The 57,671-nt window shown below is 63.0% G+C and carries 49 protein-coding genes, 4 tRNA genes and 1 other RNA gene (1 of these 54 running past the window's edge); 23 read left to right on the forward strand and 31 right to left on the reverse strand.

Annotated elements, in window-relative coordinates:
- Both JHD73_RS01580 and JHD73_RS01585 read right to left on the reverse strand, forming a co-directional pair.
- Nucleotides 1–1,077, reverse strand: a 1,077-nt coding sequence (locus tag JHD73_RS01580) for a CaiB/BaiF CoA-transferase family protein (protein WP_199027026.1), incomplete at its 3' end; no start/stop codon positions are given.
- 22 nt (nt 1,078–1,099) lie between these two features.
- Nucleotides 1,100–2,014, reverse strand: coding sequence for a LysR substrate-binding domain-containing protein (locus JHD73_RS01585; protein WP_199027027.1), 915 nt, complete (start codon nt 2,012–2,014; stop codon nt 1,100–1,102).
- A gap of 241 nt (nt 2,015–2,255) precedes the next feature.
- Between JHD73_RS01585 and JHD73_RS01590 the strand changes: the two genes are divergently transcribed.
- A complete protein-coding gene (locus JHD73_RS01590) occupies nt 2,256–3,572 on the forward strand; it encodes a carbohydrate porin (protein ID WP_233176742.1) in 1,317 nt (438 codons plus the stop codon).
- Nucleotides 3,573–3,587: 15 nt separating this feature from the next.
- On the opposite strand, the gene recR is transcribed toward JHD73_RS01590, so the two are convergent.
- The 4 genes from recR to JHD73_RS01610 form a co-directional block, all read right to left on the reverse strand.
- Entirely contained in the window at nt 3,588–4,211 is a 624-nt protein-coding gene (gene recR, locus JHD73_RS01595; protein ID WP_199027031.1) for a recombination mediator RecR, read from the reverse strand.
- Nucleotides 4,208–4,507 (reverse strand): antibiotic biosynthesis monooxygenase, encoded by a 300-nt coding sequence (locus tag JHD73_RS01600; protein WP_199027033.1) that lies wholly within the window; start codon nt 4,505–4,507, stop codon nt 4,208–4,210. The genes recR and JHD73_RS01600 overlap by 4 nt, the downstream gene beginning before the upstream one ends.
- A 24-nt stretch (nt 4,508–4,531) precedes the next feature.
- Nucleotides 4,532–4,879 carry a YbaB/EbfC family nucleoid-associated protein gene (locus tag JHD73_RS01605; protein ID WP_199027035.1) on the reverse strand — a complete coding sequence of 116 codons (348 nt, stop codon included), beginning with the start codon at nt 4,877–4,879 and terminating at the stop codon, nt 4,532–4,534.
- A 79-nt stretch (nt 4,880–4,958) separates the two neighbouring features.
- The gene (locus JHD73_RS01610; RefSeq protein WP_199027037.1) at nt 4,959–7,163 is read right to left on the reverse strand and encodes a DNA polymerase III subunit gamma/tau; all 2,205 of its coding nucleotides are present in this window, start codon (nt 7,161–7,163) and stop codon (nt 4,959–4,961) included.
- A 126-nt stretch (nt 7,164–7,289) separates the two neighbouring features.
- Here JHD73_RS01610 and ffs point away from each other — a divergent pair.
- Nucleotides 7,290–7,388: signal recognition particle sRNA small type (gene ffs, locus JHD73_RS01615), an RNA gene on the forward strand.
- Nucleotides 7,389–7,441: 53 nt separating this feature from the next.
- Here ffs and JHD73_RS01620 read toward each other — a convergent pair.
- Together JHD73_RS01620 and JHD73_RS01625 are read right to left on the reverse strand one after the other, a co-directional pair.
- Nucleotides 7,442–10,954 (reverse strand): exodeoxyribonuclease V subunit beta, encoded by a 3,513-nt coding sequence (locus JHD73_RS01620; protein WP_199027039.1) that lies wholly within the window; start codon nt 10,952–10,954, stop codon nt 7,442–7,444.
- Nucleotides 10,951–13,797, reverse strand: a complete 2,847-nt coding sequence (locus JHD73_RS01625; RefSeq protein ID WP_199027041.1) for a PD-(D/E)XK nuclease family protein — start codon at nt 13,795–13,797, stop codon at nt 10,951–10,953. The genes JHD73_RS01620 and JHD73_RS01625 overlap by 4 nt, the downstream gene beginning before the upstream one ends.
- Nucleotides 13,798–13,999: 202 nt before the next feature.
- On the opposite strand from JHD73_RS01625, the gene trxA reads away from it, so the two are divergent.
- From trxA to JHD73_RS01640, 3 genes are all read left to right on the forward strand, one after another.
- Nucleotides 14,000–14,326 (forward strand): thioredoxin TrxA, encoded by a 327-nt coding sequence (gene trxA / locus JHD73_RS01630; RefSeq protein ID WP_199027043.1) that lies wholly within the window; start codon nt 14,000–14,002, stop codon nt 14,324–14,326.
- 195 nt (nt 14,327–14,521) lie between these two features.
- Nucleotides 14,522–15,784 (forward strand): transcription termination factor Rho, encoded by a 1,263-nt coding sequence (gene rho, locus JHD73_RS01635; RefSeq protein ID WP_199027045.1) that lies wholly within the window; start codon nt 14,522–14,524, stop codon nt 15,782–15,784.
- A gap of 280 nt (nt 15,785–16,064) precedes the next feature.
- Nucleotides 16,065–17,444, forward strand: coding sequence for a sigma-54 dependent transcriptional regulator (locus JHD73_RS01640; RefSeq protein WP_199027047.1), 1,380 nt, complete (start codon nt 16,065–16,067; stop codon nt 17,442–17,444).
- Between the two features lie 218 nt (nt 17,445–17,662).
- Here the strand turns inward: JHD73_RS01640 and JHD73_RS01645 are convergent, their stop codons facing one another.
- Complete coding sequence (locus JHD73_RS01645; RefSeq protein WP_199027049.1) at nt 17,663–18,502, reverse strand: hypothetical protein; 840 nt, start codon at nt 18,500–18,502, stop codon at nt 17,663–17,665.
- A 376-nt stretch (nt 18,503–18,878) separates the two neighbouring features.
- Between JHD73_RS01645 and JHD73_RS01650 the strand changes: the two genes are divergently transcribed.
- The 5 genes from JHD73_RS01650 to JHD73_RS01670 all read left to right on the forward strand — a co-directional run bounded on the left by JHD73_RS01650 (nt 18,879) and on the right by JHD73_RS01670 (nt 24,431).
- A complete protein-coding gene (locus JHD73_RS01650; protein ID WP_199027051.1) occupies nt 18,879–19,547 on the forward strand; it encodes a response regulator transcription factor in 669 nt (222 codons plus the stop codon).
- Nucleotides 19,548–19,587: 40 nt separating this feature from the next.
- A complete protein-coding gene (locus JHD73_RS01655) occupies nt 19,588–20,454 on the forward strand; it encodes a zinc-dependent peptidase (RefSeq protein ID WP_199027056.1) in 867 nt (288 codons plus the stop codon).
- Nucleotides 20,455–20,845: 391 nt separating this feature from the next.
- Nucleotides 20,846–21,106 carry a type B 50S ribosomal protein L31 gene (locus JHD73_RS01660; protein ID WP_021194158.1) on the forward strand — a complete coding sequence of 87 codons (261 nt, stop codon included), beginning with the start codon at nt 20,846–20,848 and terminating at the stop codon, nt 21,104–21,106.
- A 169-nt stretch (nt 21,107–21,275) separates the two neighbouring features.
- On the forward strand, nt 21,276–23,066 hold the full coding sequence (locus JHD73_RS01665) for a glycosyltransferase family 39 protein (protein WP_199027057.1): 1,791 nt from the start codon (nt 21,276–21,278) through the stop codon (nt 23,064–23,066).
- 18 nt (nt 23,067–23,084) lie between these two features.
- Nucleotides 23,085–24,431, forward strand: coding sequence for an MATE family efflux transporter (locus JHD73_RS01670; protein ID WP_199027058.1), 1,347 nt, complete (start codon nt 23,085–23,087; stop codon nt 24,429–24,431).
- 117 nt (nt 24,432–24,548) lie between these two features.
- Here the strand turns inward: JHD73_RS01670 and JHD73_RS01675 are convergent.
- The 6 genes from JHD73_RS01675 to JHD73_RS01700 all read right to left on the reverse strand — a co-directional run bounded on the left by JHD73_RS01675 (nt 24,549) and on the right by JHD73_RS01700 (nt 29,360).
- Nucleotides 24,549–24,625 (reverse strand) — tRNA-Asp (locus tag JHD73_RS01675).
- Between the two features lie 64 nt (nt 24,626–24,689).
- Nucleotides 24,690–24,765 (reverse strand) — tRNA-Glu (locus JHD73_RS01680).
- Between the two features lie 118 nt (nt 24,766–24,883).
- A tRNA-Ala gene (locus JHD73_RS01685) sits at nt 24,884–24,959 on the reverse strand.
- A 129-nt stretch (nt 24,960–25,088) separates the two neighbouring features.
- A complete protein-coding gene (gene gltX / locus JHD73_RS01690; RefSeq protein WP_199027059.1) occupies nt 25,089–26,486 on the reverse strand; it encodes a glutamate--tRNA ligase in 1,398 nt (465 codons plus the stop codon).
- A gap of 140 nt (nt 26,487–26,626) precedes the next feature.
- Nucleotides 26,627–28,564 (reverse strand): ATP-binding protein, encoded by a 1,938-nt coding sequence (locus JHD73_RS01695; protein ID WP_199027061.1) that lies wholly within the window; start codon nt 28,562–28,564, stop codon nt 26,627–26,629.
- A gap of 112 nt (nt 28,565–28,676) precedes the next feature.
- Complete coding sequence (locus tag JHD73_RS01700; protein ID WP_199027063.1) at nt 28,677–29,360, reverse strand: response regulator transcription factor; 684 nt, start codon at nt 29,358–29,360, stop codon at nt 28,677–28,679.
- Between the two features lie 186 nt (nt 29,361–29,546).
- Here JHD73_RS01700 and JHD73_RS01705 point away from each other — a divergent pair, with 186 nt between their 5' ends.
- The 4 genes from JHD73_RS01705 to JHD73_RS01720 all read left to right on the forward strand — a co-directional run bounded on the left by JHD73_RS01705 (nt 29,547) and on the right by JHD73_RS01720 (nt 31,692).
- Nucleotides 29,547–29,822, forward strand: a complete 276-nt coding sequence (locus tag JHD73_RS01705) for a hypothetical protein (RefSeq protein ID WP_199027066.1) — start codon at nt 29,547–29,549, stop codon at nt 29,820–29,822.
- A 44-nt stretch (nt 29,823–29,866) separates the two neighbouring features.
- Nucleotides 29,867–30,151 carry a hypothetical protein gene (locus tag JHD73_RS01710; RefSeq protein WP_199027068.1) on the forward strand — a complete coding sequence of 95 codons (285 nt, stop codon included), beginning with the start codon at nt 29,867–29,869 and terminating at the stop codon, nt 30,149–30,151.
- A 110-nt stretch (nt 30,152–30,261) separates the two neighbouring features.
- Complete coding sequence (locus tag JHD73_RS01715; protein WP_199027070.1) at nt 30,262–30,642, forward strand: hypothetical protein; 381 nt, start codon at nt 30,262–30,264, stop codon at nt 30,640–30,642.
- A gap of 93 nt (nt 30,643–30,735) precedes the next feature.
- Nucleotides 30,736–31,692 (forward strand): patatin-like phospholipase family protein, encoded by a 957-nt coding sequence (locus tag JHD73_RS01720; RefSeq protein ID WP_199027072.1) that lies wholly within the window; start codon nt 30,736–30,738, stop codon nt 31,690–31,692.
- 63 nt (nt 31,693–31,755) lie between these two features.
- Here JHD73_RS01720 and JHD73_RS01725 read toward each other — a convergent pair whose 3' ends face one another.
- From JHD73_RS01725 to JHD73_RS01745, 5 genes are all read right to left on the reverse strand, one after another.
- A complete protein-coding gene (locus tag JHD73_RS01725; protein ID WP_199027074.1) occupies nt 31,756–32,403 on the reverse strand; it encodes a C40 family peptidase in 648 nt (215 codons plus the stop codon).
- Nucleotides 32,404–32,644: 241 nt separating this feature from the next.
- Nucleotides 32,645–34,300, reverse strand: a complete 1,656-nt coding sequence (locus JHD73_RS01730) for an ABC transporter ATP-binding protein (protein WP_199027076.1) — start codon at nt 34,298–34,300, stop codon at nt 32,645–32,647.
- A complete protein-coding gene (locus tag JHD73_RS01735) occupies nt 34,297–35,427 on the reverse strand; it encodes an ABC transporter permease (protein ID WP_199027078.1) in 1,131 nt (376 codons plus the stop codon). Before JHD73_RS01735 ends, JHD73_RS01730 begins: the two co-directional genes overlap by 4 nt.
- 14 nt (nt 35,428–35,441) lie before the next feature.
- A complete protein-coding gene (locus JHD73_RS01740; RefSeq protein WP_199027080.1) occupies nt 35,442–36,494 on the reverse strand; it encodes a microcin C ABC transporter permease YejB in 1,053 nt (350 codons plus the stop codon).
- 28 nt (nt 36,495–36,522) lie between these two features.
- On the reverse strand, nt 36,523–38,421 hold the full coding sequence (locus JHD73_RS01745; protein ID WP_233176743.1) for an extracellular solute-binding protein: 1,899 nt from the start codon (nt 38,419–38,421) through the stop codon (nt 36,523–36,525).
- A gap of 318 nt (nt 38,422–38,739) precedes the next feature.
- Between JHD73_RS01745 and fabI the strand changes: the two genes are divergently transcribed.
- Complete coding sequence (gene fabI, locus JHD73_RS01750) at nt 38,740–39,534, forward strand: enoyl-ACP reductase FabI (protein WP_021194147.1); 795 nt, start codon at nt 38,740–38,742, stop codon at nt 39,532–39,534.
- Between the two features lie 187 nt (nt 39,535–39,721).
- Here fabI and JHD73_RS01755 read toward each other — a convergent pair.
- The 6 genes from JHD73_RS01755 to cysS form a co-directional block, all read right to left on the reverse strand.
- Nucleotides 39,722–39,815 (reverse strand) — tRNA-Ser (locus JHD73_RS01755).
- 150 nt (nt 39,816–39,965) lie between these two features.
- On the reverse strand, nt 39,966–41,216 hold the full coding sequence (locus tag JHD73_RS01760) for an aspartate kinase (RefSeq protein ID WP_199027082.1): 1,251 nt from the start codon (nt 41,214–41,216) through the stop codon (nt 39,966–39,968).
- Nucleotides 41,217–41,312: 96 nt separating this feature from the next.
- Entirely contained in the window at nt 41,313–42,734 is a 1,422-nt protein-coding gene (tilS, locus tag JHD73_RS01765) for a tRNA lysidine(34) synthetase TilS (RefSeq protein WP_199027086.1), read from the reverse strand.
- Nucleotides 42,703–43,671, reverse strand: a complete 969-nt coding sequence (locus JHD73_RS01770; protein WP_199027088.1) for an acetyl-CoA carboxylase carboxyltransferase subunit alpha — start codon at nt 43,669–43,671, stop codon at nt 42,703–42,705. Before JHD73_RS01770 ends, tilS begins: the two co-directional genes overlap by 32 nt.
- Nucleotides 43,672–43,757: 86 nt before the next feature.
- A complete protein-coding gene (locus JHD73_RS01775; RefSeq protein ID WP_199027090.1) occupies nt 43,758–44,624 on the reverse strand; it encodes a DNA-3-methyladenine glycosylase in 867 nt (288 codons plus the stop codon).
- The gene (gene cysS, locus JHD73_RS01780) at nt 44,621–46,012 is read right to left on the reverse strand and encodes a cysteine--tRNA ligase (protein WP_199027092.1); all 1,392 of its coding nucleotides are present in this window, start codon (nt 46,010–46,012) and stop codon (nt 44,621–44,623) included. Before cysS ends, JHD73_RS01775 begins: the two co-directional genes overlap by 4 nt.
- 259 nt (nt 46,013–46,271) lie before the next feature.
- Here cysS and JHD73_RS01785 point away from each other — a divergent pair, with 259 nt between their 5' ends.
- The 4 genes from JHD73_RS01785 to JHD73_RS01800 are packed head-to-tail and all read left to right on the forward strand — an operon-like array spanning nt 46,272 to nt 48,945.
- Nucleotides 46,272–46,961 (forward strand): tetratricopeptide repeat protein, encoded by a 690-nt coding sequence (locus tag JHD73_RS01785; RefSeq protein ID WP_199027094.1) that lies wholly within the window; start codon nt 46,272–46,274, stop codon nt 46,959–46,961.
- Nucleotides 46,962–47,014: 53 nt separating this feature from the next.
- Entirely contained in the window at nt 47,015–47,587 is a 573-nt protein-coding gene (locus JHD73_RS01790) for a peptidylprolyl isomerase (RefSeq protein ID WP_199027096.1), read from the forward strand.
- Nucleotides 47,588–47,626: 39 nt separating this feature from the next.
- Nucleotides 47,627–48,133, forward strand: a complete 507-nt coding sequence (locus JHD73_RS01795) for a peptidylprolyl isomerase (RefSeq protein WP_199027098.1) — start codon at nt 47,627–47,629, stop codon at nt 48,131–48,133.
- Entirely contained in the window at nt 48,130–48,945 is an 816-nt protein-coding gene (locus tag JHD73_RS01800; protein WP_199027100.1) for a UDP-2,3-diacylglucosamine diphosphatase, read from the forward strand. The genes JHD73_RS01795 and JHD73_RS01800 overlap by 4 nt, the downstream gene beginning before the upstream one ends.
- Nucleotides 48,946–48,974: 29 nt before the next feature.
- Here the strand turns inward: JHD73_RS01800 and cysE are convergent, their stop codons facing one another.
- Both cysE and JHD73_RS01810 read right to left on the reverse strand, forming a co-directional pair.
- The gene (gene cysE / locus JHD73_RS01805; RefSeq protein WP_199027103.1) at nt 48,975–49,817 is read right to left on the reverse strand and encodes a serine O-acetyltransferase; all 843 of its coding nucleotides are present in this window, start codon (nt 49,815–49,817) and stop codon (nt 48,975–48,977) included.
- A 42-nt stretch (nt 49,818–49,859) separates the two neighbouring features.
- On the reverse strand, nt 49,860–50,741 hold the full coding sequence (locus tag JHD73_RS01810) for an RNA methyltransferase (RefSeq protein WP_199027105.1): 882 nt from the start codon (nt 50,739–50,741) through the stop codon (nt 49,860–49,862).
- A 121-nt stretch (nt 50,742–50,862) separates the two neighbouring features.
- On the opposite strand from JHD73_RS01810, the gene JHD73_RS01815 reads away from it, so the two are divergent.
- Complete coding sequence (locus tag JHD73_RS01815; RefSeq protein WP_199027107.1) at nt 50,863–51,675, forward strand: inositol monophosphatase family protein; 813 nt, start codon at nt 50,863–50,865, stop codon at nt 51,673–51,675.
- Nucleotides 51,676–51,737: 62 nt separating this feature from the next.
- On the opposite strand, the gene JHD73_RS01820 is transcribed toward JHD73_RS01815, so the two are convergent.
- The 3 genes from JHD73_RS01820 to JHD73_RS01830 form a co-directional block, all read right to left on the reverse strand.
- Nucleotides 51,738–52,196, reverse strand: coding sequence for a DUF2846 domain-containing protein (locus JHD73_RS01820; RefSeq protein WP_199027109.1), 459 nt, complete (start codon nt 52,194–52,196; stop codon nt 51,738–51,740).
- A complete protein-coding gene (locus JHD73_RS01825; protein WP_199027111.1) occupies nt 52,193–52,588 on the reverse strand; it encodes a hypothetical protein in 396 nt (131 codons plus the stop codon). Before JHD73_RS01825 ends, JHD73_RS01820 begins: the two co-directional genes overlap by 4 nt.
- Before the next feature lie 156 nt (nt 52,589–52,744).
- Nucleotides 52,745–53,290, reverse strand: a complete 546-nt coding sequence (locus JHD73_RS01830; protein WP_199027113.1) for a helix-turn-helix domain-containing protein — start codon at nt 53,288–53,290, stop codon at nt 52,745–52,747.
- A 91-nt stretch (nt 53,291–53,381) separates the two neighbouring features.
- Between JHD73_RS01830 and JHD73_RS01835 the strand changes: the two genes are divergently transcribed.
- From JHD73_RS01835 to JHD73_RS01845, 3 genes are all read left to right on the forward strand, one after another.
- Nucleotides 53,382–54,086, forward strand: coding sequence for a glutamine amidotransferase (locus JHD73_RS01835; protein ID WP_199027115.1), 705 nt, complete (start codon nt 53,382–53,384; stop codon nt 54,084–54,086).
- Nucleotides 54,083–54,790 carry an MOSC domain-containing protein gene (locus tag JHD73_RS01840; RefSeq protein ID WP_199027117.1) on the forward strand — a complete coding sequence of 236 codons (708 nt, stop codon included), beginning with the start codon at nt 54,083–54,085 and terminating at the stop codon, nt 54,788–54,790. Before JHD73_RS01835 ends, JHD73_RS01840 begins: the two co-directional genes overlap by 4 nt.
- A 250-nt stretch (nt 54,791–55,040) precedes the next feature.
- Nucleotides 55,041–57,671: the 5' portion of a YadA-like family protein gene (locus JHD73_RS01845; RefSeq protein ID WP_199027119.1), read on the forward strand. Its footprint extends 18 nt past the window's final position; only the first 2,631 of its 2,649 coding nucleotides appear in the window; it begins with the start codon at nt 55,041–55,043; the stop codon falls past the right edge of the window.

Consider the following 57,671-nt stretch of genomic DNA (forward strand, 5'->3'; position numbering starts at 1 on the left):
CGTGCCGGAAAGCTTGGGTACCACGCCCGGCATCTCCACATCGATGCCTGATTGCGCACGCACGGTCTCGATGACACCGCGCGCGCGGTAATGCGGGTCGGCAGCAATATCGGCGATGGTGTAGATCGGACCGCTAGGCACCTCGGCCTCTTGCAGCGCAGCCAGAACCTCCGCGATGGGAAGCGCACCCGTCCACGCGTTGATGGCGGCATCGATCTCATCCACGCGGGCGGCGCGGCCATCGTTGCGCGCAAGACCTGGATCATCGGCCAGGTCCGGCCGGCCCATGCGCTGCATCAGGCGGCGGAAGATGTTGTCACCGTTCGCGGCAATCAAGACGTATTCGCCGCCCGCGCAGCGGTACGCGTTGGATGGCGCAATGCCCGGCAATGCCCCGCCGGCCGGCCGGCGAATGGCGCCGAATACCGAGTATTCCGGCAGCAGACTCTCCGTCAGGTTGAAGACCGACTCATACAACGCCACGTCGATCACCTGCCCCTTGCCGCCGCGCGCATCGCGTTCATACAGCGCGAGCAGCACGCCCAGCGCGCCGTGCAACCCGGCAATCGTGTCGCCCAACGACAGACCCGCACGCGCAGGCGGGCGCCCCGGCTCACCGGTCAGGTAGCGCAAGCCGGCCATCGCCTCGGCAATCGCTGCAAACCCCGGCTCGTCGCGCTTGGGGCCGGTCTGACCATAGCCCGATACGCGCAGCAAGATGAGCTTTGGGTTGATGGCCGACAGCGCCTCGTACGACAGGCCCCACTTCTCCATCGTGCCAGGGCGGAAATTTTCGATGAGCACGTCGGCCTCGGCGGCGAGCTTGCGCACGACCTCCTGGCCCTCGGGCACACGCAAGTCCACGCAAACAGACTGCTTGTTGCGCGACTGCGCCTCCCACCAGACCGAGGTGCCCTCATGCAGCATTCGCCATTTGCGTAGCGGATCACCCTGCCCCGGTGGCTCGATCTTGATGACCTGCGCACCGAAATCGGCAAGCGTCTTGGCGGCAAACGGCCCGGCAATCAATTGCCCGAGCTCAAGCACACGGATGTTCTGCAAAACCTGTGTCGGCATGGTCGTATAGAAAACGTTGAATTCAGAGTGCGGCGGGATTGCCGAGCAGATGCGTCATCAGCAGGCGCGCAGAACTGGTGAGTGCATCCGGGTCGCGCACGCCCACCAGCAGGCGCCGATGCGCCCACTCGTCTTGCAGCGGGACCAGTGCGAGACCTGCGCCCGGCAAGCTCGACACGTGCCCCTGTGCGGCAATACGCGGCAGCACCCCCACACCCAGGCCCGAGGCCACCATGCGGCAGACCGCCTCGAAGCTGCGCACCTGGATGCGTAAGCGCAGCGGCTTGCTCAGGCGCTGACTCTCCTCCAACAGTTGCGCTGCCAGCGATGTACCGGGCGGCAGGCTGACGAAATCGAACTCCACCGCATCGGCAAAACTCACCTGCTTGCGGCCTGCCAGCGGGTGGCTGCGCGGTGTGACAAGGGCGAGATCGTCCTCGCGGTAATCGAACGATTGCAGCCCATCGCATGGCGTGCCGGCAGCGAAGATACCAAGGTCCGCGCGGTTCTCACGCAGTGCGGCGACGATATCGCCGCTGTCCTGCTCCTCCAGCGCGATGCGGATGGCCGGATTGGCCAGCATGAAAGCAGCCAGATCATCGGCCAGGAACTGCGTGATCGACGAGGTATTGGCCCATACCCGCACCAGCCCGCGTGTACCGGCGGCAAAATCTGACAGGGCACCAGCCATGCGCTCGACGTCCTGCAGAATGCCCACGGCATGGCGAAAGCATGCCTGGCCGGCCTCAGTCAGCTCCACGCCCGCAGCATGGCGATACAGCAGCGGTGCGCCCACAGCGGCTTCGAGGTCGGAAATCCGCTTGCTTGCCGCAGCCACCGCCAGGTGTGATTGCCGCGCCCCGGCAGAAATGCTGCCCAGCCGGGCCACCGCCACAAACAGGCCGAGGGTGACGAGATCGAAGCGGGCAAGGTTCATCGTAGAGGCCATCCGGCGGAGTTGGAGAAATGCGACAGGTTCGTGCAAACGGTCCAGTTTTCACCGGTTGGTCATAGCACGGCGTTTACTATCGCCGGGTTTTTGCCTATTCCGAGCGCACAGCCTTGGAATTCTAGCGGCTGCCCTCTCTGTTGCGCCCATGCCATCGTCGTCTCTTCGCCTCGCATCCCGTTTTCTTTCCCACCGCGCCAAGCGCGCCGGCACCGCCCGGCGGGCCCTCATGGCCGTCATGCTGGCACTCGGCCTGCAGGGGATTGCCCTGGCAGCGGACGCCGACACGCCCAACACGGACATCCCCGAGCCAGAACGCTGGAACATTCACGGGCAGGTCACCAATGTGACGCAGTGGCACCCATCGTTCCACTCGCCATACAGCGGCACCAACAGCCTGACGGCCGACAATAACAACAAGGAAACGACCGACGTCACGCTCTACCTGGGCCTGCGCCTGTGGAAGGGCGCCGAGCTGTATGGAAACCCGGAAATCGACCAGGGTTTCGGCTTGAGCAATACCGTGGGCCTGGCGGGCTTCTCCAGTGCCGAGGCCTACAAGGTCGGCAAGAATGCCCCCTATCACAAGCTGCCCCGGCTATTCCTGCGGCAAGTGATCGACCTGGGAGGCGAACAACAGGCCATTGAGTCGGGGCCCAACCAGCTCGCGGGCAGCCACTCCGCCAATAACCTGACCATCACGGTTGGCAAGTTCTCGGTGGTCGACATCTTCGACACGAACACCTATGCGCACGATCCGCGCGGCGACTTCCTGAACTGGGCTGTGGTCGACGCCGGCGCATTCGACTACGCCGCCGACGCCTGGGGTTACACGCACGGTCTGGCGGTGGAATGGACGCAGTCGTGGTGGACGCTGCGCGGCGGCCTCTTCGCGCTGTCGAAGGAGCCCAACAGCGTCACGATCGACACGACGTGGAAGCAGTATCAGTGGGTGGGCGAGTTCGAGGCGCGCCAAAACTGGTTCGGCCGGCCTGGCAAGGTCAAGCTGCTCGCCTTTGCGACACGGGGCAAGATGGGCGGCTATGGCGATGCGGTGAACCTCGCCCAGCAGACCGGCAACACGCCGGACACCGGCCTCGTGCGGCGACTCGCCTGGCGCCCTGGTATCGCGTTGAACATCGAGCAGGAAGTCACCGACAACCTGGGCATCTTTGCCCGCGCCAGCATGAACGACGGCAGCAAGGAGACGTTCGAATTCACCGACATCAACCAGTCGGTATCGGCCGGGCTCTCGCTCAAGGGCACGCACTGGGGACGCCCGAACGACACGTTTGGCGCGGCTGTGGTGGTGAATGGCCTGTCAGGCGCGGCACGCCAATACTTTGCAGCCGGCGGCATGGGCGTGCTGATCGGCGACGGCGCGCTGAACTACGGCACCGAGCGCATTGCCGAGCTGTACTACAACGTAGCCGTCATCAAGCACCTGACGCTGGGCCTGAACTATCAGTACGTCGTCCACCCCGCATACAACCGTGATCGCGGCCCGGTATCCATCGTGGGTGCACGCATCCACGCCGAGTTCTAGAAACGCTTTGGAAGATCAGAGCTGGCGCCGATCCAGCACCGCGCGGGCGATGGTGCCCGCATCGACATACTCCAGTTCGCCGCCCACCGGCACACCGCGTGCCAGGCGCGTTGCCTTGATGCCGCGCGCCTTGAGCATCTCGCCGATGTAGTGTGCGGTGGCCTCGCCCTCGCTGGTGAAGTTGGTCGCGAGGATGACCTCGGCGCACGGCCCACCCAGCGCAGGATCGGTCGCGCGGGCCAGCAGGCGTTCGAGGTGAATTTCCTTGGGGCCGATGTTGTCCAGCGGCGAGAGCCGCCCCATCAGCACGAAATACTGCCCGCGATACGTGAGCGTCTGCTCGATCATCATCTGATCAGCGGGCGTTTCCACCACGCACAGCACGGACGCATCACGGCGCGAGTCCAGGCAGGTTTCGCAGACTTCCTGCTCGGTAAAGGTGTTGCAGCGGCTGCAGTGTTGGATCGATTCGGTGGCTTCGCTCAGCGCTTGCGCCAGACGTTCGGCACCATCGCGATCATGCTGCAACAGGTAGTACGCCATGCGCTGCGCAGACTTGGGGCCCACGCCCGGCAGCACGCGCAGGGCCTCGACCAACATCTGCAGCGCCGATGGCGTGCCCTGGCCGCTACGCGTCATGCCTGCTCCCAAACCAGCGTGTGGTGCAGCACTTCCGGCATCGGATCGTAGAAGTGATGCAACAGTGCGCGCCAGCGCTGATACTCAGCCGACTGCCGGAAACCAACGGTGTGGTCTTCCAGCGTCTGCCACTGCACCAGCAGCAGGTAATCGCTAGGCGCCTCCACACAGCGAGACAGCGTCAGCGAAATAAAGCCCTGCATCGCACCGATGATGTGGCGGGCCTCGCCAAAAGCCGCCTCGAAGGCGGCTTCCTGGCCAGGCTTGACGTGCAGTAGCGCAGATTCCAGCACCATGGCGCGATCCCGATCGGTGTGGCCTTAGAACGGCAGCTTGAAGCCCGGCGGCAGCATGCTTGCCATGCCACCCAAACCCGACGTCAGTGAGCCCATCTTCTCTTGCGTGGTCGCCTCGGCTTTGCGCACGGCGTCGTTGAATGCGGCGGCAACCAGGTCTTCCAGCAACTCCTTGTCTTCGCCTTCGGCCACCAGGCTCGGGTCGATCGACACGCGCTTCACGTCGTTCTTGCAGGTCATCACCACCTTCACGAGGCCAGCGCCAGACACGCCTTCAACCTCAATCTGGGCAAGTTGTTCCTGCGCCTTCTTCATGTTTTCCTGCATCTGCTGGGCTTGCTTCATCAGCCCGGCGATCTGGCCTTTCATCATGGTTGTTGCTCCTTGCAATGGGTCATACGAGGCGCGCCGCTTGATTGAGCGCGCCAGTGTTCAATTTGGGAATGCGTGCTCAGTGTGCGTGCGGCTGGATCGAACCCGGGACAACCTGTGCGGCAAAGTCACGCACCAGCGCCTGTACAAACGGGTTGGACGCAATGGCGTCTTCAGCATCACGCTGGCGTTGGGCACGTAGCTCCGCATCGGCAGCAGCGGCTGTCGTACGTGCAGCACCGATGTCGCACGCCACGCGTATAGGCGTACCGAAGTGCTCCGTCAGTGCAGCTTCCAGCCGCTCCACGACACCGGCTTCGGTCAATGCTGGCAGTGGTACGCGCAAACGCACGGTGACGCCCTCCACTGCCACCAGTTCGCTCTGGTGCGCAAGCTGCTGGGCCAGACCACGTATCGGCAGGCCTGCCGCGAGCTTGGGCCAATCCCCATCAAACGTGGTGAGGCTGCTTGCACTCAGGTCGGGCGGCGTGGCGGCAGCTACGGGCTCCGGCGCAACAGGCTTGGCTTGCACCGGGGCCGGTGGGGCGGCGGGTGATTCGACCGGCGCAGAACGCGCAACGGGCGCAGAAGCATCAGGACGCGCGCTCGAAGCCGAATCCCAGCCCGCGAACGCAGCATCGATCTCTTCCAGCGACGGCGAGGCAAACTCGCCGGGCATTTCATCCCACGGCGGCGGGCCATCGTCGGGCGAAGCCGCCGATGCAGCCTGCGGCCCACGGCGCGGCGGTGGCGACGCAGGTGCAGCCACTGGATTCGGGCGCGGCCCCGCGGCGGCAACAGGACGCGCGACTGGCGCTGGCGCAGGAACAGCCACTGGCGTAGCGGCTGGTGCTGAAGCGCCGCCACGACCACGGCTCGATGCCTGACGAGCAGCAGCCAATGCCTCCATGGCCGGCGAACGGCGCGCTGGCGCACTGACGGACGCTGGGACTGGCGTTTCAACCGCTGCCGCTGATGCCGGCGGGGTAACTTGATACGTCGCGCGCGGCGCCTCAACCACCGGCTCCGGACGCGCCGCAGGCGTCGTCTGCGCGACCGGCGCCACCGCGGGTGCACTCGCCGCCATGGTCGGACGCGGGGATGCAGCCGGCACGCCCGCCGACGGCGATGACACGATCCGCTTACCGTCACCACCCGAGGGCGGCGTCGCATCCCCACCCGACTGCCCAGGCTGGAACGCCAGCATGCGCAGCAACGTCATCGTAAAGCCAGCGTATTCGTCGGGTGCCAGGGCCAGCTCATTGCGGCCAAGGTTGGCGAACTGATAGAACAGTTGCACCGACTGCGCGTCGAAGCGCTCAGCCAGTCGGCGTACATCATCCGCTTCGGGCCAATCGTCCTGCACGGCGGCCGGCACGACTTGCGCCAGTGCAATCTTCTGAAGCAACGACGCCAGATCCTGCAGCGCACCCGAGAAGCTCAGGCTGCGCCCCGCCATCTCGTCAGCAATCTCGATGAGCCCCGCGCCGCTCTCGTCGGCCAGCGCATCAAGCAGGCGCACGAGGTAGCTTTGGTCAATCGCACCAAGCATGCCGCGCACCGCAGCTTCGCTCACCTCGCCAGCACTGTAGGCGATGGCCTGGTCCGTGAGCGACAGCGCATCGCGCATCGAACCCTGCGCGGCGGCAGCCAGCAGGCGCAGTGCATTCACTTCGTGGGCGACGTGCTCTTCACCGAGGATGCGCTCCAGGTGCGACACGATGTGCCCCGGCGGCATCTGCTTGAGGTTGAACTGCAGGCAGCGCGACAGCACCGTCACCGGAATCTTCTGCGGATCAGTGGTCGCGAGAATGAACTTGACGTGCTCGGGCGGCTCTTCCAGCGTCTTCAGCATCGCGTTGAAGGCGTGGTTGGTCAGCATGTGCACTTCGTCGATCATGTAGACCTTGAAGCGGCCGACTGTCGGCGCATAGACCGCGCGGTCGAGCAGTTGGGCCATCTCGTCGACACCGCGATTGGACGCCGCATCCATCTCGATGTAATCGACAAAACGCCCGGCATCGATCTCAGTACAGGCACGGCACACGCCGCACGGCTGCGCGGTGATACCGCCCTGCCCGTCTGCACCGACGCAGTTGAGCGATTTGGCGAGAATGCGCGACAGCGTGGTCTTGCCAACACCGCGCGTCCCCGTGAAGAGATAAGCATGGTGCAGACGCTGCTGTTCGAGCGCATGCGTGAGCGCGCGCACCACATGCTCCTGACCGACGAGCGTGGTGAAATCGCGAGGGCGCCACTTGCGGGCGAGCACTTGATAACTCATGCGGCGGATTGTAGCAAAGCGAGGTGGATTTCCGACGGGCTTTCCAAGGGTTCGAACATGGTGCGCGCCGAGTGAATTGCAAGGATATTCCGGTGAGGATGCGCGAGTCGGTTACAATGCCGGTCGGACGGGCCTCCTCGCATGGTGGCGCGGTCAACCTGGTCAGGTCGGGAACGAAGCAGCCACAGCCGTTTTCCGCCAGTGCCGAGGGTCAGGCTCGTCCCCCTTCTCTTTTCCCTTCTGCATTGCCCCTCCCCTGTTTGCTTGTGTCGCCCGCGTCAGAACAGCGCGCCTTGGCTATCGTCATGTGACGACTTTGCCGGCTTGGGTAGCGATTCCAGATCGATCCATTCCCCCTGCGCGGTTGCTACACCAGCGCGCACCGTGCGGCCCGGGTACATCGGTGTGACGGCGGCCACATAGCCGCGCAACTGGTCGGCATAGGCAGCACGCTCGACCGGCAAGAGACGCAGCTTGTAGTCCACCACGAGGATGTCATCACCGCGCTCGATCAGGCGGTCGATGCGCAGCAGAGCACCGTCGGGGCTGAAGAGTTCGATTTCATTGTGGGCGACATCGAAGTGCGCGGGATCGAATACGTGTGACAGGGCTTTGGCGGCCAGCATGCGGCGCACGGCTTCAGCAGCGCGGGCGGCATCGGTTTCGGTCACACCGGTCGAGCCAAACCAGCGCGCGATGGTTGCCGCGTCCGGTACCTGTTCGGGTATGCCGCGGCGCGTCAGGCGCTCCAGTACGGCGTGCAGCAGTTCGCCCTGCGCGACAGCGCCCTGATCGAACACAGGATCGGCAGCACCTTCTGCCTGTGCCATGGCAGCGCCGACGCGCACCGTTACCGTAAGGGGTGCGCGGAAATCGTGGTACGAGACGACCTCGGCCTCAGCAGCGAAGACATCCGTACTAGCGGCAGCCTCAAGCACCGGCGCGGGTGAAGCAACACCCGCCGTTGCCAGCAATGTGTACCAGCTTGCGTCGCCATCCACCTCCGGCACGTCACCTTCGTCGGTCGCCTGTGCGGCAGATGCGTCGCGCTTATTGGCCACGCCGGAGACGATCAGCGCCTGCCGTGCGCGCGTCATTGCCACGTACAGCAAATTCCAGTTCTCGCGCGCGGCAAGGTCGTCTTCCTGCTTGAACAGCGGATCGCGCGCACGGCCGCGTTCAGCCGTCTTGCCAAAGGCGGAGAAATGCGCGGGCGCTTCGGCTCCTGGCGGCCAGTCGATCAGGATGCCGGCACTGTCGGCGCGCGTGTCGCTATGGTGGGTGTCGAGCAGCACCACGAACGGTGCCTCCAACCCCTTCGATGCGTGCACGGTCAGAATCTGCGCGACGTCCAGACCTTCGCTTGCAAGTTCGGCGTCGATGGCGTCAGGCGTCTCTGCAGCATCGCTCTGCATACCTTCGTCGGGGCTTTCGTCTTCATCGCCCTGGCGGATGGCACGCAGTTCGGCCATGAACTTGGGCAGGCTCGGGTAGCGACCGCCGTCCAGGTCGAGCGCGAGCTTGAGGAACGCATCCAGGTTGGCGAGCACCTGTTCGCAATTGGCGGCGGGGGCGCATTCGGCGTAGCGGCGTTTAAGCTCGCCGGTGTAGACGATGTGGTCGAGCAGATCGTGCACCGGCAACGTGGGCGCCACTGCCAGCCAGCGTGACAGCATACGATGCGCGTGCCTCAACGCTGGGACGGTCTCGGCTTGCTGTGCCAGCACGCTCAGGCGCTCCCACCACGTACCGTCGGCGGACTGCGCGAGCAGGATCAAGTCTTGGTCGGTTGCCGCAAAGATCGGACTTCGCAACACGTGCGCGAGCGACAGATCGGCTTGCGGCGTCATCAAGAAGTCCAGCAGCGCACACAGATCCAGCGCTTCAAGCGTTGCCAGCAGGCCGCCCCTGCGCGGGCTCACATACGGCACATCGCCGTCGCGCAGCGCCCGTTCATAGTCGGCCAGATAGCGCTTGCGCCGAACGAGCAGTTGGAAATCGCTCCAGCGCACGGGGCGTTCGATGCCGTTCTCGCGGACGCGCTCTCCAGCGTGCAGCGCGCGCAGGCATGCGGCCACTTGCCGGCCTTCGTCGTAGCGTTGGGAGTCACCCGCCTCTTCGCGTGGTTCGGTGAGCGTGTCGCGTGGTGCGGCCTCATCGACCTCTGCCGCTTCAGGCACGGGCACCAACGGCAGCAGCAACGCCTGCCCGATGGGCGCGCTGACTGCCGTGCTTTGCGCCGCATAGATTGGATAGTCACCGCGCGCGCGCGCCTGCAGGAACACGGCGTTCACCCACTCCAGCACGGCTGGTGCATTGCGGCGTGTCCGATTGGTGCGCAATACAGTAGCGCTGAAATCCGCTACGAGCATCTCGCGCGCAGCATCGAACAGGCGCGCATCCGCGCGGCGAAAACGATAGATCGATTGCTTCGGATCCCCCACCAGGAACACGCTCGGTTGCGTGCCCGTACCTGCGTAGCCGGCGAGCCAGCCTTGCAGAATGCGCCACTGCATCGGATTTGTATCCTGAAACTCGTCGAGCAGCAGGTGCTTGTAGCGCGCGTCGAGCCGCACCTGCAGATAGGCTGCCGTGTCCTCGTCCTGCATCAGGCGGGCGGCCTCCCATTCCAGGTCGGTGAAGTCCATCGCACGTGCCTGACGCTTGTAGGCTTGATAGCGATCGATGAGTGCATCGCCCAAGGTGAACAGCGCGGCGTTGACGGCGCGCACATGCATTTCCTGGCGACGTGCCTGATAGACAGTCAGCGCCTCACACAGGGTGGCATGCAGGGCAACCAAGGTGAGCGCCTGCTCGTCGCCAATCGCCTTGATGAGCGCCTTGGTCGGCTTGCAGGCGCGCGCCTTGCCGGTTTGCGTGTGGAACGCGCCAAACAGGTCGTCGAAGGCCAGCCTGCGCGCGGATGCATCCGATGTATCGATCGAACGTGCAGACGTGACCGCCGTTTCAATCTGCGTCGCACGCTTGCTTTCGGCGGCACCGCCCTGCCCCAGCCAGCCGGATATGCGCAGCATGTCGGCCAGCAAGGTTTCGTTTTGCAACGCTTCGATCAGCGGATCGGTATGTGCATCGTCGCCAAGCAAATCATCGAGCGGGTTCAGCGGATGCTCGCCAGCTTGCGCCTTGTAGGCCCACCAGTCGCTGCGCTGATGGAACATGGCGTCAAGCAATCGCCCAGCCTGAAAGTCCCCCACCAAGTCCGCAAGCGTTTCGTACACAGCGCGCAACTCGGCGTGATCTTCCGCCAGCAGGCCACGCCAGAACGGCGCCCAGGCTTCGCGGCGCAGCCGCCCGGCATCTTCGCGCAGCGACGCCCCCTGCGGCACGCCAGATGACAGCGGCGCCCCGCGCAGCAACGAACCGAACCAACCGTGGAACGTGTCGATCGCCATGCGCTGCGGCGATTCCAGCACGCGCGCATACAACCCGCGTGCCGCATCGATCAGCGCAGGAGCATCGCGCTCGTCGACCGTGCGGGCGATCAGTTCACGCACAACGCCTTCGTCGTCCGCGCTCGCCAGTTGCGCGAGGATGTCCAGCAAGCGCTGACGCATCTCTTCGGCTGCCTTGCGCGTGAAGGTGATGGCAAGGATGTCGGATGGTGCGGCACCGGCCAACAGCAGGCGCAGCATGCGCGTGACCAGCAGCCACGTCTTGCCGCTACCCGCACAGGCCTCCACCACGACCGAGCGCAGCGGATCACACGCGGCACGCGAGAAATCTTCTGGCGTGACCGGGGCACCATCGCGCTCGTAGGCGAAGTCACTCATGCCTGCCCCTGCGTCGGCTCACTTGGCGCGCCTGTGGTCCAGTACCCCTTGCGGCACAGGCCACGTGCTGCGCAATAGCGGCACGCCGATTCGTCGCCAAAGGCCGGCAATGGCGCGCCAGCCGCCAGGGCGGTCATGTCTTTCTCCATCTGTTCGAGCAGCCAATCCACCACTTGCTTGAAGTCCGGCAACGCGACGTCGCGTTTATCACCGCGCGCCTCGCCGTCGAGCGAGACCCAGCCACCCGCATCAGCACGCGCATCGAGCACACCGTAGAACGGCAACTGGCAATCTTCGAACGGCGTCTTGGCGCGACGCACCAGCACCATGGGCGATTGTGTCTTGTAGTCCAGCACCGCTACGCCGTGTTCGCGATGCACGTCGATGCGGTCGATGCGGCCGCGCAGGCGCAGCGGACGCTCATCCGGTAACGTGATCGACGTATCGACATCGACCTCACCCGCTTCAAAGTGCCAGCCCTCCGCCTCGCGCGCGGCCTGCCACGCCAGGTACGACGGCATCACCGCCTGCCAGCGGCGATAGAAGCGCAACGCGTTGCCGTCCTCGGCCAACATCGGGCCAAATTGCTCGTCGGTGATGGTCTGCAGCAGCGCCTGGCGATCAGCCGAGTCGTGCATCGGCGCGTCCAGCAAGTGCCGATGAAAGCGGTGCAGGATCGTGTGCAGGACCTCGCCGACGTCGCGCTTCTCCAGCTCGTCGGACACCTCTTCCAGCTCACCCAGCTTCAGCATGCGGCCGACGAAGAATTGGTACGGGCAGCGGCGCAGGCTGTTGTAAGCCGCAGCACTGAGTGTGGATGGCACCAGCGCGGGTGCGGCCGGCGCGGGCATATCGGTTGACTGACGATGGGTCTGCAGGTTCGGTAGAACAACCGGCATGTCGATCCGCACACCTGCCACGGCCAGCCGTCGCTGCAAACGCTCAAGCCAACCGGAGAGGCGGTTGGGTTCTCCGCGCCCCCCGTGGCGCTGCCAGGTGAGCACAACTTCGGGCTGATTGAGCAGCACCTCCGCCAAGTCACGCGCCTGCTGAGCGAAACGTTGTGCGCGGTCCGGCAAGCCCAGCTCGCGACGCACATCGTTTGAGAAGAACAGCCATTCCGGCTGCGCGGATGGCAATTGCGCGTCGTCGCAACCGACCACCACCACGCCGTCGAAACGCCGCATGCGGGCACCGTTCAGCGGCAGGATGACGACACGCCGGTCCGCCGGTGGTGCGGGCTCGCTGAAGACAGCGGATTCGAGCAGCATCGACAGCAGCGCGCGCCATTCCGTGAGTGAGAAGCGCGCAACGGCATCCGTACTGCCATGTACGGACGCACGCAGCCGGTCAATCCAGTCGAGCAGCTGGCGCCCCGCATCATCGTTCTGCAAACCAGTGCGCATGTGCAGGCGGTCAAGCGTGCCGGCCAGCAGCGTGACCCACGCTTCGAGCGTGGCGGTGCCAGCGCGGCGCCACAGCGCAGCTTCGTCTGCCAGCAGGCCCAGGCGGTCAGCCAAGCGACTGACCTGCGGCTCGCCACTGGCCTCTTCGGCAGGGCGATCGGCCACCAGGCGGCGCAGACGCCCCCATCCACCCGACACGTTGTGCCTGCGGATGCGGCGCTCCAGCTCTGCAACCCAAACAGGCGTGGCGGTGCCGACATCTGAGTCGCGCAAACAGAACGGGCTCTTGATGAGGTCAAGCAACGCAGCGGTATCGCCGTCACCCTGCACAACATCCACCCAGCGCATCAGCGCGGCGGCGGCGCGTGTTGTGGAAAGTTTCCAGCCGGTTTCATCGCGCACGGGCACGTTCACGCGCGCCAACAACGCCCGCACACGCCGCGCGACGATGCGGTCCTGCGCCACCAGCGCCAGCGAGCGCCGCCCCGCATTCAGCCAATCGACCAGCGTGTGCGCAGCAAAGGCAGCCTCATCCTCAAACCGCGCCGCGCCGGCGATGCGTAGGACAGGCGCGGGAAGCCCAGCGTCGGAATCCTCGTGCGCCGCCTGTGCCGGCGTGGCGCACTCGGGCCAGGCATGCAGCAGCAGATCGCGAAAATCGGCATGCGTGGCCGGACTGCCGGATGACACCACCTCGGGCGCGTTCCAGTCGTAACCAATCGCCAGCACGGGCACGCGTTCAGCTGCGCGCTGAAGGAAATCAAGATCAACGGCTTCAGGGTCGGTCGGACTCATCCAGACCATCGGCCCCTGCAATGCCTCCAGCAGACGCCGCATGGCATGCAGCCGCACCGGAATGGGGTCAGCCGCACCCGACAGCAACCGCCAGAACGTCAGAACGATGCGCGATTCCGTGCCAAGAAAGCGCTCGGACAACTGTGCGTACGTGCGCTCCAGCGCTTCGGCCAGCGCCGCTTCCAGCGCATCGGGGCGCTCTTGCGCATCGCTGTCGGCCGCATCCAGCGTGAGCCACCGCTGCGACAGCTCGTCTGACACGGTGACCATCACCTGCGCCACCCCCCACAGCGCCGCATCGTCCTGGGCACCGAGCGCTTCGCGCAGCCACGCTTGCGTCTTGAGCGCCTGCTGCACAGCAAGCAACCGCGAGAGCGTGGTACGTGCAGCAGGGAAACCCGGCTCTGGTGGCAGATCAAGCAGCCAGTGGCCAAGCGTCAGAATGCGCGGCAGCAGACGTGGCATGCCAGACGCCTGCGCACTGGCATGGAGGGCGCTGCGCACACCCGGGATTTGCGCGGCAGTCGGTACGACGACCGTACCGGCGCCGGACGATTGCGCGTGCGCGTCCAGGAAGCGCCACGTCGCATCGGCAGCGCGTGAGAGAAATGCTGGACCGGGCGCAAAGGCAAGCGTCTGCATGCAGCGAGGGAAATGGGCGATGAACTGCGGCCGTGGCTATCAGCGTGATAGCGACAATCAACGGTTGAAAATGGGGGCGCCGGTACTATATCAGCAGCATCCGCGCTGGCAGTGGCCCCAATGCACGTCTGTCCGCGTAATCGTGTAATGTATGGGTTCGGCGCACGTCGCCAGCTTTTACGAAATAACAGAGGTTCCCGCCATGAGCGAACAGATCAAGTATGTGAGCGACGCGTCCTTCGAGGCCGACGTGCTCAAGTCCGACAAACCCGTGCTGGTCGATTTCTGGGCCGAATGGTGCGGTCCGTGCAAGATGATCGCCCCGATCCTGGACGAAGTCTCCAAGGACTACGGCGACAAGGTGCAGATCGCCAAGATCAACGTTGATGAAAATTCCGGTGTGCCGGCCAAGTTCGGCATTCGCGGCATCCCGACGCTGATCCTGTTCAAGAACGGCGCCGTCGCTGCGCAGAAGGTTGGCGCACTGTCCAAGTCGCAACTCACCGCGTTCCTGGATAGCCACCTGTAAGTCGTCGGTATTCGACTGCGGCGCGGAGTACATCTCGCCGCCCAGTTACAACGCTGGCAATCTTCCGCCTGGAAGCCCGCCAGCGTTGTGCTAAGATTGCACCGAATCTGTTTCCCCGAGCGTTCGCTCGACCTTTTCCCCCTCCCCCCGTTTCTCGTTTCGCTGCCCGTTCGGGCCCTTCCCATTCTTTCGTCTATGCATCTGACAGAACTGAAATCCCTGCACGTGTCCCAATTGCTGGAAATGGCGGGACAGCTGGAGATCGATAACGCCCAGCGCATGCGCAAACAGGAATTGATGTTTGCCATTCTGAAAAAGAAGGCGAAACAGGGGGAAACGATTTTCGGTGACGGCACGCTCGAAGTGCTGCCCGACGGTTTCGGTTTTCTGCGCTCGCCGGAGACCTCGTACCTGGCCAGCACCGACGACATCTACATCAGCCCGTCGCAAATCCGCCGTTTCAATCTGCACACCGGTGACACGATTGAAGGTGAAGTCCGCACGCCCAAAGACGGCGAGCGCTACTTTGCGCTGGTGAAGGTCGACAAGGTCAACACCCAGCCTCCTGAAGCGGTGAAGAACCGCATCATGTTCGAGAACCTGACGCCGCTGCACCCGAACAAGCCGCTCATACTCGAACGCGACATCAAGGCCGAAGAGAACATCACCGGCCGCATCATCGACATGATCGCCCCGATCGGCCGCGGCCAGCGCGCGCTGTTGGTGGCGTCGCCCAAATCCGGTAAGACCGTGATGCTGCAGCACATTGCACATGCCATCGCGACCAACCATCCGGAAGCCGAACTGTTCGTGCTGCTGATCGACGAGCGCCCGGAAGAAGTGACCGAAATGCAGCGCACCGTACGCGGCGAAGTGGTGGCCTCGACCTTCGATGAACCAGCGGTGCGCCACGTGCAGGTGGCCGAGATGGTCATCGAAAAGGCCAAGCGTCTGGTTGAGCTGAAGAAGGATGTGGTGATCGTGCTGGACTCGATCACGCGCCTGGCCCGCGCCTACAACACCGTGGTCCCGACCTCGGGCAAGGTGCTGACCGGTGGTGTGGACGCCAACGCGCTGCAACGCCCGAAGCGTTTCTTTGGTGCCGCACGTAACCTGGAAGAAGGTGGCTCGCTGACTATCATCGGTACGGCACTGATCGAAACCGGCAGCCGCATGGACGACGTGATCTACGAAGAATTCAAGGGCACCGGCAACATGGAAGTGCACCTCGAGCGTCGCCTGGCCGAGAAGCGCGTCTACCCTGCCATCAATCTGAACAAGTCGGGCACGCGCCGCGAAGAGCTGCTGATCAAGCCGGACATCCTGCAAAAGGTCTGGATCCTGCGCAAGTTCATCCACGACATGGATGAAGTCGAGGCGATGGAATTCCTGCTCGACAAGCTCAAGTCGACCAAGAACAACGCTGAATTCTTCGACATGATGCGACGCGGCAGCTAAGTCTCTCCTGACGTCTTTTGCACGTACCGAAAAGCGCACCCGAAACGGTGCGCTTTTTTATTGCCACATCAACAGCTTGATTGATCAGCGGATTTCCTCGTCAAAGTTGTGAAATTCGCTAGTTCATTTGCATTACAAGTGTGGCGCGCAACCGTTTGCTTCCATCGTCCTAAAACTGCATCGCAAAAGCGGAACCCGGCAACCATACTGCAAGCCTGCCTGGGCCGAGCCGCTGGATCCAGAGCAGGAGGGAATCACCAAAAATCGAACGGGGGAAACCATGCGCGAAGAGTCGCTGGAATGTACTGGTGCGTGCCGAACCGTCGTAGTCGCGTCACGTGCGGGGATGGGGGAGATCGACGAAACAATTCTGGGAGCTGACTGGCACGTTCGACGCGTAACGTCGATGCGCGAGCTCGGCAGCGCTATTCGTGACGGTGTGCCCAAGGCCGGATTGATCGATTTCAGCAGCGCTTTTTCTGCAGCCGATCTGGATCTGCTCGAGCGTTGCATGCAGGTGCCGCACGTGGGCTGGGTGGCCGCGCTGCCGCCTGCCATGCTAACCCATGAACGCGTGCGCCAGCTCGTGCGCGACTACTGCGTCGACTACGTGCAGATGCCGCTGCGCACCGATGAAACCGCATATTCCCTGCGTCATGCGTGGGGAATGGCGTCCCTCGCGCAAGAAGCAACGCCCGCCCCCAAGGGGAACAATGCCCGCATGCTGGGCGAATGCCCGGCCATGCACAACCTGCTCCGCGCCATCCGCAAGGTTGCGCAAAACAGCGCACCGGCCTTCATTGCCGGCGAATCCGGTACGGGTAAGGAGCTGACTGCGCAGGCCATCCACGAGGCCTCGGCACGTGCAAGCGGTCCATTCATTGCGATCAACTGCGGCGCGATACCGCCCCACCTGATTCAGTCCGAACTGTTCGGCTACGAGAAAGGCGCCTTCACCGGCGCGCATCAGCGCCATATCGGCTGGGTCGAGCATGCCAATGGTGGCACGCTGTTCCTCGATGAAATCGGCGATCTCCCGCTGGAAAGCCAAGTGAGCCTGCTGCGCTTCTTGCAACAAGGCACGATCACTCGGCTGGGCGGGCATCAGGCGATTCCACTGGACCTGCGCATCATCTCGGCGACACACGTCGACCTGGAGGCCGCCCAGCACCACGGCGGTTTCCGCACCGACCTCTTTCACCGGCTGTGTGTGCTGACGCTGTCGGTGCCGCCGCTGCGTGAACGCGGCAGCGACATCGTGCTGCTGGCAGAACACATCCTCGCCCAGCATGCGAGCGAGGCCTCGCACCGCATCCGCGGTTTCACGCCGTGCGCGCTGCACGCGATGATGCATTACCCGTGGCCTGGCAACGTGCGCGAACTCATCAACCGCGTGCGCCGTGCACTGGTGATGACGGACAATCGCAAGATCTCCGCCGCTGACCTCCATCTGGAAGGCTACGCGTCGGTATCGGGCCAGACGCTGGAAGAAGCGCGTGAAGGTGCCGAGTCCGATGCCATCCGCACGGCCATCGCCCGCAACGGCTTCCATATGGGCATGACGGCGCGCGAGCTGGCGGTATCCCGCGTAACGCTGTACCGGCTGATGCAGAAGCACGGCATCCGCGCGGAACATCCGTTGCATCCTGCCTCGGCCTGATCCCATCGCCTGCCACTCCTTACTGTCTCGGGGCGTAGCCTGCGTGCTGCGCCCCGATTGTTTTAAGCATTCGCCCAATGCAGTACGTTGCGTGACAGGCAATACCGTCTCGAAGCCTGTCGAGCAACACAGCCCTGGTCACCGTATGAGTGGTGGCGCCAGGGCTGCAAAAGCAGTCGGATTGGCTTGCATGTCGATCTCCTCTCCCTGAATTGCCGTTATAAAAAAGTGCCCGCCGGGGGACGGAGCACGAAAGCGTTGGACGTGACACGCCCCGTCTGCGCCACCACGTCCGGCAGGGGACTGCCGGCGGGTGGTTCAATCTGGTGACACTGCGTGAATGCAATCGATGTTCCGCGCCAACAAGCACGTTGCGGTAACGCTACGCTTGCAACACACATTGCCCGTGCCCCGGGCCACGCCAGCCGATGCACGGCAGCACACCCGCCTGCACCCAAAGCGTCGGCTTCGTCACAGATGTCATCAACCCGGACACCTCCTGACCGTGCCGCGGCCGTGCAAATCAACATGAAAGCGACTCTCTGATGGCTCAACAGCGCGGCTTTCAACACTGTCCCCAAATATGGGCGATAGCACCGCGTGGGCTTGCCTGGAACGACTGCACCTGCGATGGCCGACATGGCCTGCCGGCACACACTGTGAAGATTTGCCTGATGGGCGTTGAGCATGGCACCGACCTGCCACCCAACCCCCACTTTCGGGGGGATTGCACCCTGCCCCCCGCACGATGGATTGTTAAGCCACGCATGCGATGTACTCAGTTCACCGTCGGAGAGCACCGACATGGCAGGGCCGCTGGACAGATCGAATGCGCGGGTGGGATAAGGACCGAGCGCGGTTCGCACCGACAACGTATCGGTAGGAACGCCTCGATCGGCGATACGCAGCGCGAATGTGCGCTGTCGGATGATGTCGCCGTCTTCTGCGAGCGCCGGCACCATGACGACCATGGCCGCATGACTCGCGACCATTCCGGTCATATCGATCGTCCACCAGAGCGGCAAACGTCGAGCACGGCGCTGCGCGGACATTGGCATGGCTCGCTCCTCCCCGAATGACAGTAGAGCGACATCCGTGCCAAGACGATTAAAGCTTTGTTTTTACGGGATATTCAGCGCATGGAAGACGAATCGCCCCGATCAGGCGCGCGTTTTTGTGTCATGGCCGAAACAGCCACTGCCGCAAAGCTCGGCCTGAGGGTCGAACCGTGTCTCCTGAGTGAATTGCGCGCCCTGGCGAACACTGGTCTACAGTAGCCTGAGCGCGTCAACAAGGTTCCCGAGGCATGGCCGTGCCGTCTGTCATTTTCGCGAGACGCCACTAAAATGATTCGGAACGGGGGTCTGCTCCGGCCTGCTTCTCGCTTGGGGCGACAAGGATGTTCGCAAGATCGGTAACAGGTCGAGAACAACGATGAACACTGTTTTGATCGAAGCCCATCCGTTGGTGCGTACGGGCATTGCGCACCTGCTGCGGACGCTCAAGGGCGTCACCGGCGTCACCGTCGTCGAGCCGGACGACGGCATGTTTGACGCCATTGAAACCAATGCCGACGCGGGTCTTCTGGTGATTGGCCTGCCGCTTCCGCATCTGGACGAGCTCTCGGCCATCGGCGAGATCATGCACCGGCCACACGCACGCCACGTGGTCGTGCTGGCCGAATCTGAATCCCCCGACATCATCCGCACGCTCATGCAGATGGGCTTGTCGGGCTATACGCTCAAGCATTCGCCCGGCGAGGTCATTGCGGCCTCACTGGAACTGGTGCTGGTGGGCGGGCAGTACATCCCGGCCAGCGCGCTGCTGCCGGAGTCCCGCCTGGACGGCGCACCCAATCCCGCGCTCGTCGGTGATCCGCAAACCGATCCCAAGCTGCTCGGCATTACGCCGCGCCAGTACGAGATTCTGGTGCTGCTGTCGCGCGGGCACCCGGTCAAGACCATCAGCCGCATGCTGAACATCTCCGAGGCCACCGCCAAGGCCCATATCAGCACGCTGTACCGGCGCCTGAAAGTCCGCAGCCGCACCGAGGCCGTCTACGTCGCCAATCAGCGCGGCGCGCGGTTGCTCTCCGTAGCCTGATCCCACCAAGAACGAAAGCGCGCGTCGATATACTGGGCGCATGCTTTCGTCCGTCTTCCGCTGGTTTTCCGGCCGCGCGCGTTCGCGGCGCCTGGCGCGTTACGCCATCTCCGATACGCATTGGTCGCGCGCGCTCGCTGGCCTGCCCTTTCTACTGGATTGGCCCGAGTCCGACCTCGCACGCCTGCGTGAAACGGCCACGCTCTTCATCGCCGAGAAGGAATTCACCACCGCGCACGATCTGCCGCTCACCGACGAGATGGTGATCAGCATCGCCATACAGGCCAGCGTGCCGATCCTGGCGCTTGGCATCACGTGGTATCGCGGCTGGCGCGGCGTGGTCATCTACCCTGGCGAGTTCGTCATCCGCAAGGAGGTGATGGACGAAGACGGCGTCGTACACAACGTGCGAGAAGAAGCCGCCGGCGAGGCGTGGGAGCACGGCCCGGTCATCCTTTCGTGGCAGGACATCGAGCTGGGCGGCGCGCTGGCCCAACCCGGCGCGCAGCCGTACAACGTGGTCATACACGAGTTTGCGCACAAGCTCGACATGCTCAACGGTGAGTCGGATGGCATTCCTGCGTTCTCCTCGCAGCTGCATGCCGGCATTGATCGCGAGCAATGGGCCGACGACCTCTACGCCGAATACGACGCGTTTGCAGACCGCTGCGAGCAGCTCCCGGAACATCGCTGGGATGCCGACCCGATTCTCTCGCTGCTTGATCCGTACGGCGCACAGCATCCGGCGGAGTTCTTCGCGGTGGCCTCCGAGGTGTTCTTTGTGGAGCCAGCCTCGCTGCTCGATACGCTACCCACGCTGTACGCGTTGATGCAGGCGTTCTACCTGCAGGACCCGGCACGGCGCATGCTGCTTGCCGAGCAACGCCAGGAGGGTTTCCCGTCATGAGGGCATATCGCGACGTCACGTCGCATCGTATCGATGCCTGCCACCGATACGCAGGCGCCCGCGAATATCCACACCTGGGCCCGAAATCTGAACACCTCGCTGCGTGTTGGAGACAGCAGAGCCCTCGATCTGGACGGACGCGGTACCCTCACAATCGAACGCCAGGGGCTAACTTGATCCGCCGATCGCTGAAAAGCGCCCGATACATCGCTTTTTGATGTTCCGCGACCACGGATTTTGCAGCCGGCGCGTTGCCCAAGCCCTTGTTTCTCTGGCATAATCGCCGTTTCTCCACCCGGCAAGTGATTCGACGGCTGGTCGCACGGTGCGGTTTCTCACCAAAGCACCTGTAGCGCGTCTCGAGTTGGCTACCTCTACACCAGGGCCCATCATGAAAGAAGGCATTCACCCGAACTACCGCGAAGTCGTGTTCCAGGACATGTCCAGCGACTTCAAGTTCGTCACCCGCTCGACGATCCAGACCAAGGAAACGATCACGCTGGACGGCAAGGAATACCCGCTGGCCAAGATCGAAGTTTCGTCCGAATCGCACCCGTTCTACACGGGCCAGCAAAAGGTTCTGGACACGGCCGGTCGCGTCGAGAAGTTCCGCAACAAGTTCGGCAGCAAGATCGGCAAGGCTGCCAAGTAATACCGGCGCCGGAGACGGCTCACCACATGACCCGTCTCACTGGTCAAAAAAAGGCAGCTGCGGCTGCCTTTTTTGTTTCTCGGCACAATGGCAGGCCGCTCTCCTGCCCCTTCTTACGATCTGCACGCCGCCGTGCAACCGCGGCCGGGCCCGCCCGGTCTGACACCCGATGAACACCACACGCGTCTCGCGCATCCGCCTGACTGCCGCCGCCACCCGTGAATTGCCGCGTTGGCTGCTGCTCGCCATCTGCGTGATCTACGGCCTGTCGGGCCTGTTTTCGCGCGACCCGTGGAAGAACGAAGACGCCGCGGGTTTCGGTGCAATGTGGACGCTGGCTACAGGCAACAGCCAAGACTGGCTGATGCCAAACATCGTCGGCCGCCCGGTTGCGCAGGCTGGCCCACTGGTGTTCTGGATCGGCGGCGCGTTCATCCGCGTATTCGGCCAATGGTTTGGCCCGTCAGATGCATCGCGCCTGGCGACGGCACTCTTCTTCTTCGTCACCTGCGCCTGCATCTGGTATGGCGCTTACCTGCTCGGTCGCCGCGCCGAGGTCCAACCGTTCGAATTCGTCTTCGGTGGACAACCGAACTCGCGCGACTATGGCCGTACGCTGGCCGACGGCGCGCTGCTGATCTTCCTCGCCTGCGTGGGCCTGGCGCAGCGCGGCCACGAGACCACGCCACTGGTCGGCTCGCTGTGCTTCGTCGCAGTCACGGTGTATGGGTTGATCCGCGCGCTGGACAAGCCGATCCAAGGCTGCCTTACCTACGGTATCGGCGTCGGATGCCTGGCGCTTGCAGGCGGACCGATCTTGCCGCTGAGCATCACCGTCGCCGTGCTCGCCATCGCGCGGGCCACACGCGTGCTGCCGCTGCGCCCGTTGCTGACCGTGGCGCTGCCGGTGTCGGTTGTACTCGGCTGCTCGTGGCCGGCCATGGCCTACCTGCTGGCCACCAACCCGAACGATGCCGTCACCTTTGTTCGGGAGTGGGCGCGCTTCGACCGCCACCAGTACGCCGGCCCAACCACGCATTCGCTTGGCTACATTGCGCGCAACCTGCCGCTGTTCGCCTGGCCGGTATGGCCGCTCGCCGCGTGGGCATGGAAGAGCTGGGGCGGCATGCGCACGGCGCCGCATATTGCGCTGCCGCTGGCCGTGCTTGCCCCCCAGTTGTTGCTGCTGCTGTTGCAGCAACAACCGAGCGACGACGGCTTCCTGCTGCTGATCCCGCCGATGGCCGTGATGGCCACGTTTGCCCTGCCGACGCTCAAGCGGGGCGCCATCAGTGCAATCGATTGGTTTGCGCTGCTGGCCTTCACCGTTTTGGGCGGTACGGTGTGGTTGTTGTGGATCGCCAAGATGACAGGCTTCCCACCGCAACTCGCACGCAACGTGTATCGCATCGTGCCGGGCTATCGGCCGGAATTCAGTTGGACAGCGCTGGCTTGTGCGTTGTTGGTAACGGCTGCGTGGGTACTCATCGTCGTATGGCGCACGTCGCGCGCACCCAAGGCCATCTGGCGCGCGGTGGTGATCTCTGCGGCCGGCACAACGCTAATGTGGGTGTTGATGATGACGCTGTGGCTGCCCACCATCAACTATGCCAAGACCTACCGCGATGTCGCACAATCGGCCGCACTGGCGTTGCCGCGCACCTATACGTGCGTGCAGCCGATTCGCATGGGCGACGCGCAGCTCGCGTCGTTCGCCTACTTCGGCCACATCCGTTTCGGCAGCCCGGAAGACAACTGCGACATCCTCCTGCGTCACGACCCGTACGACTACGGGGCACCTTCGCGCGTCTCGAACTATGAGTGGAATCTGATCTGGGAGGGCCGCCGCCCTGCCGACCGCGATGAGCACTTCCGCATGTACCGCCTGACGGAAGCGGGCGCCGCAACACACCCACCACCAACCCCATCTACTACGCGCCGGCGCAAGCTGCGCCAGTAACACCCATTGCAGCGCCCAATGTTCGCCACAGATGTCCGCCGTATTGCCGCGCTTGCCTGGCCGGTTCTGATTGGCCAACTGGCCGTCATCACTTTCGGTGTACTCGACACGGCGATGGCTGGGCGCGCATCGGCAGCAGACTTGGCAGCCATTGGGCTTGGCGGGTCGATCTATGTCACCGTCTACATCAGCCTGATGGGCGTGCTGCAGGCACTCTCGCCTATCGCAGGACAACTCTACGGCGCGCAGAAGCACGGCGAGATCGGCGAAGAAGTCCGCCAAGCCATCTGGCTCGGAGTGGCACTGGCAGCCATCGGCATGCTGCTCCTATGGTTTCCTGCCCCGCTGCTCCACCTGGCAAATGCATCGCCGGAACTGGCGGAGAAAGCAACCGCCTACCTGCGCTACGAAGCGCTGGCACTGCCTGCGGCGCTTGGCTTCCGGATCTACTCGGCGCTGAATAACGCGCTGTCTCGCCCTGTGATGGTGACAGTGCTGCAGCTCGGGGGCCTCGTGCTCAAGTTCCCGCTCAATGCACTGTTCCTATACGGTGGCATGGGCATTCCGGCAATGGGCGGCCCAGGCTGCGCACTGGCCTCCATGATCATCAGTTGGCTTTGGTTTGTCGCTGGTGCGGCCATCTTGATGCGCAATCCGGCCTACAAGCCGTTCGCGATTTTCACGCAGTTCTCGCCGCCAAATCGCACGCGGCTATGGGCGTTGATTCGCCTGGGTGTACCGATGGGCTTCACCTACCTGATTGAGATCACCTCGTTCACGCTGATGGCGATCTTCATTGCGCGGCTGGGCACGGTGGTACTGGCCGGGCATCAGATTGCCGCCAACCTCGGGGCGGTGGCGTACATGGTGCCGCTGTCCCTATCGATTGCAACGTCCACGCTGGCAGCGCAGTCGATTGGCGCCCGCGATCGCGCGGCGGCTCGGCGTATCTCGTTGAACGGCATCAAGCTGGCGGTGATCTGTGCAGCGATTGTCGGCACCGCAGTACTCATCCTGCGACGGGATCTCGTCAGCCTGTACACGCATGACGCGGCAGTCCTGGCGATTGCGGTTCCGCTGCTGCCCTTCATCGCGTTCTACCAGATGTTCGATGCACTGCAGGTGATGGCTGCGTTCATTCTGCGCGCCTACAAGATCGCGCTGATCCCAACCGTCATCTACGCGCTCTCGTTGTGGGGCGTTGGCTTGGGTGGTGGCTATGTGCTCGGCTTCGGGCTTCTGGGGGACGGTGCTGCCGTACTGCGTGGCGCTGCGGGCTTCTGGGCAGCCAATGGCTTGAGCCTGATGGTGGCCGGCGCCCTGCTGGTTAGTTATTTCAATCGCGTCAGCCGCACTGCCGATTAAAGCCATGCATTAAACGACAGATTGCCTCCAGCTTTAAAAGCACGGAGTCAAGGCGAATACCGCAATTGAATGGGAAGCAGAAAAGAAAAAACCCGCTGCAAGCAGCGGGTTTTGATTTGGCGGAGCGGACGGGACTCGAACCCGCGACCCCCGGCGTGACAGGCCGGTATTCTAACCGACTGAACTACCGCTCCGTGTCGGTTGCAAAACCAGCTAGAGACTGGCTTTGCGAACGAGCTTCTGGTTAAGCTCTTGTTTTGGCGTCCCCTAGGGGATTCGAACCCCTGTACTCACCGTGAAAGGGTGATGTCCTAGGCCTCTAGACGAAGGGGACAGAAACTGTTTTGCAACGCTTTCTGTCTTACGCTGCGAAGTCCGCTATCATAACGCACTTCTTTGCGTTTTGGAAGCCTCTTTTCAAATTTATTTTTGAATCGAATCTTCCGGCATTTTGGTGGAGCTAAGCGGGATCGAACCGCTGACCTCTTGCATGCCATGCAAGCGCTCTCCCAGCTGAGCTATAGCCCCAATCACTAACTGCACTTTACTGCTTGCTTCTTACCGCGTTTCGCTTCGTGTTGCAGCGAAAACAAGAGTATAGGGGAAGTGTTTAGCGCTTGGCAATACCCTTTCGCAAATTTTTTTGCGGCGCACCCATCACGCAGCCAGACGACGCAGAACGACGTCCCGGCCGAACAGCTCCAACACCGCATCGATCGACGGCGTCTGCAGTTGACCAGCCACCAGCAAGCGCACAGGCATCGCAAGCTTGGGCATCTTCCAGCCATGCGCGGCCAGCACTTCCTTTAAGGCGGCGCCGATAGCCTCGCGCTTCCACTCGGGCAGCGCGCTTAGCTTCTCGGCCAGCGCGGCAATACCTGGGCGCACGTCGTCAGTCAGATGCTGCGCGGCCAGCTCCGGCTCAATGGTCAAATCGGTGCGATAGAACAGCAGCGCGGTCTGAGCGACTTCGCGTAGCGTGTTGGCGCGATCCTTCACCAGCGCAATCACATCTGCCAGAACGGGGCCACCATCAACCTTGCCACCCAGTTCTTCAATGAACGGTTTCACCAGATCAGCCAGACGCGCGTTGTCAGCCTGCTTGATGTAGTGGTTATTCAGCCAGGCGAGCTTCTCGGGGTTGTATTGCGCGGGAGATTTGCCCAGGTGCTCCAGGTCGAACCACTCGACAAACTGCTCACGCGAGAAGATCTCGGCATCGCCGTGTGCCCAGCCCAGACGGGCGAGGTAGTTGACGATGGCTTCGGGCAGGTAGCCGGCGTCGCGGTAGCCGGTGACGCTCATGGCGCCGTGGCGCTTGCTCATCTTCTCGCCCTGCTCGTTGAGCACGGTTGGCAAGTGCGCATAGACCGGCGGCGTGCCGCCCAGCGCGCGCAGGATGTTGATCTGGCGCGGCGTGTTGTTGACGTGGTCGTCACCGCGGATCACGTGGGTGATCTGCATGTCCATGTCGTCGACGACCACGCAGAAGTTGTACGTGGGCGTGCCGTCCGGGCGCGCGATGACGAGGTCGTCCAGCTCTTCGTTGGAGATTTCGATTCGGCCCTTGACGGCGTCGTCCCACACCACGCTGCCGCCGATGGGGTTCTTGAAGCGGATCACGGGTTGCACACCAGCCGGCGGCGTCGGCAGGACCTTGCCGGGCTCCGGGCGCCAGGTGCCGTCGTAGCGAGGCTTCTCGCCGCGCTCGCGCTGGGCTTCGCGCAGGGCGTCGAGCTCTTCCGTGCTCATGTAGCACGGGTAGGCCAGTTCTTGCTGAACCATCTGCGCGACCACAGCGCGGTAACGGTCCATGCGCTGCATCTGATAGAACGGGCCTTCGTCGATGTCCATGTCCAGCCAGTCCATCGCTTCCAGGATCACGTCGACGGCTTCCTGGCTGGAGCGCTCGACATCGGTGTCTTCGATACGCAGGATGAAATCGCCTTTCATCTTGCGAGCGAAGGCCCACGGATAGAGAGCCGAGCGGATATTGCCGAGGTGGATAAAGCCGGTGGGGCTGGGGGCGAAACGGGTGCGGACGCGCTGAGTCATAGGAATGGCGAAATGAACAAGGCCGCGCAATGGGATCATCAGCGGCCTCTGTCAAAACGCAAATTATAGCAACCGCGCCCTGCTCCCTTGCCGTCGCGTTCGCGTTAAGACCAGGCGGTTGGTATTGCCGGCGAGATGCCTCACCGGGTCAGCGGCAGCCATAGCGTGAAGTGCGTTCCCGTTGGCCCTGAACGCCAACCCACCGTGCCGCCGATGGCATGGGCGCGGCGTTGCTGGTTGTGCAAACCCCGCCCGGCGGCGGTGCCCAGCGCATGCCTGACGTCGAAGCCTTGGCCGTTATCGTCGATGCTCACCGTCACGCCCTCCCCCACACGGGCGGTGACCACACGAATCTCGCTGGCGCGGGTGTGGTGCAGGATGTTGGCGATGCTCTCCTGCACGATGCGCAGGATGTGCAGTGCGCTGGAAGGGTCCAGCCATGGCAGCGCGGGCAGCGCCTGCACCTCCCACCGCAGGGCGATGCCGGAGCCCTCCAGGCGAGGCTCCAGGCGAAAGCGCAGCGTGGCCAGCAGGAGCAACAGGTCGGCTTCGATGGGCTCCATCGAATCGATGGTCAGCTTCAGGTCATCCAGGCAGCCCTTGAGGATTTGCGAGACCTTGAGATCGCTCACACCGCCGTGCTCTACCGACCGGATCGCGCTGATCAACGATGCGCCGAGCCCATCGTGCATGTCCTGCATCAAGCGTTGCCGCTCGTCGCTGATGGTTTGCCGCAGCGCGGCCTCGCGCAGCAGGCGGTGGCTCTCTTCCAGCTCCGCCTCGCGCGCTTGCAGGCGATACGCCAGATTTGCATTGACCTGCTCGACTTCAACAATCGCACTGATATAGCGCCGGTACATCAGGAAGCCGAACACGCCGAATGTGACGGCGTTGGCATATGCGCCGAGAAACCAGCCCTCCACGCTGATCACGTTGTTGTAGATCAGCCATTCCGACATCCCCAGCAAGCTGCAGACACACAGGCCCACCGCCACCAGAAGCCCATCCACCGAGCGCCGCCAGGAACTGATGGCCCCGACCACGCTGACCACCACGCTCTGCACTACGGCAACACCGTAAATCACCGGCACGAGAATCGACGTGCTCGGATAGACCGGCAGCACGCCAACCATGGGTAGCGACAGCACGCTCACCACCAACGACACGCCAATCACCGCGCGCGTCAGCCATGTGAGCCGACGGCCATGCAACTGCCGCATAAATAGATGAATAACCGTCAGTAGCCAGAACAACGCGTTGCTGGTCAGCCAGGCAAACCAGCCGCCAACGATTGGCAAGCCCACGTAGTAGTGCAGATGCCCAGCAAACGAAACGGCAGCAAGGTGGAAGAACAGCAGATAGCGGCGCTCATGACCGCGCCGGAACCACACGAACAGGGCAAAGACACCCACCGCCAAGAATGCCGCGCTAAGCGTTGCCGGCAATTCGCGCTGCAGCCACTGTCGGGCGTAGTAGCGTCCGCGCAATGCATCGGCAGGCCCGAGCCAGAACGAGGAGATGGCTTCCCGAGTATGCGGTGGGTGTTGGATACGAATCAGGATTTCCGTCGGTGGCGCATCCTCTACCGCGTTGTCCAGCACCACCCACAGGGGCGTGAACAGGCTATTCCATAGCGGGCCGTGTTCTTGCGCCCGATGCACCAGCCTGCCGTTGGCATACACGGCGATGGTGCCCTCAGTCTTGATGCGAACGCCGTACAGCACCAGCGGTTGACCAGGATTGGGCAATCCCCGTACAGGCAATCTGTACCAGTCTGTGCGGACGCTGCCAGCGGCACCTGCGTTCGGGCCGGTTTGCTGCGGCAGGGCGAACGGCTGCGCATAGGGCAACACGACGGGTTGCCAGACACCCGGCAAGGTCTTGCTATCCACGGTTGCGGGCGGTGGTGTCCGATCCGGCACATCGGTGCTCAGCAAATCGGCCTGCGTGAGATGCCGTGTAGCGTCGGGCAACTGCGTGCCATCCGCTTTCAGATACCAGACGCCTACCGCCATCAACAATGCCAACGACAAAGCAAAGACCGCGTTGGCAAATAGAGAAGCGGGCAGGATTTTCATGCCGCAAGCATATCGCCGGCAGCATCAAATCAAGTTCCCGGTTTTACCCCCTCGCAAGAGGGGAATGACGAATGCGCGGTGATTGAAAAAGGGCGAAACCGCAGTCCACGCGCTAATCGTCCAATAATCCGAGCTTTCTCGCCTCGTAAATGGCTTCTGCCTTGGAAGTCACCTTGAGCTTGCTGTAGATACGCCGAACAAACGAGCGCACGGTGAAGTGGGACACCTGCATCAGTCTGGCGATTTCCTGCGCGGTAAAGCCTTTGGTAATGAGGTCGAGCACTTCTTTCTCGCGAGCCGACAGCAGATCCGGCGCAGCGGCCCGCTCGCGCGCACCGCCGCTGCCTTGGCGAAAACGGGCCAGGATCTGCCGGGCAATGATCGGGCTGATCGGGCTGCCACCGCTGGCGAGGCTACGGATTTCGTCCAGCATCCGCGCCGGCGAGCTGTCTTTGAGCAGATAGCCTGCCGCGCCGGCTTCGATCGAGCGCATCACGTTCGTCTCATCGCCAAAGTTGGTGCTGACCATGATGCTGCAGCCAGGCCAGCGTTGTGCGGCTGCCTGGATGACGTCGATGCCGGAGCCATCCGGCAAACCCAGGTCGACCAGTAGTACGTCTACCGGTGTCCCCTGCAGTATCGCCAACCCCTCGGCCCGCGTGCCGGCCTGCCCGGCCAGCCGCATATCCGGCGCCGTATTCACTGCATGACTGACTGCAGCGAGAAAACCCGCATCGTCCTCAACGATGGCGACGCGAATATGCGGCGGGGCTGAATCGGTGCGTGCAGTTTCCATGGGGAAATGAATGTACGACGGTTCAGGGCCGGCGATTGTAGCGCCTTTGTTCTACAGACACCGGGTACCGCATCACCGATAGTCATGCTGATTTTTGAGACACGGGAAACGGTCTTATCAACCTGCGGCTGTCGGTCGCAACGGCAACAGGTTCTCTCTCAATGTGACCTTCTAGGAGTCAATAACATGACGCAAATCGTTGGCAGTTGGACCGAATTCGATTATGAAATCACAGCCGAAGCCAAGGCGGTACTCAAGGAGGCCATCGGGAATCTCGTGGGTGTGCAATACACCCCGACGGCCTTTGCAACGCAGGTGGTTGCCGGCACCAACTACGCGTTCCTGTGCACCGGCACGACCACCTACATCACGCCGCACACGCAATTCCCGGCACTGGTCTATGTGCACAAGCCGCTGTCGGGCGATGCACACCTGACCGAGATCCGCCACATCAAGCCGTAATCCTCAAAGATCGCTCTCAAGCGACGCCTTCAGGAGCAGAGCACATGGCTGGTTTCAAAGTGTTCAACGACTCAGATCAGAGCATCTGGGTAACGATCTACGATCCGTTCGGCCAGCAGATCGGCTACGGCAACGTGGATAAGGGCAAGAATCACGAGTTCACGTCGGGGTTCTATGCGATCGGCTCGCAGTACAAGCTGCTCGCCGAGTACCCGACCGCGGAGCCGCACCGCTGGACGACCACGACACGCCAATACCTGATCAAGACGGACCACGACTCGATCCACCTGCGGGGTGACGCGTCCGGCGGGCACTGGCACAACCCTTGACGCCTCCTGCGTACCAAAACCTAAGGCACCGCGAGGTGCCTTTTTTGACGCCGCCGAATCCTACGCCGTACGGGAACCGGCACTCACCAACACCCCCACCGGAGTCAACGATGCGTACGCCTCTATTAGCCACCGTGCTGCTTGCACTCACCCTGCCATCGACTGCAGCACCGGCCTTCATTCTCACCGTCAAGAATGAGACCCAAAACTGCACCTGGATCACCATCTATCAGTCCTACAGCATCAGGCCGTGGGAAATTCAGCACGCGCGTTTTGTCAGGCCTAATGCTGTCGAAAGATTTAGCATTTCCGACAACGCAGATCTCAGAGTGCGCGCAGAAGTCAAAGACTCAGCCCAATGCGGCAATACGCCGAATATTGCTGATGTGCACGATTGGCGCAAAGATCCCCCGTTCCCCCGGGAGAAACCCTTCAGCGCACGGGTCGTCAAAACGGGAGACGGGAGGTTCCATCTCTGGATTCACAACTGACGGCAGCGGCGCGCTCAGCTTGCCGTCGATCTTTGGCACAATGGCGGCCGGCCGCGCACCTTCGCGCGGCCCCTGGGCCCTCAAAATCGATCCATGCAACGCCGCCTCTTTCTGGGCGCCGCCGGCGCCTCCCTGCTCTCCGCCTGCACCGTGACGGGCTTTTCGTCCGGCAAGACTGACACCCCCGTGACGCCGCCGACGGCCGTGCTGCCGCCCACGGCACAGCCTGCCACCCAGCCCGTACGCATCGGGCTGGCGCTGGGCGGTGGCGCCGCGCGCGGCTTCGCGCACATCGGTGTCATCAAGATGTTGGAAGCACAAGGCATCCAGATCGACTTCATTACCGGCACGAGCGCGGGTAGCGTGGTGGCAGCCATCTACGCGTCGGGTATGTCCGGCCTGGAGATGAACCGCATGGCACTGAAGATGGACGAGGCCATGATTGCCGACTGGGCACTGCCGTTCGGCACGCGCTTTGGCGGCTGGCTCAAGGGTGAGGCGCTGGAGAAATACATCAACCGCCTCGTGAAGCAGAAGACCATCGAACAGATGCGCACTCCGCTGGGCATCGTCGCCACGGACCTGGCCAGTGGCAAGCCGATCCTGTTCCGCCGCGGCAATACCGGTCAGGCGGTGCGCGCGTCGTGCAGCATCCCGGGAGTGTTCCAGCCCGTCACCATCAGCGGGCATCAATATGTGGATGGCGGATTGGTGGCGCCGGTACCCGTCTCGTACGTCAAGCAGATGGGCGCAACATTCGTGATTGCCGTGAACATCTCCGCAGACCCGTCCAACCAGGCGGTCTCGGGTCAAGCCAGCATGCTGCTGCAGACGACTGCCATCATGGGTCAGAGCATCAACAAGACAGAATTGGCGCAAGCCGACGTGGTGATCACGCCATCCCTGCCGTTTGTGAAGGGCAGCGACTTTACCGCGCGCAACGAGGCCATCCTCGCCGGCGAGCAAGCCGCACAGGCCGCCATGCCATTGCTGCGTGAGAAGCTGCGCTTGCCGCAAACCGCGGTGGCCGCTCCGCTGCCGGCGCACTGACTCCCAATCGATACGCAACAAAAAAGACCGCCGTGGCGGTCTTTTTACTGAGCGCTGACCAGATCAGCCGCCGTACAGAGCCAGCGGCTTGCCAGCAGCGTTCGGGTCCACGCGCTTGAGTTGCTCGACAAAGTTGTCGGCGCCTTCCTTGATCGGGGTACCCGAGCTGTTCTCGATGCGGCGCGCACCGTTATAGCGCGTCACCCAATACGAGGCCGTCATGTCATCCACGCGGATCTTGCTGCCGGTGGACGGTGCGTGCACGAACTTGTTATCGCCGATGTAGATGCCGACGTGCGAGAACGTGTGGCGCATGGTATTGAAGAACACTAGGTCACCGGGGCGCAGTTCGGCCATGTCGACGCTCGTGCCAACGCGGCTCATCTCAACAGCGCGGCGCGGCAGCAGAAAACCGAACGTGTCGTTGAAGACGTAGCGGACAAAGCCGCTGCAGTCGAGGCCCGATTCCGGCGTGTTGCCGCCAAAACGGTAACGCAGACCAATCATGCCCAGTGCGTTCATGACGACGTCGCCGGTTTTGGTCATGACGTTGGAGATGAGACCAGGCTTGGCTTCCGGCTTCACGTCGGCCCGAACTTCCGTGTCCTTGAAGACCGTATCAGCCTGCACTGCACTCGACACGATCACGCCGCAGCCGATCACAACCCCTACCGCCAGGCGCGCCATGGAATGAAGTACGAAGTGCTGCATCGGTTCTCCTGGGAAAGTCGGAATGATCGGCTCTTTATGCGTGAATGCAAATGAGACGCGTCCGAATCCTGCTCAAAACAATCTCGCAGGATGATAAAAGTCACACTTTGACTTGTCAAAGGTCGTTACAAATTCGCCTGAATTCATATGCGAATCAGGCACTTAGACATGACTTTAGAAGCGCACCCTTACAATGCAGACCTTTCAAAACTGCACTCTTCTGGGGCGCAGTCGGCCGTTTTTACGGGTTATCCCTTGACGGTATGAGCGAAGCGGCGGCCATCAGCTTGCAGGTATAGGGGTGTGAGGGTGATGCCAACACCGCTTCCGTGTCGCCCTCTTCCACCACTTTTCCGTCCTTCATCACGACCACGCGATGCGACATTGCACGGATGACGGCGAGGTCATGGCTGATGAACAGATACGACAGGTTGTACTTTTTCTGAAGCCCCCCCAGCAGCGACAGCACCTGCTGCTGAATCGACACGTCAAGTGCTGAAGTCGGCTCATCGAGCACCAGCACCTGTGGTTTAAGGATCAGCACACGTGCAATCGCAATGCGTTGACGCTGCCCACCGGAGAATTCGTGCGGGTAACGCCCCAGCGCGGTGCGATCCAGCCCCACTTCGCGCAGCGCTTCGATCACGCGATGCCGACGCTCGGTCGGGTTCACGTGCGGCTGATGCAGCGCCAGGCCCTCGCCGACGATCTCTTCGATCGTCATGCGGGGCGAGAGCGAGCCATAGGGATCTTGAAACACCACCTGCATGCGAGCACGCACCGCGCGGCGCTCATCGCGCGAGATGTGCAGCAGCGAGTTGCCGAGAAAGCGCAGGTCTCCACCCCTGGGCGTCTGCAGCCCGAGCAGCGTCTGCGCGAGCGTGGTCTTGCCCGAGCCCGATTCACCGACGATGCCCAGCGTTTCGCCTTCGCGCAATTGCAGCGAGACGGCATCGACCGCGGTAAACGGATCACTACGGAACCAGCCAGCAAACCCCGGGCGATGGCGCTCGTAGGTGACGGTGAGTTTGTCTGCCTCGAGCAGCACGGGCGCAAGCGGCACCAGCGGCAGCACGTCACGCTGCGGGCGGCTTTCCAGCAGGCGCACGGTGTACGGGTGCTGCGGGGCCGCGAATACGGTTGCTGTGTCACCGGACTCCACCAGCACGCCGCGCTCCATGACGCCAACACGCTCGGCAAAGGCGCGCACCATGTTCAGGTCGTGCGTGATCAGCATGATGGCCATGCCAAACTCGCCCTGCAACTCGCGCAGCAACTGCAGGATCTGCATGCGCACGGTCACGTCCAACGCTGTGGTCGGCTCGTCCGCCAGCAGCAGCTTGGGCGAGCACGCAAGGGCCATGGCGATCATCGCGCGTTGGCGCTGGCCGCCCGAGAGCTGGTGCGGAAAGGCATCAAAGCGGCGCGGCGCCTCGGCGATGCCAGTACGCTCCAGCAGCGCAATGGCGCGCGCCTTGGCGGCACGCTTGTCGAGCCCCTCGTGCAGCTCCAGCGTCTCGACGATCTGGTTGCCGATGCTGTATAGCGGGTTGAGCGCCGTCATCGGCTCCTGGAACACCATGGCCACGTCGGCGCCACGCAGGCCGCGCATCTCGCGCTCGCTGGCGGCCAGCAAGTCACGGCCTTCGAACAGGATGCGACCGCTGTATTGCGCGTCGGCCAGCAAGCGCATGATCGACAGTGCCGTGACCGACTTACCCGAGCCCGACTCCCCCACCAGCGCGAAGCGCTCACCGGCATGCAAGTCGAGGCAGACATGCTTGACGGCCTCGGTTGCCTCACCGCTTTCGGATTCGAAGTGCACGCACAGGTCGTCCAGCCGCAACAGCGGGCCGTCGTACTTGGGCCCGGAGGAACGCAGATCAACGCGGGTCATTTCACCCCCGCCGGCTTCTGGCGCGCACGCAGTTGCGCGAACGACAGGCGCGTGTCGAAGGCGTCGCGCAGTGCGTCGCCCATGAAGGTCAGCAACACCAGGGTCAGCACAAGCACCACGAAAGTCGATAGCGAGATCCACCACGCATCAAGGTTGGCTTTGCCCTGCGCCAGCAACTCGCCCAGGCTGGGCGTAGATGGCGGCACGCCGAGGCCGAGAAAGTCGAGACTGGTCAGCGCCAGGATGGCCGCGCTCATACGGAACGGCAGGAACGTGATGACCGGCGTCAGGCTGTTGGGCATGATGTGGCGCCACATGATCTGCCAGCTGGAAAGACCCATCGTCCTCGCAGCCTTCACATAGTCGAGCGAGCGGTTGCGATAGAACTCGGCACGCACATAGTCAGACAGGCTCATCCAGCCGAACAGCGACAGCAGGATGATCAGCAGCCCGAGACTGGGGGTGAAGATCGACGCGAAGATAATCAGCAGGTACAGCTCCGGCATGGAGCTCCAAACTTCGATCAGCCGCTGCGACCACAGATCAAAGCGTCCACCAAAGAAGCCCATCAGCGCGCCGGTCAGCGTGCCGACGACCACGCCGATCAGCGTAAGCGCCAGCCCGAACAGCACCGACACCCGGAAGCCGTACAGCAGCCGCGCGAACACATCACGGCCGCGATCGTCCGTACCAAGCCAGTTCTCGGCCGATGGCGGCGCTGGGTTGGGCTCCTTCGAGAAGTAGTTCAGCGTCTCGTACGAATACGGATTGGGCGGGTAGATCGCAAAGCTCCCCGGCTCCTTAAACTTGTCACGGATAAATGGATCGAGGTAATCCGTGGGTGTCGGAAAGTCGCCGCCGAAGGTTGTCTCCGGGTAGGTCTTCACGATGGGGAAGTACCAAGTGCCGTGATACTTCACCACCAGCGGCCGATCGTTGGAGATGAGCTCGCCGCCCATGCTGAGCACGAACAGCACCACAAACAGAATCAGGCTCCAGTAACCCAATCGGTGCTGCTTGAAGCGTCGCCAAGCGCGCTTGAGCGGCGACGGCGAATGGCGGACCGCATGCGCGTGCGGCACAGCCGTGTTGGTCGGATGGGCAGATGTGCGTGAATACTGAGTCATGATCGCCTGCCCGCCTATCGCCCGACCGAGCCGAAGTGAATACGCGGATCGACCAGCACATAGCACACGTCGGAGATCAATCGCGCCCCTAGGCCGATCAACGTGAACAGGTACAGCGTGCCGAGCACGACCGGGTAGTCACGGCGCATTACCGCCTCATACGACAGCAACCCCATGCCATCGAGCGAGAACAGTTGCTCGATCAGCAGCGAGCCCGTGAAGAACGCGCCGATGAAGGCCGCCGGAAAGCCGGTCACCAACGGCAGCAGCGCATTGCGGAAGATGTGCTTCCACAGCACGCGCCGCTCCGACAAGCCCTTGCTGCGCGCAGTCAGCACGTATTGCTTGCGGATCTCCTCCAGAAATGCGTTCTTCGTCAACATCGTGATGACGGCAAAGCTGCCCACCACGGATGCCGTCACGGGCAGTGTGATGTGCCAGAGGTAATCCGTCACCTTGCCGAGCAGGCTGAGCTGGTCCCAGTTGTCAGACGTGATGCCGCGAATCGGAAACCACTGGAAAAACGTTCCGCCGCCAAATAGCACCAGCAACAGCACGCCCAGCACGAAGCCCGGAATGGCATAGCCAACCAGCACGATGATGCTCGTCACCAGATCGAACCGACTGCCCGCCCGCACTGCCTTGGCGATACCAAGCGGCACCGCTATCAGGTAGGTCAGGAAGAACGTCCACAGCCCAATCGAGATCGACACCGGCAACTTGGACTTGATGAGCTCCCACACACTGCGGTGCTGGAAGTAGCTCTCACCCAGGTCGAAGCGGGCAAACCGTCCAAGCATCAGGAAGTAGCGCTCGACCGGACCTTTGTCGAAGCCATACAGCGCGCGGATCTCTTTGATCTTCTCGGGGTCGACGCCGCGGCGACCGCGGTAATCAAATGCCCCGCCACCGCTAGCCTCGCCGACACCGTTGCGCCCTTTCATCTCCAGCATCATCTGCTCGACCGGACCGCCGGGCACAAACTGGATCACCGCAAAGGTGAGCGTGACCACGCCGATGAGCGTCGGGATCAGCAGTAGCAGCCGTTTGATCAGGTAGGCAAACATAGTGTCACCGATACGGTCATTGGGCGGCTCATTTGGCAGACTCCGGCTGGCGCCACCAGGCCGTCAGCACCCAGGCCTCGGCCGAGTAGTAGTAGGGCAGGCGATCCGGATACATCAGGTTCTTGTTGTAAGCGACGCGGTGCACGGCCGAATACCAGTGCGGAATCACGTAATAGCCGTGCATCAGCACACGATCGAGCGCGCGCGAGGCGATGATCAGCTCATCGCGGTTGTTGGCACGCAGCACATCGTCGATCAACGCATCCACAGCCGGCGACTTCAGACCGATCACGTTGTCTGAGCCCTGCTCGTCCGCCGCCGCCGAACCGAAGCGATCCTTCAGCTCATTGCCGGGGCTCTGCGAATCGGGAAAGCGCAGCGAGATCATGTCGAAGTCGAACTCTTCGAGCCGCTTCTGGTACAGCGCAAAATCGGTCATGCGCTGGTTGACCTGGATGCCGAGCTTCTCCAGGTTGCGCACATATGCGGCCATGACACGGCTCATTGCCCCGCCGTCATCGAGCATCTCGAAGACGAAGGGCTCGCCGCGAGCGTTGCGCAACGCACCGTCGGAATACGTCCAGCCGGCCTGGGCCAGCAGGCGGCGCGCCTGGCGAAGGTTGTCACGCAGCGAACTGGGCGGATCCGTCGAGGGCGGCGCGGGCAGGATGCCGAACACGTCCGGATCGAGCTGGCTGCGCAGCGGCTCCAGCAGTGCCAGCTCGCCCTTGCTCGGCATGCCGGTCAGCGAATCGGAGGCGGCCAGCTCACTGTTGGTGAAATAACTGTCAAGCCGGCGATACGCGCCATAAAAGAGTTGCCGGTTGAGCCACTCGAAATCCAGCGCCAGCGTGAGCGCCTTGCGCACCCGCAAATCCTGGAACAGTGGTCGGCGCAGGTTCATCAGGAAACCCTGCATACCCGCGCCGTTGCGGTGCGGAAACTCGCTCTTGATGAGCTCCCCGCTGCGGAACTTCACGCCCACGTAGCTCTTGGCCCAGTTCTTGGCAAGGTACTCGACCATCGCGTCGTACTCGCCGGCCTTGAACGCCTCCAGACGCGCGGTCTGGTCCTTGTAGAGCTTGTACTGGATGCGCTCGAAGTTGAACGAGCCGCGCCGGACGTTCAGCTCACGGCCCCAGTAGTCCGGGTTGCGGCGAAAGGTAATGCCGCGCGACGGGTCAAAGCGCTCGATGACATAGGGACCGCTGGCAATCGGGTCCTGGAACGTGAGCTTATCGAAGGTCGCGTCCTTCCCCCCATCCGGATCGTCCGGTTTGCCGCTGCCCTTGCCCCACTTGGGTGAGAACACCGGCAGGCCGCCAACGATCAGCGGCAACTCCTTGTTGCGGCGCTTGAAGTCGTAGCGAATGGTGGCGGCATCCACCACCGTCACCTTGGACACATCGGCTGTCATGCTGCGATAGGCGGGGCTGGCGCCCTTGCCCATCAGCATGTCGTAGGAGTACTTCACATCGGATGCACGCACCGGATCGCCATTGGAGAAACGTGCGCGAGGGTTGATGTGGAAAGTAACCGAGAGTTCGTCCGGCGCGACCGTCACATCGTCAGCCAGCAGGCCGTAGCCGCTGGCAGTCTCGTCCCAGCTTGTGATGAGCAGAGTCTCGAACACGAGCTGCGTCAGCCCCGGCGCAGACGTGCCCTTGATCGTAAACGGATTGAACTTGTCGAAGCTCGTGCGCCGGTCGGGGTTGCCCAGCAGCAGCATGCCGCCAATGGGCGCCTTCGGATTCAGATAGCCGAAATTCGAGAAACCGGCCGGATATTTGAGATCGCCATATTCCGCATAACCATGCGCCGCCCAGGCCGGTGCCGCGCAGAAGGTCGTCACAAGGCAGGCCAGCGCTGCGAGGTGCTGCCGATGTCGTCGCCAGTACGGCTGATGTACCGCTGCAAGTACGCCCATTGCGCTCATTGCGCCCCTTGCCCCCGTTGTCCCTGCATGCGTGGATCCAGATCGATCACTGTATGAAAACCTGTTTCAGACGATTCTAACGCCCTATTCGGGCTTTCCCGTCAATTCTGGCCCGGGGATCGTCCCGCATTGACAAGGGTGACACGGCAACGAATGCAGCACATGCAGCGGCACCCAAAAGCGCAGACGCCCAGTGCTTTCCGGTATCATCGCGCCGACCCTAATTGCCTCGTGCCCTCCAGATACCGCTGCTGAGTGACCGCAGTGACATACGGGCGCGACGCTGCCCCACATTTGTACGGAGAAACCATGGGATTCCTCGCTGGCAAGCGCATTCTGATTACCGGCCTTCTGTCCAACCGCTCGATCGCCTACGGCATCGCCAACGCCTGCAAGCGCGAAGGCGCTGAACTGGCCTTCACCTACGTCGGTGAACGCTTCAAGGACCGCATTACCGAATTCGCCAACGAGTTCGACAGCAAGCTGGTGTTCGACTGCGACGTCGGCAGCGATGAGCAGATCGCGAAGGTGTTCGAAGACCTGGGCCAGCACTGGGGCCACTTCGATGGCCTGGTGCACTCGATCGGCTTTGCGCCACGCGAGGCGATTGCCGGCAACTTCATCGATGGCCTGTCGCGCGAGTCGTTCCGCATCGCGCACGACATCTCGGCGTACAGCTTCCCGGCACTGGCCAAGGCCGCACTGCCGATGCTGTCGCCCAATGCCTCGCTGCTCGCCCTGACCTACCTGGGCGCCGAGCGCATCGTCCCGAACTACAACACGATGGGTCTGGCCAAGGCCTCGCTGGAAGCCGGCGTGCGTTACCTGGCCGGCGCGCTGGGGCCGAAGGGGATTCGAGCCAACGGCATCTCGGCTGGCCCGATCAAGACGCTGGCCGCATCCGGCATCAAGGATTTCGGCAAGCTGCTCAAGTACATGGAAGACGTGGCCCCGCTGCGCCGTAACGTCACCATCGAAGAAGTCGGCAACGTGGCTGCGTTCCTGCTGTCGGACCTGGCCAGCGGCGTGACCGGCGAGATCACCTACGTCGATTGCGGCTTCAACGTGACTGCAGGCGTGCCGGAGAGCGTCGGCCAAGGCTGATGCGCTGATGCATGTGCGCCATCTTCGGATGGCGCATGCACGTGAAGCCCGCCGAGGCGGCAGACAAAGAAAAAGCCCGCATGGCGCAAACCATGCGGGCTTTTTGACGTGCAGTGCAATGCGAGCCGTCACGTCAACTCGACTCGCATCCGCCTGTTATATGCGCTTCCCGCGAGAAGCGCCAAACTGGCGGAGACGGAGGGATTCGAACCCTCGATCCAGGTTTTGGCCCGGATGCTCCCTTAGCAGGGGAGTGCCTTCGACCTCTCGGCCACGTCTCCCAAACTGACCGTCGCACGAAGGAGCCCGTGCAACGAAGCGCGTATTCTAGCCACTTCACCCCACCTGGTCAACGACAACTGCATGACACGCGGTGAGAATCTGTGGCTCCCGAGGGTCGCCACCCCGGCCACCCGGCACCGGTCAGTCAGTTACGCCTGATCCAGCTCGAACGCTTTGTGGAGCGCGCGCACGGCCAGCTCCATGTACTTCTCGTCGATCAGCACCGAGATCTTGATTTCCGAGGTGGAGATCATCTGGATGTTGATGCCCTCTTCCGACAGCGTGCGGAACATCTTGCTGGCGATGCCCACGTGCGAGCGCATGCCCACACCCACCACCGACACCTTCGACACCTTCGGATCACCCGACACGCTGGCGGCGCCGATATGGCCCTTCACGCTGTCATTCAGGATCGCCAGTGCGCGCTGGTATTCGCCGCGCGGCACGGTGAAGGTGAAGTCCGTCTTACCTTCCACCGACTGGTTCTGGATGATCATGTCGACGTCAATATTGGCATCGGCAACCGGACCCAGGATCTGATAGGCGATGCCGGGCTTGTCCGGCACACCGATCACGGTGATCTTGGCTTCGTCGCGGGCAAAGGCGATGCCGGAAATGGCGGCGGCTTCCATGTTCGAATCTTCCTCAAAAGTAATCAGCGTGCCCGAGTTCATCTCGACGTCGAGCGACATCAGCGGATCAGTCAGCGACGACAGCACGCGGGTCTTCACGCGGTACTTGCCGGCAAACTCCACCGAGCGAATCTGCAGCACCTTGGAGCCGAGGCTGGCCATTTCCAGCATCTCTTCAAAGGTGATCTTGTCTAGGCGGCGGGCGTCGTCCACCACGCGCGGGTCGGTCGTGTACACGCCGTCCACGTCGGTGTAGATCAGGCACTCGTCGGCTTCGAGCGCGGCAGCAACCGCCACGGCCGAGGTATCCGAACCACCACGGCCGAGCGTGGTGATGTGGCCTTCGTCGTCAATGCCCTGGAAGCCCGTGATGACAACCACGCGGCCGGCGTCGAGATCAGCGCGTACGCGCTCGTCGTCGATCGACTGGATGCGGGCCTTGGTGTAGGCGGAATCGGTCTTCACCGGCACTTGCCAGCCGGTGTAGCTGCGGGCGTCGATGCCTTCAGCATGCAACGCGATGGCCAGCAGGCCCACGCTCACCTGCTCGCCAGTCGAGGCAATCATGTCGAGTTCACGCGGGTCAGGCTGGGCCGAAATCTCTTTGGCCATACCCAGCAGGCGGTTGGTTTCGCCGGACATGGCCGACGGAACGACCACGATCTGGTGACCGGCACGGTGCCACTTGGCAACGCGCTTGGCGACATTCTTGATGCGTTCAACTGAACCCATCGAGGTGCCACCGTACTTGTGAACGATGAGAGCCATCTTGGAAAGATCGAGAGGAGGCGGAACGGTGCAAAAGCCTTTGAAAATACAGCAGTTTGCATCGATCGGCAAGCAATTCGCCGGTGAAGATGTGTATTAGAGCGCACCCTGGACGGTCGCAAACCATGCGATTTGCCAGCCCGGGCCGCTGGCAGCGACCGCTCGGTCCACGCCCAGGCCGGCCGCAAAAACCAATGCATCACCGGCGTACAGCAGCGGCAAACGCTGGCGCTCCCAGGCCGGAATACCGGCTTCCTGATAGGCCTGCTTGAGTGCGCGCGACGGGCCGCCCGGGCGCAGCACGATGCGCTCACCACCACGGCGGTGCACCAAAGACAGCGGCGCTTGCAAGGTTTGCACCGCAATACCGTCTGTTGCCACGGGTGAAAACACCAGCGCCCCACCCCACTCGGCGACATTCACGCGTTGATCGGCCTGTCGCGTAGGGTCGAACAGCCCGGCATCAATGGCAACAAACACTGGCGTGGACGCACCACCGACAGCGGGCTCGATCCACGCAGCCCCGCGATAGCGCCTGACGCGCCCAGCCGGCAATGCAATGCACAGCGCGCCGTCGCTGCGCGCATCAATCAACTGTGTGCGTAGATCCTCAAGGCGGCCCGTGGACAGCGCACGCATACCCGCTTGGGCCAGCCATGCGCGGAGCACCGCGCGCTGACGCGGCTCAGACAACGCCGCCAATAACGCCACATCGAGTTCACCCGCCGAGGCGATCTGCGCCAGATCCGCCTGCGCAATCTCGTCGATCAACGCTGCGGCATCCGCCAGATGGGCCGCACTGCGAGCAAGCGCTTCACGATAGGCGGGGAAATGCCCTGCCATTCCCGTCAGCAAAGGCCGCAACGCATTGCGTGCGTACCGCGCATCCTCGTTGGAAGGATCGTCGATCCATTCGAGCGCGTTGGCTTGTGCGTACTGCTCGATGTCCGCGCGTTGCGCGTCCAGCCACGGGCGCAGCAACGTCAGACCACCCGCGCGGGTCATCGGCATGGCGGAAAGGCCGTCGAGACCAGCGCCGCGCATCAGTTGCAGCAAGACAGTCTCGGCCTGATCGTCCTGGTGATGCGCGGTGAGCAGAATCGTCGCGCCGGTTTGCACGCACAGGTCAGCCAATGCGGCATAGCGGGCCTCGCGCGCCGCCGCTTCCACACCTCGCCCCGCATCGGTGGCAACGTTCACACGGCGCGCATGGAATTCAACACGCGCGGCCTGGGCCATGCGAGCGCAAGCGGACTCCCACGCATCTGCGTCTGCTTGCAAGCCATGGTGAATATGCAGGGCGACAAGGCGCACGCGCACGCCAGCATCGCGCCACGCGGCGCACGCGTGCAGCAGCGCCGCGGAATCACGCCCGCCGGACAGGGCAATCGCCACCGTCGGCACCTCGCCAGAAACAACAAAGGCCGCACACGCGGCAACGCGTTGTGCGACCTTATCGACCAGCAAGGCCTGCCGGGCGAACAAATCAGCGCCCTTCGATTTCCTTGAACTTGCCATAGGCCATCAGGCGCTCATGACGGCGCGCCTGCAATTCCGACGTCTTCATGCCCTGGAACTGGCGCAGCGATTCAGCTAGTGCGCGCTTGAGCATCGAGGCCATGCCCTTCGGATCACGATGCGCGCCACCCAGCGGCTCGTTGACGATCTTGTCGATCAGGCCCAAGGCCTTGAGGCGATGCGCCGTCAGCCCCATCGCCTCGGCGGCTTCCGGTGCCTTTTCGGCGGTCTTCCACAGGATCGACGCGCAGCCCTCCGGTGAGATCACGGCATACGTGGCGAACTGCAGCATGATCACCGAATCGCCCATGGCGATGGCCAGCGCGCCGCCCGAACCGCCTTCACCGATGATGGTGGCGATCAGGGGCACCTTCAGGCCAGCCATCACGAACAGGTTGTGACCGATGGCTTCCGACTGGCCGCGCTCTTCAGCATCAATACCGGGGAATGCACCCGGCGTATCGACGAAGGTGAAGATCGGCAGGCCGAACTTGTCGGCGAGTTCCATCAGGCGCTTGGCCTTGCGGTAGCCCTCGGGCTTGGACATGCCGAAGTTGCGCAGCGCGCGCTCCTTCGTGTCACGGCCCTTCTGGTGGCCGATCACCATGCATGCCTGGCCGTTGAAGCGCGCCAGACCGCCCACGATTGACAGGTCGTCCGCGAAGGTGCGGTCGCCGTGCAGTTCGTGGAAGTCGGTGAAGATCTCGCGGACGTAATCGAGTGTGTACGGACGCTGCGGGTGCCGGGCGATCTGTGCGACCTGCCAGGGGGTCAGGTTGGCGTACAGATCTTTGGTGAGCTGCTGGCTCTTGGAGGCCAGGCGGGAGATTTCTTCAGAAATATCGACAGCGGAATCGTCTTGAACGAATCGAAGTTCTTCGATCTTCGATTCAAGTTCTGCGATCGGCTGCTCGAACTCCAGGAAGGTTGTTTTCATGGATCTTCTGAAAGGCTCTTGAAGGCGCGCATTCTACCGGATTTTGACCGCCGATCGACGCTGCGCGTTTCATCGAAATTAACAGATCAATAGGTGGTCGCCGTGTCCAGGCTGCGCCACATATACCAAGTGGCCACTGTGCGCCACGGTTCCCAGTTGGCGGCCACTTCGCGCGCTTCGCTGCGAGTGACGGGTTCGCCACTGAAATAATTCTGTGAGATTGCGTTGATCAGCCCGATGTCATCCAGCGGCAGCACGTTCGGACGCATCAGGTTGAACATCAGGAACATCTCTGCAGTCCAGCGGCCGATGCCGCGAATCTGCGTCAGCTCTGCGATCACATCCTCGTCGTCCATCTCGGCCCACTTGGCGACGTGCACCGTGCCGTTGCGAAAGTGATCGGCAAGGTCAAGGATGTACTCGGCCTTGCGCTTGGACAAGCCACAGCCCGCCAGCTTCTCTTGACCGGCTCGCAGGAACTGTGCGGGCACCAGCTTGGGGCATGTGGCCGCCACCCGCTCCCACACGGACTGCGCCGCCTTGACCGAAATCTGCTGACCAACAATCGACCGCGCCAGCGTGACGAACGGGTCGCCGCGCGAAGCCAGGTGCGCAGGACCATACGCGGGAATGATCTTACGCAGGATGCGATCGCGCTTCATCAAGTCTGCGCAGGCCTCCTGCCAATACTCCGGCGGGCCGGACAGCACCACCTCAGCCGGCACCGGCTCATTGGTGGCGAGCGCTTCAGGCAAGGGCACCTTCGATGCAGGCGCGCGCTTGGCCGGCGCCTTGTCGGCAACCTTGATGGTCGCGCTCTTGGCAGCCGCTGCCTTGCTGGTAACGCCATCAACCTTTTTGGCGTCCGCCTTCTTCGCAGGGGCCTTCACGGCCGGTGCCTTCTTGGCAACCGTACTGCGCACTGCGCTGGCTTTCTTGGCCACCGCGTTCATGCGCGTCTCCACTCGGTCACGCCACCCGGTTTGTCTTCCAGCACGATGCCGGCAGCCAGCAGATCGGCGCGAATGGCATCCGCACGCGCAAAGTCACGCGCCGCCTTGGCCGCACGACGCTCTTCAATGCGTGCTTCCACGGCGGCAGCATCCAGGCCATCAGCCGTTACGCCGCCCTGCAGGAACGCATGCGGATCACGCCCCAGCAGGCCCATCACCCCGGCCAGCGCGGCCAGTTGATTGGCCAATTCCGGCGAGCGCGTCTTGTTCACTTCGCTTGCCAGCTCGAACAGCACCGACACCGCCACCGGCGTATTGAAGTCGTCGTTCATCGCCTCAAGGAAGCGCTTGCCGTGCGACTCATTCCAATCGGGCTGGGCATCGGCCGCAGCGGGCACATCCTTGAGCGCGGTGTACAGGCGCGTGAGCGCGTGACGGGCGTCGTCCAGATGGGCATCGCTGTAATTCAGGTCGCTGCGATAGTGCGAGCGCAGAATGAAGAAGCGCACGACTTCAGCGTCGTACACCTTGAGCACATCGCGGATGGTGAAGAAGTTGCCAAGCGATTTCGACATCTTCTCGTCATTCACGCGCACGAAGCCGTTGTGCATCCACGTGTTGACGAAGGTCTTGCCTGTTGCGCCTTCGGACTGGGCGATCTCGTTCTCGTGGTGTGGGAACTGCAGGTCAGCGCCGCCGCCGTGCAGGTCGAAATGCTCGCCGAGCAGTTCGCAGCTCATGGCCGAGCACTCGATATGCCAGCCTGGACGGCCCTCGCCCCACGGCGAAGCCCAACGGCTCTCGGCCGGCTCATCGGCCTTGGCAGACTTCCACAACACGAAGTCCAGCGGATCCTGCTTGGCGTCGTTGGCGGCCACGCGCTCGCCGGCGCGCAGGTCTTCCAGCGACTTGCCCGAGAGCTTGCCGTAACCCGGAAACTTGCGCACGGCGTAGTTCACGTCGCCATCGGTCGCCTGATAGGCCAAGCCATTGGTCTGCAGCTTGCCGATCATGCTCAGCATCTGCGGCACGTATTCGGTGGCGCGCGGCTCGTAGTCGGGGCGTTGCACGCCAAGCGCATCGGCGTCTTCATGCATGGCCGCGATGAAGCGGCCCGTGAGCGCGCTCATGGTCTCGCCGTTCTCGACCGCGCGCTTGATGATCTTGTCGTCGATGTCGGTGATGTTGCGGACGTACGTGACGTCGTAGCCCGATGCGCGCAGCCAGCGCTGCACCATATCGAACACCACCATGACCCGCGCATGCCCGACGTGACAGTAGTCGTACACCGTCATCCCGCACACGTACATGCGCACGCGGCCGGGCTCGATGGGGACGAACGTCTGTTTCTCACGCGCGAGCGTGTTATAGATCTTGAGTGATTCCATGAAGCGGTGTCGGGAGATTCGGTGCGCCGCCACGTACTGAGGTACTGGGCTGGATGCCGGCGGGCGCAGAGCGCCGGCTGGCGACGCACTGTAAAGCTAGCGGCATATCTTACCGGAACTGCATCAACGGGGGCGGCGGTGCGGGCTGTCAATGTGCCCGGCATGCTCTCCGTCAAGAACCTTTTCCGGTGCGCATTGCCGCTGCTGCGCACAAAGACGGTTTGTTAGAATGCGGCGGAGTATAACGGAACCGATTCTCATGAACAGACCGCTGCGAGATCGCGCTATAGCCCCGCACGCTGCTACCCTGTGCGCTGCCATCGTGAGCACCCTACTTGTCACGTCAGCCGCGCCCGCCCTTGCCCAGACCGCCGGCATCGCCCTGCCGGCCGATCTGACGCCCAGCAACCAGCAACAGCCGCAGGTCGCGCGCCAGAAGCGTATTGACGACTGGCTCGCCAAGAAGCAATACACCCAGGCGCTGGGCGAACTGGACAAAGAGGTCGCCGAGCAACCGCGCAATGCACAGGCCCGCTTCCAGCGCGGCGTGGCGCTTGCCGGCCTGGGTCGTGGTGACGACGCCATCGTTGCATTCAGCCAGATGACGCAGGACTTCCCCGAACTACCTGAGCCGTACATCAATCTGGCTGCGCTCTACGCAGAACGCGGTGAGCTGCTGCGCGCCCGCGAAAGCCTCATCATGGCGAGCCGCGTAGCACCGGAGAATGCCCAGGCGCAAGCCAACCTCGGCGACGTCTACGTCCGCCTGGCCGCGCAGTCGTATCAGGGTGCGCTCAAGCTCAACCCCAAGAACACCGCTGCACGCGCCCGTCTCGATGCCCTGCCCAACGTACCGGGTGTGCGTCCGGCGAGTGCCCCCTCGAAACCCGCCGTACCCGCAGCCGCGGTGCCCGCCGCCAGCGGCGTGAGCGCAAAACCGGCCAAGTAACCACAAGAAGCGGCCGATTCCGTTTTCCCACCCCCAGCTCTCTCTCCCAGACCATGCTCCGTATTCGCTCTCTCTTTGCCGGGCTCGTGTGCGCACTGGCCGTGTCCGCAGCTGCGGCCGCCACGCCGGCACCGCGCGTGCAGTTCAAGACGTCGATGGGTAACTTCACCGTCGAGGTCTACCCGGACAAGGCCCCCAAGACGGTCGCCAATTTCCTGCAATACGTGAAGGACGGCTTCTACAAGGGCACGATCTTCCACCGCGTGATGGACGGCTTCATGATCCAGGGCGGCGGCTTCACCCCCGACATGAAGCAGAAGGACACCCGCCCGCCGGTCGAGATCGAATCGAAGAACGGCCTGAAGAATGACAAGTACACGGTCGCCATGGCCCGTACCATGGACCCGAACTCCGCCACCGCGCAGTTCTATGTGAACGTGGTCGACAACAACATGCTGAACTACCCTGGTCAGGACGGTTACGGCTATACCGTCTTCGGCAAGGTGGTCGACGGCACCGACACCATTGACAAGATCAAGGCAGTGGAAACCGCCACCAAGTTCCCGCACCAGAACGTGCCCGTGAAGCCGATCCTGATTGAATCGGCAACCGTCGTCTCCAAGTAACCCTTTCTGCTTCACCCCAAGGAATTCGAGGAATTCACCATGACCCAAGTCAAGCTGCACACCAACCACGGCGACATCACCCTGGCCCTGGACGCTGAAAAGGCACCCAAGTCGGTTGCCAACTTCGTTGCCTACGTCAAGGACGGCCACTACAACGGCACGGTGTTCCACCGCGTCATCAAGGGCTTCATGATCCAGGGCGGCGGCTTTGAGCCGGGCGAGAAGATGAACCAGAAGCCGACCAAGGCCCCGATCGACAATGAAGCCAACAACGGCCTGAAGAACGAGCGCGGAGCCATTGCCATGGCACGCACCAACGATCCGCACTCGGCCACGGCCCAGTTCTTCATCAATACGGTCGACAACGACTTCCTGAACCACACCTCCCCCACACCGCAGGGCTGGGGCTACGCCGTATTCGGCAAAGTGACGGAAGGCATGGACGTGGTCGACAAGATCCGTGCTGTGCGCACCGGCAACCGCGGCTTCCACCAGGACGTACCGATGGAAGACGTGATCATCGAAAGCGCTGAAGTGATCGAATGATCGACACGGCGCACGCCACTACGGCATCCGCGCTGAAGACACCGGTCCGGGTTTCCGGGCCGGTGTTTTTTATTTCGGATCTGCACCTGACGGCCAGCATGCCGGCCACGGCAGCTGCGTTCGAGCGCTTCCTGCGCACGCGCGCCCGCGAAGCCCGCACGCTCGTCATCCTGGGTGATTTCTTCGAATACTGGGTTGGCGATGAAGAACTTGCCGATCCGTGCCACCAGCACGTTGCCAATCTGCTCGCCGAACTGGCGAACACCGGCACGCGCGTGCTGTTCATGCACGGCAACCGCGATTTCCTGCTCGGCAAACGCTTTCTGGCCGCCGCGCACGCGACGCTGCTGCCCGACCCCAGCGTGCTGGAAGTCGACGGTCAGCGCATCGCACTCGCCCACGGCGACGCCCTCTGCACGCGTGACACGGCCTACATGCGCTTTCGCCACTGGACGCGCAAGCGTTGGGTGCAGTGGATATTCCTGACGATGCCGCTGCGCTGGCGCATGAAGATCGCGCAGAAGATGCGCGCCGAAAGCGAAGCTGGCCGCGCCATGTCCGCCAACGTGGCGGGCGAACCGCGCGCCGCAGCAATGATGGGTGACGTGGCTCCCGAAGCCGTCGACGTACTGTTCAAGGCCGCAGGCACACCCACGTTGATCCACGGCCACACGCATCGCCCGCAATTGCACCACGAGCCGAGCGGTAAACGCTGGGTGCTCTCCGACTGGGATTTCGACAACCCAAACCCGCGCGGCAGCTTTCTCAAGCTGGAAAACGGCGTGCTGACGGTAGAGCAAGTGACGGCATAAGCTACCGTCACCCACCCTTCTGTTTTTTGTTACTTCAACATCCGCTTCAGCTCGCTCGCATCGAACGGATCGTTCGGCGAGTTCTCCAGGTGCGCGCCCAGGCGATCGAGCGCGGAAAGAATCGACTCAATGCGTTCTTGCTGGAGCTCGCTGTGGTCAATCAACCGCTTGAGCGCCAGCGACACCGGATCATCCGCATCGGGCGTAATGCCGTAGGCCGAGAACTCCTGCTTGAGCGCAGATTGGGCCTCGGTCGCCACATCGCGTTCGATGATGCGTGCTGGAATACCAACAGCCGTTGCGCCCGGCGGCACCGGCTTGAGCACCACCGCGTTGGACCCCACGCGCGCACCATCCCCGATGACAAAGCCGCCGAGCACCTTAGCGCCTGCACTGACCACTACGCCCTTGCCGAGCGTCGGGTGGCGCTTGGCGCCCTTGTACAGCGAGGTGCCGCCCAGCGTCACGCCCTGGTAGATCGTGCAGTCATCACCGATCTCGGCGGTCTCGCCAATCACCACGCCCATGCCGTGATCGATGAACACGCGCCGGCCGATGCTCGCACCTGGATGGATCTCGATGCCGGTCAGGAAGCGCCCGAGATGCGAGAACCATCGCCCCAGCAGTTTGAAGCCACCGTGCCAACACGCATGCGCGACCCGATGGACGATGACGGCGTGCAGACCCGGATAGCAGGTCAGCACTTCCCAGCGGCTGCGTGCGGCTGGGTCTCGCTCCATGATGGCGCCAATATCTTCGCGAATGCGTGTGAACATCTTGGTTCGTGTGTGGATCGTTATATCAATATGCGCGATGCGCTGAGGGCAGTGTAAGGCATTCCCTTGGCCTTCTACGGCAAGGGTTTTGGCCAAACATGCAAGGGGATGCCGCCTGGCAGGCGGCTTTCAGGGAGATCAGCGACAGTCGTCGGCGGCGCCCGTGGGCGCCTTGGTCACGCCGACCGCCTCGCCACGACGGCCGAGCATGCGTTTGGCGATCCCGCGCAGAATGTTGACCTCCTCGGCCTCCAACTGCGTGCGGGCAAACAGACGCCGCAGGCGCGGCATCAGCTTCTTCGGCTGGGCAGGGTCGAGAAAGCCAATCTCGACCAGGCCCTGCTCCAGGTGTTCGAACATCCCGTCGATCTGTTCGGCGGTGGCCGGCTCGCCAACAAAGCCGACACCATCCATGCGGGTATCGCCCGTGCCTGTATCGGCCAGCAACGCCATGCGCACTTCATACGCAATCAACTGCACCGCCTGCGACAGGTTCAGCGACGCATACGCCGGGTTGGCGGGAATGTGCGTCACGACGTGGCAGCGCTCCACCACCTCGTTCGGCAGGCCAAAACGCTCGTTGCCGAAGACAAAGGCGACAGTCGTGTCCGGTGCGACCAACAAGGCAGCCACCTCTTCGGCTGCCGCGCGCGGGCCAATGCGGCGCGGGCCAAATTCGCGCGGACGGGCCGTCAGGGCGATGGTGAGCGCAGCACCGGCCAGTGCCTCGCCAATGTCGTCGACCACGCGGGCGCCGGCCAGGACGTCATCCGCGCCGCTTGCCATGGCAACGGCATCGGCGTGGGATTGGGCATCGGCCTCGCGCGGGCGCACGAGCACGAAGCTGCCGGGCTCGCCAAACCCCATGGTCTTGAGCGCGCGTGCCGTGGAGCCGACATTGCCCGGGTGACTCGTCTCGACCAGCACGAAACGGCAGCGCGCGGCGCGCTGACGCAACGCCTCAGGGTCGGCGGGGGTGGTGCTCGGGGTGTTTTCCAGGGCGCTGGAGGCGGGGTTCATATACAATACGGCCACTCTTTTGACGGCGGGCAGGATCGTGTGATTGGCCCGCCGCTCGTTCTTCTACAATTCGCTGTGTTGTTCGTCAGTCGCCAAAAGCGCACTGACGCGGAGATCCGTCATGCATCCGATGCTCAATATCGCCGTCCGGGCTGCTCGCAAGGCCGGCACCATCATCAACCGCGCGTCCTTCGACGTCGACGGCCTGCGCACCGAGCGCAAACAACACAACGATTTCGTCACCGAAGTCGATCGCGCAGCCGAAGCCGCGATCATCGAAGTCATCAAGACGGCCTACCCCGATCACGCGATTCTAGCGGAAGAGTCGGGCCAATCCTGGGCCGACGGCGAAACCGTCAGCGAAAACGTCTGGGTGATCGACCCGCTGGACGGCACCACCAACTTCATCCACGGCTTCCCACAATACTGCGTGTCGATCGCGCTGATGCAGCGCGGCGTAGTCACGCAGGCCGTGGTGTATGACCCGACGCGCGATGAACTCTTCACCGCTTCCAAGGGCGCGGGCGCTTTCCTGAACAACCGCCGCATCCGCGTCACGCGCCGCGACAAGCTGGCCGACTGCCTGATCGGCACCGGCTTCCCGTACCGCGACATGGAAGGCCTGTACGACTACACCCGCCTGTTTGCCACCATGACGGAAAGCTGTGCCGGCCTGCGCCGCCCGGGCGCCGCCGCACTGGACCTCGCCTACGTAGCCTGCGGCCGCCTCGATGGTTTCTTCGAGCAAGGCATCAACTCGTGGGACATGGCTGCCGGTTCGCTACTGATCACGGAATCGGGCGGTCTGGTGGGCAACTACTGCGGCGAAGCCGGCTACCTGGACCAGGGCGAAATCCTGGCCGGCAACCCGAAGGCCTTCGTGCAGATGCTTAAGATCACGGCACCGTTCTCGCGGTCGAAGGCATCGGAATAGGCCTGATCAGCCTGAAAGAAAAAAGCCCGCCAGATGCGGGCTTTTTTCTTGGCGCGGCTTCGTTACTTCTTGGCGGCTGGCGGCTCGTTCGGTGCAAAGCTGAGCGACGGCAGTTCCGACTGCGCCTTCTCCGGCGTTTCCAGCTCCGGCACGATGCGATAGACGATCAGGCCCAACGCCGCAGAGGTCCGAACGTACTTGGTCTCACCAGCATCCAGGGCAAAGCTCAATGTCTTTTCCGTCTCCGACGCCGTCGAGACAAGGTACTTGCCTGCCGGGCGATCAACATAGAAGAAACCACCCGGCCTGGACTGGCCGACCACTGCATCGTTGAGCTTGATATCGGGTTGAATTCCGGCCCCCATCAGCGATGACGAACGGAAGAAGTACACGCGGCCCTGATCCTGCTTGAGAGTCGGGATGGTCGAGGCCATCTCGGAATACTTCACGCCCGAAGCGCACCCTGCCATGAGGACGGTGATACCAATGGCCGAAGCCAGTGCGCGCAAAACTCCCTTCATTGTGGTTCTCCTGTTGTGATTGGAACGGCTTTGGAAAGCGGGGAATACGCCTGCTCACCCGGCAGGTAGAACCCCACCAGGCGTTGATCGGCAATGACGAGGTACGCTTCGTGAACCTGGCGGCCTTCGATTGTGAAAATCGTGCCAACCGGGCGATAAACCGCGCCTTGGGAAAGCGCCCCCACGCGCTGCCAGTTAGAACCCGCCGCGAGCGTGCGCGTATAGCCGGTCTCCAGGCGAACCTCGGTTGACGCTTTCAATTGGAGGCGCGACGGCGCTGTCGTGTTGTCTGTGGCCAGCGCGGCCGGCGTGGTAGATACCATCGGCGCACACGCGCCAAGGGCGACTACGGCAATGCATGCCGCAGCCAAATGCATCATTGGCTTTCGCACAACTCACTCCCTGATCTTGTTATGGGTGCCGCGTGACGCTGACACGGCATTTGTGGGGAGCGATCTTAGTGAAGTGGTGCAAAAGTGGCATCCCCCCGACCCGGATTTTTGGTGGGGATAGCAATACAAGTTTTTAAGAGTTGATTTAAGTGTTGTTTAGTTTGCAGCATTCGACGCACTGACCACGATCAACACCTCCGCCTGCTCCGCCCCCACTGAGCGCGTCCGATGCGGAATGCGCGCATCAAACACTACCGAATCCCCGGCTGCCAACTGCACAGTCTGGCCAGCAAAGGCCACTTCCACTTCGCCGCGATGAACAAACAGCAATTCCTCGCCGTCGTGCTCCTTGAAGGGCGACGCGCTGAAATCGGCCGGCGGATAGATCACGAATGGCAGCAGCGTCTTCCCGCTGCGCTGCGTGGCAATACCCTCGTACAGCGGCTGCGTGCCGGGGTTGCCAACGCGCGTGCGCTCCCCCGCGCGCACGACGGTGATGGCAACGGCCGCGGCGGTCTCGCCGAACAGGTCTTCGGTGGGCACGCCCAACGCCTGCGCCAGCTTCATCGCCACGGCAATCGACGGCACAGAGATACCGCGCTCAACCTTGGAGAGGTAGCTCTTGGTGAGGCCGGTGCGTTCAGCAAGCGTCTCGAGCGTCCAGCCTTGGTTCTTGCGCAGCGGTTTTAGGCGTACGGTCATGGGGATAGTCGTGTCATTAAAATCTCCTTGATTGTCACATAGGACACCTTGTGTCATACAATGCATGCTTGCCGACACCGCTTGCCCGCCCATGAAAACCGCCCTCGCCCTGCGCCACGTTCCGTTCGAGCACCTCGGCATCATGCAGCCTCTGCTGGAAGCACGCGGCTATACGGTGCGTTATGCGGACATGGGAGTGCAATCCGTGCCGGCCGACGAAATGGCCTCGGCCGATTTGCTGATCGTGCTCGGCGGCCCGATCGGCGCCTACGACGACAAGACATACCCGTTCGTGCGCGGAGAGGCCGAAGCCATTGCGCGGCGCTTAGCCGCACGCCGGCCGCTGCTCGGCATCTGCCTCGGCGCGCAGTTGATGGCCCGGGCGCTGGGTGCGGCGGTCAAGCCGATGGGGGTAAAGGAGATCGGCTTTGCTCCCGTTACGCTCACCGCCGATGGCCTCAATTCACCACTTGCACCCTTGGCCGATGGCACACCGGTGCTGCACTGGCATGGAGACCGCTATGACCTGCCGCCCGGTGCGCGCCGGCTCGCCTCAACGGTAACGTGCGCGGAACAGGCCTTCGCGATCGGCGATCACGCACTCGGCCTGCAATTCCACTTGGAAGCGAATCTCGATGAGCTGGAGGCGTGGTTGATCGGGCATGCGGCAGAACTTGGCGCGGCGGGCATCGACCCATCTGCGTTGCGTGCGCAGGCACCCGTTGTGGCGGAGCGCCTGTCGCAACGCGCGCGCGAAGTCTTCACGACGTGGCTCGACCGCGTGGAGGCCGCATGACGTTGCCTGCCCCAATCCATATCGACACCCTTCTCACTGGCCGCGCCGTCGACTACACGCGCCCCGGCTCACGCAGCGCCATCGACAAGCGCCCCGTGGCCGATGCCGTGCAGGTGGACATCAACGGCATCGTCGGCGACGAACAAGGTGACCCGCGCGTGCACGGCGGCCCCGACAAGGCGATCCACCACTACCCGTTCGACCACTACGCCGCGTGGCGGGCAGACATCGGCGCACTGCCTGTACTCGCGCAGCCCGGCGCGTTTGGCGAGAACCTAAGCACCACCGGCATGACCGAAGCGGACATCTGTGTGGGCGATCGCCTGCGTGCGGGCAATGTGGTGCTGGAGGTGTCGCAACTACGCCAGCCGTGCTGGAAGCTCAACGACCGCTTTGGCACGCGCGACATGGCGCGCCGCGTACAACACACGGGGCGCACGGGCTGGTACTACCGGGTACTGGAAGGCGGCACGCTGCGCACGGGCGACACGCTGGCATGGCTCGAACGCCCGTGGCCGCAATGGCCATTGGCGCGCGTGCTGGACGTGCTCTATCGCAACATGCTGAATCGCGCCGCGCTGGAAGACATGCTGGCGCTGCCGCTCACGCCGTCGTGGCGCAAGCTCGTGGAGGGCCGCCTCACACGCGGTGAGGTGGAAAGCTGGGCCAAGCGCATCGATGGCCCAGCAAGCACAACGGCCTGATCAGAAGGTCTCCCAATCGGCGTCGGCCTCATCATCGGCGACGCCACTGCCTCGCCGCTGAAGCGCCAACGCGATACGCCGTGCTGTTTTTGCACCGTCCGCGTGACATCGCCCGCCCCTTTCGCGGCCAACGATTCGGAATCGTCCTAAACGCGTTCAGAAATCAGAATAATCTGACTGACCCACGAGAAGGCCATCCCTACCATCGGCTTGGAGTTGAAACCCATCCCAACCGAATGGAGCAGGAAATATGAACAAGACGTACCGCAGCCTCTGGAACGCTGCAACCAACTCGTGGGTCGCGGCCGCCGAAACAGCCAAGTCGCGCTCGAAGGGTTCGGCGCGCGTTGCGCGTACTGCCGTGGCAGCCCTGGTGCTGGGCGGTGCTTCGATGAGCGGCGCGTTTGCTACGGAAGTGGATGCAGCTGACGAAGAAGAAACGATCAAGAAAACCGTGAGCCAAGTGCAGAACACTGGCACAACGACCGGTGGCTTCGGCACGATGAGCGGTGGCATTGGAACGATGGCCGACTCAACGCAACTCGCCAACCTCATCCAGTTTGGTTCGGGCAGCACCGCCGCTACCGCGTCCGATCAAGGATCCATCGCCATTGGGAGCAGCGCCAAGGCCACTGCTGGTCGAGCCGTCGCAATCGGCGTGAATACAGAGGCGAGCGGCGCTTGGTCGATCGCGATTGGAGGCTCGACAGCCGCGACGTCCGCAGCCAAAGCCACGGGTGAGGCCGCGGTGGCGCTGGGCGTGACGGCCAAAGCGACCGGGGACGAGTCTGTTGCGCTAGGCCGAAACGCTCAGGCTACCGCCACCAATGCGGTGGCCCTAGGCCGGGACTCCGTTGCTGACGTTGCCGACACTGTCTCCGTCGGTAACGCCACCACGAAACGCAAGATCGTGAACGTGGCGGCTGGCACGCAAGACACCGACGCCGTGAACGTGAGCCAGCTCTCGCCTGTGGTGGCGGCACTGGGCGGCGGCGCCACCATCAACTCGGATGGCTCCGTAACCGGCCCGACCTACACGCTCGCCAACGGCGGTACGCAAACCACCGTGGACGGTGCGCTGAATGCGCTCGATGGTGCGTTGACCACGGCCAACGGCAACATCGCACGCAACACGGCTGACATCACCAACATCCGCAACGACATGGACAGCGGCTCGATTGGTCTGGTGCAGCAAGCCGCCCCCGGTGCAAACCTGACCGTGGGCGCGAACACCGACGGCGCAGCCGTTGACTTTGCCGGCACGGCAGGCGCCCGCAAGCTGATCAACGTGGCCGATGGTGCGGTCTCGACCATCAGCAAGGAAGCGATCAATGGTTCGCAACTGCGTACCGTGTCTGACAGCGTGGCTTCGATCATTGGCCCAGGCACAACGGTCAACCCCGATGGTTCGATCTCGACCCCGGGATTTACCGTGGGTGATGGCCACGGCGGCACGACCACCGTCGGCACCGTGGGCGGTGCGGTGGCGAACCTCAATGACCGCGTGACGGGCAACGAAACGTCCATCACGGACATCCGCAACGAAATGAGCAGCGGCACGATCGGTCTGGTGCAGCAAGCAGGTGCCGGTGCAAACCTGACGGTGGGCAAGAACACCGATGGCGCGGCCGTCGACCTCACCAACAACGCGGGCGAACAGCGCAAGCTGATCGGCGTGGCCGATGGTGCGGTGTCGACCATCAGCAAGGAAGCGATCAATGGTTCGCAACTGCGTACCGTGTCTGACAGCGTGGCTTCGGTCATCGGCTCGGGCTCGACGGTCAACCCCGATGGTTCGATCTCGGCCCCGAGCTTTACGGTGGGGGACGGCCACGGCGGCACGACCACCGTCGGCACCGTGGGCGGTGCGGTGGACAACCTTAATACCCGCGTGACAGGCAACGAAACGTCCATCACGGACATCCGCAACGAAATGAGCAGCGGCTCGATCGGGCTGGTGCAGCAAGCGGGCGCAGGTGCTGAGCTGACCGTGGGCAAGAACACCGACGGCACAACCGTGAACTTTGCTGGCACGGGCGGCGCACGTGTCCTCGCCGGCGTGGCCAACGGCACGGCCGACAGCGATGGCGTCAACTACGGCCAGTTGCGCTCCGCCGTGGGCACCATTGATGACCGCCTGCTGAGCGCCGTCATGTACGACACCGGCACGCCAGACCTGAGCAGCATCACGCTGGTGGGCGGTACCGGCGGCACGTACATCAACAACCTGGCGGCCGGTTTGATCGCTCGTGACAGCATGCAAGCCGTCAACGGCGGCCAGTTGTTCGACCTGAAGGCTGACTTCGACCAGCGCCTTGGCAATCTGTCTGGCCGCGTGGACAACATTGAAGCAGGCGGTGGTTCGGGCGGTGGCGGTGGCGGGTCGGGCAGCGACTACATCGGCACGGGCAAGGGCGAGAACTCGCTCGTGGTGGGTGAAGGTTCGTCGGCCACCGGCAGCGGCTCGGTAGCCATCGGCAACGGCTCGGTTGCAGACCGCGATGACGCCGTGTCGGTCGGCTCGGCTGGCAAGGAACGTCAGATCACCAACGTGGCAGACGGCACGGAAGCCACCGATGCGGTCAACAAGCGCCAGCTTGACGGCGCGGTCAGCGGCCTGCAAAACCAGATCGGCAACCTGCAGAACCAGGTCGAAAGCAACCGTCGTGACGCCGCAGGCGGTACGGCTACCGCTGTTGCCATCGCCAACCTGCCGCAGGCATCGCTGCCGGGCGAAAGCGTGATGGCCCTGGCGGCCGGCTCGTACGACGGTGAATCGGCCATGGCCATTGGCGTGTCCACCGCGCTGAAAAACGGCAAGTGGCTGCTGAAAGCGTCGGGCTCGACCAACACCCGTGGCACGGCTGCCGTGGGTGCGGGC

It is taken from the genome of Ralstonia sp. ASV6 (assembly GCF_016429285.1).
GTDB classification, from domain to species: Bacteria; Pseudomonadota; Gammaproteobacteria; order Burkholderiales; family Burkholderiaceae; genus Ralstonia; species Ralstonia flaminis.

Bases quoted from the DNA above. Each gene is read 5' to 3' on its own strand.
- JHD73_RS01815 (WP_199027107.1), top strand. From the start codon at position 50,863: ATGCATCCGATGCTCAATATCGCCGTCCGGGCTGCTCGCAAGGCCGGC.
- JHD73_RS01660 (WP_021194158.1), top strand. From the start codon at position 20,846: ATGAAAGAAGGCATTCACCCGAACTACCGCGAAGTCGTGTTCCAGGAC.
- recR (WP_199027031.1), bottom strand. From the start codon at position 4,211: ATGACGCGTAGCGGCCAGGGCACGCCATCGGCGCTGCAGATGTTGGTC.
- gltX (WP_199027059.1), bottom strand. From the start codon at position 26,486: ATGACTCAGCGCGTCCGCACCCGTTTCGCCCCCAGCCCCACCGGCTTT.
- rho (WP_199027045.1), top strand. From the start codon at position 14,522: ATGCATCTGACAGAACTGAAATCCCTGCACGTGTCCCAATTGCTGGAA.
- JHD73_RS01605 (WP_199027035.1), bottom strand. From the start codon at position 4,879: ATGATGAAAGGCCAGATCGCCGGGCTGATGAAGCAAGCCCAGCAGATG.
- JHD73_RS01760 (WP_199027082.1), bottom strand. From the start codon at position 41,216: ATGGCTCTCATCGTTCACAAGTACGGTGGCACCTCGATGGGTTCAGTT.
- JHD73_RS01600 (WP_199027033.1), bottom strand. From the start codon at position 4,507: ATGGTGCTGGAATCTGCGCTACTGCACGTCAAGCCTGGCCAGGAAGCC.
- JHD73_RS01785 (WP_199027094.1), top strand. From the start codon at position 46,272: ATGAACAGACCGCTGCGAGATCGCGCTATAGCCCCGCACGCTGCTACC.
- JHD73_RS01705 (WP_199027066.1), top strand. From the start codon at position 29,547: ATGACGCAAATCGTTGGCAGTTGGACCGAATTCGATTATGAAATCACA.
- JHD73_RS01725 (WP_199027074.1), bottom strand. From the start codon at position 32,403: ATGCAGCACTTCGTACTTCATTCCATGGCGCGCCTGGCGGTAGGGGTT.
- JHD73_RS01800 (WP_199027100.1), top strand. From the start codon at position 48,130: ATGATCGACACGGCGCACGCCACTACGGCATCCGCGCTGAAGACACCG.
- JHD73_RS01610 (WP_199027037.1), bottom strand. From the start codon at position 7,163: ATGAGTTATCAAGTGCTCGCCCGCAAGTGGCGCCCTCGCGATTTCACC.
- JHD73_RS01670 (WP_199027058.1), top strand. From the start codon at position 23,085: ATGTTCGCCACAGATGTCCGCCGTATTGCCGCGCTTGCCTGGCCGGTT.
- JHD73_RS01840 (WP_199027117.1), top strand. From the start codon at position 54,083: ATGACGTTGCCTGCCCCAATCCATATCGACACCCTTCTCACTGGCCGC.
- JHD73_RS01770 (WP_199027088.1), bottom strand. From the start codon at position 43,671: ATGAAAACAACCTTCCTGGAGTTCGAGCAGCCGATCGCAGAACTTGAA.
- JHD73_RS01645 (WP_199027049.1), bottom strand. From the start codon at position 18,502: ATGCCAATGTCCGCGCAGCGCCGTGCTCGACGTTTGCCGCTCTGGTGG.
- trxA (WP_199027043.1), top strand. From the start codon at position 14,000: ATGAGCGAACAGATCAAGTATGTGAGCGACGCGTCCTTCGAGGCCGAC.
- JHD73_RS01775 (WP_199027090.1), bottom strand. From the start codon at position 44,624: ATGAACGCGGTGGCCAAGAAAGCCAGCGCAGTGCGCAGTACGGTTGCC.
- JHD73_RS01830 (WP_199027113.1), bottom strand. From the start codon at position 53,290: ATGACCGTACGCCTAAAACCGCTGCGCAAGAACCAAGGCTGGACGCTC.
- tilS (WP_199027086.1), bottom strand. From the start codon at position 42,734: ATGGCAAGTTCAAGGAAATCGAAGGGCGCTGATTTGTTCGCCCGGCAG.
- JHD73_RS01650 (WP_199027051.1), top strand. From the start codon at position 18,879: ATGAACACTGTTTTGATCGAAGCCCATCCGTTGGTGCGTACGGGCATT.
- JHD73_RS01730 (WP_199027076.1), bottom strand. From the start codon at position 34,300: ATGACCCGCGTTGATCTGCGTTCCTCCGGGCCCAAGTACGACGGCCCG.
- JHD73_RS01700 (WP_199027063.1), bottom strand. From the start codon at position 29,360: ATGGAAACTGCACGCACCGATTCAGCCCCGCCGCATATTCGCGTCGCC.
- JHD73_RS01835 (WP_199027115.1), top strand. From the start codon at position 53,382: ATGAAAACCGCCCTCGCCCTGCGCCACGTTCCGTTCGAGCACCTCGGC.
- JHD73_RS01810 (WP_199027105.1), bottom strand. From the start codon at position 50,741: ATGAACCCCGCCTCCAGCGCCCTGGAAAACACCCCGAGCACCACCCCC.
- JHD73_RS01590 (WP_233176742.1), top strand. From the start codon at position 2,256: ATGGCCGTCATGCTGGCACTCGGCCTGCAGGGGATTGCCCTGGCAGCG.
- JHD73_RS01655 (WP_199027056.1), top strand. From the start codon at position 19,588: ATGCTTTCGTCCGTCTTCCGCTGGTTTTCCGGCCGCGCGCGTTCGCGG.
- JHD73_RS01665 (WP_199027057.1), top strand. From the start codon at position 21,276: ATGAACACCACACGCGTCTCGCGCATCCGCCTGACTGCCGCCGCCACC.
- JHD73_RS01585 (WP_199027027.1), bottom strand. From the start codon at position 2,014: ATGAACCTTGCCCGCTTCGATCTCGTCACCCTCGGCCTGTTTGTGGCG.
- cysS (WP_199027092.1), bottom strand. From the start codon at position 46,012: ATGGAATCACTCAAGATCTATAACACGCTCGCGCGTGAGAAACAGACG.
- JHD73_RS01740 (WP_199027080.1), bottom strand. From the start codon at position 36,494: ATGTTTGCCTACCTGATCAAACGGCTGCTACTGCTGATCCCGACGCTC.
- JHD73_RS01640 (WP_199027047.1), top strand. From the start codon at position 16,065: ATGCGCGAAGAGTCGCTGGAATGTACTGGTGCGTGCCGAACCGTCGTA.
- JHD73_RS01625 (WP_199027041.1), bottom strand. From the start codon at position 13,797: ATGCAGACGCTTGCCTTTGCGCCCGGTCCAGCATTTCTCTCACGCGCT.
- JHD73_RS01745 (WP_233176743.1), bottom strand. From the start codon at position 38,421: ATGGGCGTACTTGCAGCGGTACATCAGCCGTACTGGCGACGACATCGG.
- fabI (WP_021194147.1), top strand. From the start codon at position 38,740: ATGGGATTCCTCGCTGGCAAGCGCATTCTGATTACCGGCCTTCTGTCC.
- JHD73_RS01735 (WP_199027078.1), bottom strand. From the start codon at position 35,427: ATGACTCAGTATTCACGCACATCTGCCCATCCGACCAACACGGCTGTG.
- JHD73_RS01720 (WP_199027072.1), top strand. From the start codon at position 30,736: ATGCAACGCCGCCTCTTTCTGGGCGCCGCCGGCGCCTCCCTGCTCTCC.
- JHD73_RS01795 (WP_199027098.1), top strand. From the start codon at position 47,627: ATGACCCAAGTCAAGCTGCACACCAACCACGGCGACATCACCCTGGCC.
- JHD73_RS01620 (WP_199027039.1), bottom strand. From the start codon at position 10,954: ATGAGTGACTTCGCCTACGAGCGCGATGGTGCCCCGGTCACGCCAGAA.
- JHD73_RS01715 (WP_199027070.1), top strand. From the start codon at position 30,262: ATGCGTACGCCTCTATTAGCCACCGTGCTGCTTGCACTCACCCTGCCA.
- JHD73_RS01820 (WP_199027109.1), bottom strand. From the start codon at position 52,196: ATGAAGGGAGTTTTGCGCGCACTGGCTTCGGCCATTGGTATCACCGTC.
- JHD73_RS01790 (WP_199027096.1), top strand. From the start codon at position 47,015: ATGCTCCGTATTCGCTCTCTCTTTGCCGGGCTCGTGTGCGCACTGGCC.
- JHD73_RS01695 (WP_199027061.1), bottom strand. From the start codon at position 28,564: ATGAAAATCCTGCCCGCTTCTCTATTTGCCAACGCGGTCTTTGCTTTG.
- JHD73_RS01710 (WP_199027068.1), top strand. From the start codon at position 29,867: ATGGCTGGTTTCAAAGTGTTCAACGACTCAGATCAGAGCATCTGGGTA.